General features: G+C 72.7%; 55 protein-coding genes (2 of these 55 cut by a window edge). 31 read left to right on the forward strand and 24 right to left on the reverse strand.

Annotated features, from left to right (window positions below; all coding sequences use genetic code 11):
• The 6 genes in view from Val02_RS00845 to Val02_RS00870 are tightly spaced (at most 35 nt apart) and all read right to left on the reverse strand, a layout consistent with a single transcriptional unit that may run on beyond the window.
• Positions 1-961: the 5' portion of a glycosyl hydrolase gene (locus Val02_RS00845; RefSeq protein WP_203896885.1), read on the reverse strand. The gene continues 239 nt to the left of window position 1, outside the view; only the first 961 of its 1,200 coding nucleotides appear in the window; it begins with the start codon at positions 959-961; its stop codon lies beyond the left edge, outside the window.
• Positions 962-996: 35 nt separating this feature from the next.
• Entirely contained in the window at positions 997-1,818 is an 822-nt protein-coding gene (locus tag Val02_RS00850; RefSeq protein WP_203896886.1) for a carbohydrate ABC transporter permease, read from the reverse strand.
• Positions 1,815-2,723, reverse strand: a complete 909-nt coding sequence (locus tag Val02_RS00855) for a carbohydrate ABC transporter permease (protein ID WP_203896887.1) — start codon at positions 2,721-2,723, stop codon at positions 1,815-1,817. The genes Val02_RS00850 and Val02_RS00855 overlap by 4 nt, the downstream gene beginning before the upstream one ends.
• Entirely contained in the window at positions 2,723-4,123 is a 1,401-nt protein-coding gene (gene ngcE / locus Val02_RS00860; RefSeq protein WP_203896888.1) for an N-acetylglucosamine/diacetylchitobiose ABC transporter substrate-binding protein, read from the reverse strand. Before ngcE ends, Val02_RS00855 begins: the two co-directional genes overlap by 1 nt.
• A gap of 25 nt (positions 4,124-4,148) precedes the next feature.
• The gene (locus Val02_RS00865; protein ID WP_203896889.1) at positions 4,149-4,898 is read right to left on the reverse strand and encodes a sugar isomerase domain-containing protein; all 750 of its coding nucleotides are present in this window, start codon (positions 4,896-4,898) and stop codon (positions 4,149-4,151) included.
• Positions 4,895-5,809 carry a MurR/RpiR family transcriptional regulator gene (locus Val02_RS00870; protein ID WP_203896890.1) on the reverse strand — a complete coding sequence of 305 codons (915 nt, stop codon included), beginning with the start codon at positions 5,807-5,809 and terminating at the stop codon, positions 4,895-4,897. Before Val02_RS00870 ends, Val02_RS00865 begins: the two co-directional genes overlap by 4 nt.
• Positions 5,810-5,906: 97 nt before the next feature.
• Between Val02_RS00870 and Val02_RS00875 the strand changes: the two genes are divergently transcribed.
• Positions 5,907-6,830 (forward strand): N-acetylglucosamine kinase, encoded by a 924-nt coding sequence (locus Val02_RS00875; RefSeq protein WP_203896891.1) that lies wholly within the window; start codon positions 5,907-5,909, stop codon positions 6,828-6,830.
• Positions 6,831-6,888: 58 nt separating this feature from the next.
• Here the strand turns inward: Val02_RS00875 and Val02_RS00880 are convergent, their stop codons facing one another.
• The 3 genes from Val02_RS00880 to Val02_RS00890 form a co-directional block, all read right to left on the reverse strand.
• Complete coding sequence (locus Val02_RS00880; RefSeq protein ID WP_203896892.1) at positions 6,889-7,707, reverse strand: SDR family NAD(P)-dependent oxidoreductase; 819 nt, start codon at positions 7,705-7,707, stop codon at positions 6,889-6,891.
• 61 nt (positions 7,708-7,768) lie between these two features.
• Positions 7,769-8,332 (reverse strand): DUF3558 family protein, encoded by a 564-nt coding sequence (locus Val02_RS00885; RefSeq protein ID WP_203896893.1) that lies wholly within the window; start codon positions 8,330-8,332, stop codon positions 7,769-7,771.
• 102 nt (positions 8,333-8,434) lie between these two features.
• On the reverse strand, positions 8,435-8,956 hold the full coding sequence (locus tag Val02_RS00890; RefSeq protein ID WP_203896894.1) for a hypothetical protein: 522 nt from the start codon (positions 8,954-8,956) through the stop codon (positions 8,435-8,437).
• Positions 8,957-9,062: 106 nt separating this feature from the next.
• On the opposite strand from Val02_RS00890, the gene Val02_RS00895 reads away from it, so the two are divergent.
• Entirely contained in the window at positions 9,063-9,641 is a 579-nt protein-coding gene (locus tag Val02_RS00895; RefSeq protein WP_239151197.1) for a TetR/AcrR family transcriptional regulator, read from the forward strand.
• Here Val02_RS00895 and Val02_RS00900 read toward each other — a convergent pair.
• Together Val02_RS00900 and Val02_RS00905 are read right to left on the reverse strand one after the other, a co-directional pair.
• Positions 9,638-11,044: a chemotaxis protein CheW gene (locus Val02_RS00900; RefSeq protein WP_203896895.1), complete on the reverse strand. Its 1,407-nt coding sequence runs from the start codon at positions 11,042-11,044 to the stop codon at positions 9,638-9,640. The two genes, Val02_RS00895 and Val02_RS00900, sit on opposite strands and share 4 nt — an antisense overlap.
• 174 nt (positions 11,045-11,218) lie before the next feature.
• Positions 11,219-14,002 (reverse strand): methyl-accepting chemotaxis protein, encoded by a 2,784-nt coding sequence (locus Val02_RS00905; protein WP_239151210.1) that lies wholly within the window; start codon positions 14,000-14,002, stop codon positions 11,219-11,221.
• A 77-nt stretch (positions 14,003-14,079) separates the two neighbouring features.
• On the opposite strand from Val02_RS00905, the gene Val02_RS00910 reads away from it, so the two are divergent.
• Positions 14,080-14,946 (forward strand): ADP-ribosylglycohydrolase family protein, encoded by an 867-nt coding sequence (locus Val02_RS00910; protein WP_239151220.1) that lies wholly within the window; start codon positions 14,080-14,082, stop codon positions 14,944-14,946.
• Here the strand turns inward: Val02_RS00910 and Val02_RS00915 are convergent.
• Positions 14,943-15,104, reverse strand: coding sequence for a hypothetical protein (locus Val02_RS00915; protein ID WP_203896897.1), 162 nt, complete (start codon positions 15,102-15,104; stop codon positions 14,943-14,945). The genes Val02_RS00910 and Val02_RS00915 overlap by 4 nt on opposite strands.
• A 116-nt stretch (positions 15,105-15,220) precedes the next feature.
• Here Val02_RS00915 and Val02_RS00920 point away from each other — a divergent pair, with 116 nt between their 5' ends.
• Positions 15,221-16,585 (forward strand): TrpB-like pyridoxal phosphate-dependent enzyme, encoded by a 1,365-nt coding sequence (locus Val02_RS00920; RefSeq protein WP_203896898.1) that lies wholly within the window; start codon positions 15,221-15,223, stop codon positions 16,583-16,585.
• Positions 16,586-16,589: 4 nt separating this feature from the next.
• On the opposite strand, the gene Val02_RS00925 is transcribed toward Val02_RS00920, so the two are convergent.
• Positions 16,590-17,012, reverse strand: a complete 423-nt coding sequence (locus Val02_RS00925; protein WP_203896899.1) for a PPOX class F420-dependent oxidoreductase — start codon at positions 17,010-17,012, stop codon at positions 16,590-16,592.
• A gap of 103 nt (positions 17,013-17,115) precedes the next feature.
• On the opposite strand from Val02_RS00925, the gene Val02_RS00930 reads away from it, so the two are divergent.
• The gene (locus Val02_RS00930) at positions 17,116-18,252 is read left to right on the forward strand and encodes an FAD-dependent oxidoreductase (RefSeq protein ID WP_203896900.1); all 1,137 of its coding nucleotides are present in this window, start codon (positions 17,116-17,118) and stop codon (positions 18,250-18,252) included.
• Between the two features lie 10 nt (positions 18,253-18,262).
• A complete protein-coding gene (locus Val02_RS48090) occupies positions 18,263-21,655 on the forward strand; it encodes an AfsR/SARP family transcriptional regulator (RefSeq protein WP_203896901.1) in 3,393 nt (1,130 codons plus the stop codon).
• Here the strand turns inward: Val02_RS48090 and Val02_RS00940 are convergent.
• The gene (locus tag Val02_RS00940) at positions 21,623-22,087 is read right to left on the reverse strand and encodes a hypothetical protein (protein ID WP_203896902.1); all 465 of its coding nucleotides are present in this window, start codon (positions 22,085-22,087) and stop codon (positions 21,623-21,625) included. The two genes, Val02_RS48090 and Val02_RS00940, sit on opposite strands and share 33 nt — an antisense overlap.
• Positions 22,088-22,189: 102 nt before the next feature.
• Here Val02_RS00940 and Val02_RS00945 point away from each other — a divergent pair, with 102 nt between their 5' ends.
• From Val02_RS00945 to Val02_RS00955, 3 genes are read left to right on the forward strand one after another with little or no spacing between them, the layout of a single operon-like run.
• Complete coding sequence (locus Val02_RS00945; RefSeq protein ID WP_239151230.1) at positions 22,190-23,011, forward strand: SAM-dependent methyltransferase; 822 nt, start codon at positions 22,190-22,192, stop codon at positions 23,009-23,011.
• A 46-nt stretch (positions 23,012-23,057) separates the two neighbouring features.
• On the forward strand, positions 23,058-23,954 hold the full coding sequence (locus Val02_RS00950; RefSeq protein WP_203896904.1) for an NADP-dependent oxidoreductase: 897 nt from the start codon (positions 23,058-23,060) through the stop codon (positions 23,952-23,954).
• 9 nt (positions 23,955-23,963) lie between these two features.
• Positions 23,964-24,755 carry a class I SAM-dependent methyltransferase gene (locus tag Val02_RS00955; protein WP_239151242.1) on the forward strand — a complete coding sequence of 264 codons (792 nt, stop codon included), beginning with the start codon at positions 23,964-23,966 and terminating at the stop codon, positions 24,753-24,755.
• Between the two features lie 4 nt (positions 24,756-24,759).
• On the opposite strand, the gene Val02_RS00960 is transcribed toward Val02_RS00955, so the two are convergent.
• From Val02_RS00960 to Val02_RS00980, 5 genes are all read right to left on the reverse strand, one after another.
• On the reverse strand, positions 24,760-25,302 hold the full coding sequence (locus tag Val02_RS00960) for a GTP-binding protein (protein ID WP_373317845.1): 543 nt from the start codon (positions 25,300-25,302) through the stop codon (positions 24,760-24,762).
• 19 nt (positions 25,303-25,321) lie between these two features.
• Positions 25,322-25,756, reverse strand: coding sequence for a DUF742 domain-containing protein (locus tag Val02_RS00965; RefSeq protein ID WP_239151249.1), 435 nt, complete (start codon positions 25,754-25,756; stop codon positions 25,322-25,324).
• Complete coding sequence (locus Val02_RS00970) at positions 25,753-26,184, reverse strand: roadblock/LC7 domain-containing protein (protein ID WP_203896906.1); 432 nt, start codon at positions 26,182-26,184, stop codon at positions 25,753-25,755. The genes Val02_RS00965 and Val02_RS00970 overlap by 4 nt, the downstream gene beginning before the upstream one ends.
• Positions 26,181-28,631, reverse strand: coding sequence for a sensor histidine kinase (locus tag Val02_RS00975; RefSeq protein WP_203896907.1), 2,451 nt, complete (start codon positions 28,629-28,631; stop codon positions 26,181-26,183). The genes Val02_RS00970 and Val02_RS00975 overlap by 4 nt, the downstream gene beginning before the upstream one ends.
• An 84-nt stretch (positions 28,632-28,715) precedes the next feature.
• Complete coding sequence (locus tag Val02_RS00980; protein WP_203896908.1) at positions 28,716-29,756, reverse strand: NAD(P)-dependent alcohol dehydrogenase; 1,041 nt, start codon at positions 29,754-29,756, stop codon at positions 28,716-28,718.
• A gap of 97 nt (positions 29,757-29,853) precedes the next feature.
• Between Val02_RS00980 and Val02_RS48095 the strand changes: the two genes are divergently transcribed.
• Positions 29,854-30,444, forward strand: a complete 591-nt coding sequence (locus Val02_RS48095) for a TetR/AcrR family transcriptional regulator (RefSeq protein WP_275415527.1) — start codon at positions 29,854-29,856, stop codon at positions 30,442-30,444.
• On the opposite strand, the gene Val02_RS00990 is transcribed toward Val02_RS48095, so the two are convergent.
• From Val02_RS00990 to Val02_RS01000, 3 genes are all read right to left on the reverse strand, one after another.
• Positions 30,434-32,890: an ABC transporter permease gene (locus Val02_RS00990; RefSeq protein ID WP_203896909.1), complete on the reverse strand. Its 2,457-nt coding sequence runs from the start codon at positions 32,888-32,890 to the stop codon at positions 30,434-30,436. The genes Val02_RS48095 and Val02_RS00990 overlap by 11 nt on opposite strands.
• A gap of 11 nt (positions 32,891-32,901) precedes the next feature.
• Positions 32,902-33,576 carry an ABC transporter ATP-binding protein gene (locus Val02_RS00995; protein WP_203896910.1) on the reverse strand — a complete coding sequence of 225 codons (675 nt, stop codon included), beginning with the start codon at positions 33,574-33,576 and terminating at the stop codon, positions 32,902-32,904.
• Positions 33,577-33,654: 78 nt separating this feature from the next.
• Entirely contained in the window at positions 33,655-34,077 is a 423-nt protein-coding gene (locus Val02_RS01000; protein ID WP_203896911.1) for a MarR family winged helix-turn-helix transcriptional regulator, read from the reverse strand.
• A 97-nt stretch (positions 34,078-34,174) separates the two neighbouring features.
• Between Val02_RS01000 and Val02_RS01005 the strand changes: the two genes are divergently transcribed.
• The 8 genes from Val02_RS01005 (at position 34,175) to Val02_RS01035 (ending at position 42,332) form a co-directional block, all read left to right on the forward strand.
• Entirely contained in the window at positions 34,175-35,380 is a 1,206-nt protein-coding gene (locus Val02_RS01005; RefSeq protein ID WP_203896912.1) for an FAD-dependent monooxygenase, read from the forward strand.
• A gap of 65 nt (positions 35,381-35,445) precedes the next feature.
• Positions 35,446-36,594 carry a sensor histidine kinase gene (locus tag Val02_RS47040; RefSeq protein ID WP_239151258.1) on the forward strand — a complete coding sequence of 383 codons (1,149 nt, stop codon included), beginning with the start codon at positions 35,446-35,448 and terminating at the stop codon, positions 36,592-36,594.
• A 13-nt stretch (positions 36,595-36,607) separates the two neighbouring features.
• Positions 36,608-37,246, forward strand: coding sequence for a response regulator (locus tag Val02_RS01010; RefSeq protein ID WP_239151266.1), 639 nt, complete (start codon positions 36,608-36,610; stop codon positions 37,244-37,246).
• Positions 37,247-37,832: 586 nt separating this feature from the next.
• Positions 37,833-38,525 carry a hypothetical protein gene (locus Val02_RS01015; protein WP_203896914.1) on the forward strand — a complete coding sequence of 231 codons (693 nt, stop codon included), beginning with the start codon at positions 37,833-37,835 and terminating at the stop codon, positions 38,523-38,525.
• Positions 38,526-38,676: 151 nt separating this feature from the next.
• Complete coding sequence (gene ahcY / locus Val02_RS01020; protein ID WP_203896915.1) at positions 38,677-40,131, forward strand: adenosylhomocysteinase; 1,455 nt, start codon at positions 38,677-38,679, stop codon at positions 40,129-40,131.
• Positions 40,132-40,136: 5 nt separating this feature from the next.
• Positions 40,137-40,841 (forward strand): class I SAM-dependent methyltransferase, encoded by a 705-nt coding sequence (locus Val02_RS01025; protein ID WP_203896916.1) that lies wholly within the window; start codon positions 40,137-40,139, stop codon positions 40,839-40,841.
• Between the two features lie 15 nt (positions 40,842-40,856).
• Positions 40,857-41,402: a hypothetical protein gene (locus Val02_RS01030; RefSeq protein WP_203896917.1), complete on the forward strand. Its 546-nt coding sequence runs from the start codon at positions 40,857-40,859 to the stop codon at positions 41,400-41,402.
• Positions 41,403-41,552: 150 nt separating this feature from the next.
• Positions 41,553-42,332: a hypothetical protein gene (locus tag Val02_RS01035; protein WP_239151268.1), complete on the forward strand. Its 780-nt coding sequence runs from the start codon at positions 41,553-41,555 to the stop codon at positions 42,330-42,332.
• A 6-nt stretch (positions 42,333-42,338) separates the two neighbouring features.
• On the opposite strand, the gene Val02_RS01040 is transcribed toward Val02_RS01035, so the two are convergent.
• Positions 42,339-43,145, reverse strand: coding sequence for a hypothetical protein (locus Val02_RS01040; protein WP_203896918.1), 807 nt, complete (start codon positions 43,143-43,145; stop codon positions 42,339-42,341).
• Positions 43,142-43,714 carry an RNA polymerase sigma factor ShbA gene (gene shbA / locus Val02_RS01045; protein WP_239151278.1) on the reverse strand — a complete coding sequence of 191 codons (573 nt, stop codon included), beginning with the start codon at positions 43,712-43,714 and terminating at the stop codon, positions 43,142-43,144. The genes Val02_RS01040 and shbA overlap by 4 nt, the downstream gene beginning before the upstream one ends.
• Before the next feature lie 144 nt (positions 43,715-43,858).
• Here shbA and Val02_RS01050 point away from each other — a divergent pair, with 144 nt between their 5' ends.
• The 13 genes from Val02_RS01050 to Val02_RS01110 form a co-directional block, all read left to right on the forward strand.
• Positions 43,859-44,806, forward strand: a complete 948-nt coding sequence (locus tag Val02_RS01050) for an ABC transporter ATP-binding protein (protein WP_203896919.1) — start codon at positions 43,859-43,861, stop codon at positions 44,804-44,806.
• Positions 44,803-45,570 carry an MlaE family ABC transporter permease gene (locus Val02_RS01055; protein WP_203896920.1) on the forward strand — a complete coding sequence of 256 codons (768 nt, stop codon included), beginning with the start codon at positions 44,803-44,805 and terminating at the stop codon, positions 45,568-45,570. Before Val02_RS01050 ends, Val02_RS01055 begins: the two co-directional genes overlap by 4 nt.
• Entirely contained in the window at positions 45,570-46,361 is a 792-nt protein-coding gene (locus tag Val02_RS01060) for an MlaE family ABC transporter permease (protein WP_203896921.1), read from the forward strand. The genes Val02_RS01055 and Val02_RS01060 overlap by 1 nt, the downstream gene beginning before the upstream one ends.
• Complete coding sequence (locus Val02_RS01065) at positions 46,358-47,656, forward strand: MCE family protein (RefSeq protein ID WP_203896922.1); 1,299 nt, start codon at positions 46,358-46,360, stop codon at positions 47,654-47,656. The genes Val02_RS01060 and Val02_RS01065 overlap by 4 nt, the downstream gene beginning before the upstream one ends.
• Positions 47,653-48,672: an MCE family protein gene (locus Val02_RS01070; protein ID WP_203896923.1), complete on the forward strand. Its 1,020-nt coding sequence runs from the start codon at positions 47,653-47,655 to the stop codon at positions 48,670-48,672. The genes Val02_RS01065 and Val02_RS01070 overlap by 4 nt, the downstream gene beginning before the upstream one ends.
• Positions 48,669-49,670 carry an MCE family protein gene (locus Val02_RS01075; protein WP_203896924.1) on the forward strand — a complete coding sequence of 334 codons (1,002 nt, stop codon included), beginning with the start codon at positions 48,669-48,671 and terminating at the stop codon, positions 49,668-49,670. The genes Val02_RS01070 and Val02_RS01075 overlap by 4 nt, the downstream gene beginning before the upstream one ends.
• Positions 49,667-50,887 (forward strand): MCE family protein, encoded by a 1,221-nt coding sequence (locus Val02_RS01080; protein ID WP_203896925.1) that lies wholly within the window; start codon positions 49,667-49,669, stop codon positions 50,885-50,887. The genes Val02_RS01075 and Val02_RS01080 overlap by 4 nt, the downstream gene beginning before the upstream one ends.
• A complete protein-coding gene (locus tag Val02_RS01085; RefSeq protein WP_203896926.1) occupies positions 50,884-52,284 on the forward strand; it encodes an MCE family protein in 1,401 nt (466 codons plus the stop codon). Before Val02_RS01080 ends, Val02_RS01085 begins: the two co-directional genes overlap by 4 nt.
• 26 nt (positions 52,285-52,310) lie before the next feature.
• Positions 52,311-53,534 carry an MCE family protein gene (locus Val02_RS01090; RefSeq protein WP_203896927.1) on the forward strand — a complete coding sequence of 408 codons (1,224 nt, stop codon included), beginning with the start codon at positions 52,311-52,313 and terminating at the stop codon, positions 53,532-53,534.
• Positions 53,535-53,549: 15 nt separating this feature from the next.
• Entirely contained in the window at positions 53,550-54,356 is an 807-nt protein-coding gene (locus Val02_RS01095) for an Rv1363c family protein (protein ID WP_203896928.1), read from the forward strand.
• Between the two features lie 11 nt (positions 54,357-54,367).
• Entirely contained in the window at positions 54,368-54,832 is a 465-nt protein-coding gene (locus Val02_RS01100) for a hypothetical protein (RefSeq protein WP_203896929.1), read from the forward strand.
• Positions 54,833-54,929: 97 nt separating this feature from the next.
• Positions 54,930-55,940: a LacI family DNA-binding transcriptional regulator gene (locus Val02_RS01105; protein ID WP_203896930.1), complete on the forward strand. Its 1,011-nt coding sequence runs from the start codon at positions 54,930-54,932 to the stop codon at positions 55,938-55,940.
• 1 nt (position 55,941) lies between these two features.
• Positions 55,942-56,609, forward strand: partial view of a sugar ABC transporter substrate-binding protein gene (locus Val02_RS01110; protein ID WP_203896931.1) — the 5' portion only. Its footprint extends 601 nt past the window's final position; only the first 668 of its 1,269 coding nucleotides appear in the window; the start codon lies at positions 55,942-55,944; its stop codon lies off the right edge, out of view.

Below are 56,609 nucleotides of genomic sequence, written 5' to 3' on the forward strand. Positions count from 1 at the left end.
GCGGGGTCGAGGTCGCCGGCGGGTTCGTCGGCGTGGTGCACGGGCCGGCCGAGTCGACGGTGTCGGTGAAGGCGTTCCCGGCGGCGCGGTAGGAGCTGACCTGGCCGGTCATCTGTGCCGGGCTGAGCACGGAGTTCTTGGCGAACAGCACCCAGTCGACCTGCTGGATGTAGGTGCTGAGGCCGCCGCTGTGCGTCGCCAGGTCGATGAACCAGAGGTTCCAGTTGATGGTCATCGTCTGGCGCGGGTAGTACTTGCCGGAGTGGTCGCCGACCTGCACGCCGTCGATCCAGTACACGACGTGCCCGTTGGCCACCTGCACCACGAGGTCGTGCCAGCCGTCGAGGCTGCGCCGCTGCTCGGAGTGCACGTTGTCGGCGAACCAGGGCTCGTTGCGGTAGGTGTACCAGGTGGTCTGGTAGTTGATCGGGCCGGTCTCGCCCCAGCCGCCGTTCGGCAGGTACTCGGAGACGTCGAGTTCGCTGTACGTCGGGTCGAGGTCGTAGGCGAGCGGGCTGATGGTGAAGAACGTCTCGTTGATGTGGTCGCCGTCGGAGCCTGCGACCGGCGTGTCGGTGAAGCGCACCCGGCTGGCGTAGGTGCCCTCCTTGTAGCGCTTCTGCGCGCTGAACAGTTCGGCGTGGTTGGTGCCGGCGCCGGTGCCGTCCGTGGAGGCGGTCAGCTGCATCACCTTCTGCCCGCCGTTGGTGGGGAAGGTGATGTTGTTCGGCGACCAGGTCGCGCCGGGCACGCCGGGGCCGCCCGCGTTCGCGCGCGCGATCCAGCCGTGGGCCGAGAGGTTGGGGTCGCTGGAGGAGGAGTAGGAGAAGTCGTCGAAGAGGTAGCCGCAGTTCTCGGCGGCGGCGTTCGCGTTGCCGGTGCTCGCGGCGACGATCGCGGCCGTGCCGGCGACCAGCGCCGCCGACAGTGGCGCTATCCATCGATACTTACGGATGTTCACGGGCGAGGGCCTCCCTTGGTGAGAACGGTGAAGCTTTAACGAACTGCGCCGGTTGTCATGCCGGCGCGGATGTGCCGCTGGAAAGCGACATAGGCGACGAGCACCGGAATCATCGCGATGGTGAGTCCGGCGAAGAGCCCGCTCCAGTCGCTGCGGTAGCCCTGGCTGACCGACAGTGCGGCCAGCCCCTGTGCCAGGACGTACCGGTCGGGATCGGAGTTGAGGACCAGCGGGAGCAGATACTGGTTCCACAGCCCGAGGAAGTTGAAGATGCCCACGGCCACCAGACCGGGGCGGGCCATCGGGAGCATGATGCGGAAGAAGACCGCCCCGTGGCCGCAGCCGTCGAGGAAGGCCGCCTCCGCGATCGACGACGGCAGCGTGCGGAAGAACGCGTGCAGGAAGAACACGGTGAACGGCACCGCGTACGCCGCGTACACCAGGATCAGGCCGGCATACGTGTCGAGCAGGTGCAGTTGCTTCACGACGAAGAAGAGCGGCACCAGTGCGAGGAACACCGGGAAGAACATCGCGGCGACGAACGTGTGGTACACGAGCCGGTTGCCCGGGAACTCGTACCGCGCGAGCGCGTAGGCGACCAGCGCGCCGAGCAGCATCGTGAGCACCAGCGCCCCGCCGACGACGATCGCGGAGTTGAGGAAGTAGCGGCCGATGTCGGCCTCGTTCCACGCGCGGGACCAGTTCGTCCACTGTGGATGTTGCGGTATCGACCAAGGCGCGGTGAGGATTTCGTGGTCACTCTTGAACGAGCTCAACACGGCCCACAGCAGGGGAAGCGCGGTCACCACGCCCCACGCCAACATGGCGGCGTGCGCCAAGCCACGGGAGATCCTCATGCCAGTTCCAGCCGTTCCTTGCGGCCGGCGCGCAGCGCCAGCACGGCGAGCGTGAGCGTCGCGAAGAACAGCGCCACCCCCATCGCCGACGCGTAGCCGAACTTCCCGTACGTGAACGCCGTGCGGTACAGCGACAGCCCGATCACCTCGGTCGCGCCGTCCGGACCGCCGGGGCCGACCGTCATCACCTGCACGACGGCGAACCCGTCCAGCGCCACGATGCCCAGGTACACGAACGCCACCTGCACCGTGTCGCGCACCAGCGGCAGCGTCAGCCGCCAGAACGTCGCCCACGGGCCGGCCCCGTCCAGCAGCGCGGCCTCGTACAGTTCCTTCGGGATGCCGTCGATCGCGGCGCTGAACAGCACCAGGTAGAACCCGACCGACGACCACACCAGCACGGCCATGACGGCCCACAGCGCCACCGACGGCTCCGCCAGCCAGCTGCGCGCGAGGCCGTCCAGCCCGATCCCGCGCAGCGCGCCGTTCAGCAGCCCGTTGGTGGGGTTGTACACGAAGCCCCACAGCACCGCGATGACCACCAGGGACAGCAGCTGCGGGAAGAAGTACACGATCTGGTACCCGCCCGCGCCCCGGACGGCGGAACGCCCGTCGCGCCCGCCGACGTGCAGCATGCTCGCGAGGAACAGCCCCAACGCGACCGTCGCGAGCGGAACGACCACCAGCATCGTGGCGTTGTTGCGCACCGCGTCGAGGAAGAGCGAGTCGGACGCCAGCCGCCGGTAGTTCGACAGCCCGACGAAGTGCGCGTTGCCGGCCACCCCGGTCCAGTCCGTGAGCGACAGGTAGAACGCCTGGGCGTACGGCGACAGCACGAACACCGCGTGCAGCGCCAACGCCGGGAGCAACGCCCAGGCGAGGAACCGGTACCGGCCGTGGCGCATCAGCGGGTGAACTTCTTCACGGAGCTGTCCTTGGCGATGGCGTCGGCCGCCTTCTGGATGCGGTCGGCCCATTCCGTGGGGGTGGCGCGGCGGTTCACCAGTTCGCCCGTGGCGTCGTCGACGGCCTTGGCCAGCGGCGCGTACCAGGTGCGGAAGCGGTAGGTGAACGTGTTGCGCCCGGCCGCCGTCACCGCGTCGCGCACCGAGCCGAGCCCACTGGAGAGCGTCAGCCCGTCCAGCGCACCCCCGACGGAGGGCAGCGTGTTGGCCGTCTTCGCGAAGTCCGACGCCGACTTCTTCCCGAACAGGATGCGCAGGTACTCCAGCCCGCCCGCGCGGTTCTTCGCCTTCGACGGCACCAGGAACGACTCGCTGCTGGCCGCCAGCACCGCCGCGACGGGCAGCTTGTCCGCGCCGGTGCGCGCCGGAACGGCCCCCATCACCATGTCGAAGCCCGCCGGCGTGACGTCCTTCTGCTCGCTCTCCAGCCACGACCCGCACGGGATGAACGCCGCCTTCTGCTGGCACCAGGCCGCCTGCGCCTCGGTGTGCGACAACGCCTCCGAGCCGCTCATCAGGTAGCCCTTGCCGGCCAGTTCCGCGAACGCCTCGGCGGCCGCCTTCAGCCCGTCGGCCTTCCAGGCGTTCGGCTGGAGGTTGTCCACGGCCTTCACCAGGTCCGGGCCGCCGACCTTCGCCGCCATCGACAGCAGCGGGTCGTTGATGTACTCGGGATACTTGCCCTGGTAGGTCCACGGCGCGATGCCGGCGGCCTTGATGCTCTCGCAGAGCGTCAGCATCTCGTCCCAGGTGCGCGGGTACGTCCAACCCCGCTGGGCGAACAGGGACTTCGAGTACCACAGCCCCCACACGGTGTACGTGAAGTTGAGCGTCACGCACTTGCCGTCGAACGTGCCGTCGTCGACAACGCCGGGCAGCAGCGTGTCGCGCACCTTCACGGCCGGGTCGTCGTGCGCCGGCGCGTCGAGCAGTTCCGCCAGATCCGACACCTGCCCGGCCCCGACGAGCGTGGCCAGGTCCAACCGGCCCGCACCGGTGTTGTCGACCACGTCGGGCGGCGTGTTGGCGACGAAGCGCGGCTGCAGTGCCTCGCCGACCTTCTGGATTCCCTTGTGGTCCACCTTGGCGGCCGGGAACCGCTGCTCGTAGGCGGTGGCCGCCTTCTTCGTGTACTCGTCGCCGTAGCCGCCCTTGAAGGCGACCACCTCCAGCGGCACGTCGTCCTTCACCCCGAACGGGTTGTCGGCCGACTTAGCGCCGCTCTGCGACTTCGGGTCGTCGTCGGAGCCGGCGGTGACACACGCGGACAGCAGCGGCGCGGCGACACCGGCGGTGAACGCCGTGCGCAGTAAGGAACGCCGGGTGGGGGAGGGGCTCATGGGGGATTCCTCATCTCGGAAACGATTAGGCGGTGCGCCGGATCCGGCCGGCGTAGCGCGCTTCGAGTTCGGCGTTGTGCTCCCGTCCACCGGGCACGTTGTCGGACAGGTACACCGGCGGGGTCTCCCCGGCGGCGATCAACCGCGCGACGACCTCGGTGACGACCTGCTGGGCCAGCAGCGCACCGGTGACGGAGGAGAGCGCGCCGACGGCACCGCCGCCGGGCAGCGGCAGCGACGCGTCGCCGTACGGGGCGCCGTTGTCCAGCACGACGTCGGCGAGTTCGGCGAGCTTCTTCCCGCTGGGATGGCGGGATGCCACACCCGCCGAGTGCACCTCGGAGGTGACCGCGATCAGGGCGTGGCCGTTCTGCTTGACGATGTGGGCCATCTCGACGACCGCGCCGTTGATGCCGGAGTTGGACGCGATCACGAACGCGTCGTCCGGCTTCACGGGCGCCAGTTCGTACAGCCGGCGGGCGACGGTGGGGTCGCGTTCGAGGCGCGGGTCGGCGAGGATCTCGGCCGGCTCGCCGCCGTAGAGCACGATGTCCCGCAGGGCGATCTTGTTGGTGGGCACCAGGCCGCCGGCCCGCCCGGCGATCTCCATGGCGAGCGCCTCGGAGTGCCCGCAGCCGAACGCCTGGATCACCCCGCCCGCCTGGAGCGACGTGGCGAGCAGGTCGGCCGCCCGGGCGACGCCCGCTGCCTGGCCGGTACCCACACGCTCCACAGTGGACAGTACGATCCGCAGATACTCTTCGGCGGTGGTCACTGGTTTCCCTTCGGTAGGCGCTTGCGGCTGGGGATCTTCTCCGGCAGCCGGTGCGCGTCGACGGCGCGGACGGTCAGTTCCAGCGCCTCGGCCGTGCGCTCGTAGGTGCGCTGCGCGACCGCGACGTAGATGAGGTCGAGGACGAGCAGCTGCGAGTGCAGGGCCGACAGCGCGGCCACGCGGAACGTGGTCTCGTGCACCGACGTCGTGAAGACCACGTCGGCGACCTCGGCCAGCGGCGACCGGCCGAAGCTCGTCACGGCGACGGTGAGCGCGCCGTGGTCGGCGGCCTCGGCGAGCGTCTCGATGACCTCGCGCGTGCGCCCCGAGTGCGACAGGCCGATCGCCACGTCGCCGGGGCGCAGCAGCGCGGCGTTGGTGAGCGCGGTGTGCGAGTCGGTGCGGTGCCACACGGGCACCCGGATGCGTTCGAGGCGGAACGCCAGCTCCCGTGCGGCGGTGCCGCTGCTGCCGAGCCCGAACACCTCCACCCGGCCGGCACCGGCGATGGCCGCGGCGACCCGTTCCATGGCGGCGACGTCCAGTCCGGCGGCGGTCGCCTGGATCGCCCGCGTGTCGGCCGCGGTCACCACGCCGAGCACGTCCTCGAGCGGGTCGTCCGGCGCGATGTCGCCGCTGATGTCGGTCTCCCAGCGGGCCTGCTCGGCCCGGCCGGTCTCGGTCGCGACCGCCACCCGCAGGTTGGCGTACCCCTTGAACCCCAGCGTCCGGCTGAACCGGGTCACCGTCGCCGTCGAAGTCCCGGAACGCTCGGCGAGGTCGACGATGCTGGCGTGCGCGGCCGTCTCGGGGTCGTTGAGGATGGTCTCCGCGATCCGCGCGAGGGCCTCCGGCATGCCCGGTCCCTCGATGCGCAGCCGTCCGAGCAGCCCGCCGCTCTCACCGGTCATGTGGGTACCCCGATTTTCATCGATCACTGTTGCCGATGAAAATTACGACCACCGAGTGAGCTAGTCAACAAAAACTTTCTATGCTTCGATCCTCACCATGCTGGTGCTGGGGATCGATGCCGGCGGGACCGGTTCGCGGGCGGTGCTGGTACGGGTGCCCGACGGGGAGGTCGTGGGGCGCGGGAGCGGCGGCCCGGGCAATCCCGTGGCGTCCCCGGACGCCGCTCACGAGGTCGGGCGTGCCGCGCGGGCGGCCCTCGCGGGCCACGAACCGGCCGGCGTCGCCGGTGCCGTCCTCGGGGTGGCGGGCACGAGCGTGTTCGCGGATCCCACGGTGTCCGCGGCGTTCGGTGCCGCGTTCGCGGCCGTCGGGCTCGCCGTACCCGTGCCGCCGGTGGGCGACGTGGTCACCGCGTTCGCCGCGGGCTCGGCGTGCGACTCGGGCGCCGTTCTCATCGCGGGAACGGGCGCGATCGCGGCCCACGTTCCACAGTGGACGGTGGGGCGCACGGTCGACGGGTGGGGCTGGCTGCTCGGCGACGAGGGGTCCGGGTTCTGGATCGGGCGGCGGGCGGTGCGGGCGGCGGTGCGCGATCCGGGGTCCGCGCTCGGGGCCCGGGTGCACGCCCACGCCGGAGCGTCCACAGTGGACGAACTCGTGCGCTGGGCGACGGTCTCCGCCGCTGGATCGGGACCGCCGCCGCTGGCCGGGCTGGCGCCGCTGGTCTGCGCCCTCGCGCGGGGCGGGGAACCGGCCGCCGCGCGGATCGTCGACGACGCGGCCGGCCGGCTGGTCGCCACGCTCGACGCGTTGGGGCCGGTCGACGGGCCGGTGGTGCTGGCGGGCAGCCTGCTGACCCGGGAGACCCCGGTGCGCGCGGCGGTGTGCGCCCGCCTCGACGGACGCGACGTGCGACCGCGCGTCGCCGGTGATCCCGCGCTGGCCGCCGCGTGGCTGGCGGCGCGGCCGCTGCTCGGCACCGACGCCGCGGCCCACCTGCACGCGACGCTCCTGCCCTGACCACCGCTCGCGGCGGCCGGGCACTGCGGCGGTCGTGCGCGCTGCCCGCGTCGGGGGTTCAGGCGCTGCCGCGGTGCGCGGGCGGCCCTTCGGCCAGGAGGCGCTCGGTCGCCTCGGCCAGCCGTGCGCGGAACCCGGCGTCGTACGCGTCCGCGTGCGCCCGGGCCGGCCGAGCGCCGTCGAAGTACACCCCGCTCGTGGTGCGCAGCTGCGGATCCGTGATGAGGCGCAGCGTCGCCCGGCCGCCCTCGTCCACTGTGGACACCACGCCGCGCCGCGCCTCGCGGACCATGTTTGTCGGCATGAGGCTGGCGGGGTGCAGCACGTTGGCCGTCACGCCGGTGCCGGAGAGCTCCGCCGCGAGGTCGAACGTCCACGCCGCGAGGGCCAGCTTCGCCCGCCGGTACGCGACGACGCCGTCGTATCCCCGGGTGAACTCCAGGTCGTCGAGGTCCACCGGGGCCTGGCCGACCGAGCCGACGTTCACGATGCGGGCGGGTGTCGAGGCGCGCAGCAGGGGGAGCAGGGCCCTGGTCAGCACCACCGGGGCCAGGTAGTCGATCGCGAGGCGCAGTTCGTGGCCGTCGCGGCTCGTCTCGCGCGCACCGCCGGGCGGCCCGAACCCGACCCCGGCGTTGTTCACCAGCACGTCGAGCCGGGGCGTCGCGTCGGCCACCCGTTCGGCCAGCCCGCGCACCTCGTCCAGCGCACCGAGGTCCGCCACGAACGCCCGCGCGTCCAGCTCCGCCGCGAGTGCGCGGGTGCGCTCCGGGTCGCGCCCGTGGACCAGGACGGTCCAGCCGGCGTTCGACAGCTCGACGGCGAGCCAGCGACCCAGTCCCGACGTGGCTCCGGTGATCAGCACGGTGGCGTCCATGGGAACCCATAATGCCCTGGTGGGCGCCGTCGCGCGCGACGGCGCCCACCAGGGGGAGGACTCAGATCTTCGGGAGGATCTTCTGCGCGGCGGCCTTCGCGAAGCGCTCACCGGCGGCCTCGTCGCCGCTCGTCGCGTAGACGTCCGCGACGATCCGCCCCTTGCGCACGTACAGGTGCCCGGAGAAGAGAACCGCCTCGTCACCGAGGTTCGGCACCGCCGTGTGCCCCTGGTGCGCCTGCTTGAACTCCGACGGCGTCGTCGGCGACAGGAAGATCGCGAGCCGGGCGCCGGCCAGCTGCCACTGGCAGTGCCGGGTGCCGGCGTCCGGGGCCGCGCCGTCCGGGTCGACCTGGGTGACCTGCTTGCCGCCGGCGAGCGCGCTCACCTCCGCCTTGGTCAGCAGCGCGCAGACGTCCGGTAAGCCGGCCGCCTTCGCCGACGTGCTCGGTTTGGCCGCGTTCCCACTGGGCGTGGGGGCGGCGGAGGTCGTCGCGGACGGCGTGGGGTCGGCGGTGCCGCCCGTGTCCGGGATCGGGATGTCGCAGCCGGAGAGGGCGACGAGACCGGCGGCGGTGAGGGCGGCCAGGACCAGGCCGCGACGGAACGGGGAACGGATGTTCATGGTGTGTGCTCCAGAGGCCTGATCGGGTTCGACCGCTTGAGCATGCGGCCCGCCGACCGACGAACTCCCAGGTCAGCACGGTGACGGCACGAATCCGGGGGATCACGCCACGGCTGTGCGGCGCAGGCGCAGCGCCGACACGAGGAAGAAGATCCCACCGACGACCGCGTACCCGGCGACGGCGTTCGGCTTCGGATCGGCACCGGCGGCCATCAGGATGAACGACGTTCCGGCGAGCGTGGAGATGCCGCCGCTGAGGATCATCGGCCACTGGCCGCCCATCGCCCGCCGGCCGATCGCCACGAACAGCTGGACCAGCCCGGCCACGATCGCCCAGACGCCCCACACCCGCAGCACGGCGGGAACGCCGGAGGCGGCCGCGACGGCGAGCCCGATCGCGGCGAGCGTGCTGATCGCGATGTTCGCGTAGAGGAGGCGCGGGGATCCCCCGACCCGGCTGGAACGGGCGTCCACGACGGCCGCCGCCACGTCGAACGCGGGGTACAGCACGAGCAGGACCACGGCCGCCGCGCCGAGTTCCGCGCCGGTCGCGAAGAGCAGGGCGGCCCAGGCGACGGCGAAGCCGAAGCGCACGAGGTAGAGCCGGCGCAGTGCAGTGGTCATGATGGTTCCCTCCGAACGAGGTAGAACGTTCTGTCTACCGGAGTGAAGATGCCCGCTTCGGCCCTGCGTGTCAAGACCGAACGTTCTATCTCGTATGATGGCCGTCATGAGTCGAGGCGAACCCGGACGCCCCTCCGAGGCGCGCACCCGCCTGCTCGGCACCGCGAGCCGGATCTTCTACGCCGAGGGCATCCACTCCGTGGGCATCGACCGGATCATCGCCGAGGCGCAGGTGACCCGGGCGACCCTGTACCGGCACTTCCCGGGCAAGGACGACCTGATCCTCGCCTACCTGACGGCGGCCGACCGGGCCATCCGCGACCAGGTCGACGCCGTCGTCGCCGACGGGCTGCCGCCGGCCGAGACGATCCGGGCCATCAGCCGCTCGATCGCCGACGGCATCCGGTCACCGGGCTTCCGCGGCTGCGCGTTCCTCAACGCCGTGGCCGAGTACCCGGATCCGGCCCACGCCGTGCACCGGGCCGTCCTCGGCCACCGGCAGTGGTTCCTGGAGACCGTCACCGCCCAGTTGGAACGCCTCGGCGTGGCGCCGGCCGACCCCGCCGCCCGCCACTACGTGATGCTGCGCGACGGCGCGATGGCGGCCGGCTGCCTGCTCGACCCGCCGCTCGTCACGGAGACGTTCCTGCACGGGGTCGAGGGGCTCCTGCGGGCACACGCCTAGGCGAAGATCCGTCGCAGGTCGATGTGCGGCAGCATCCGCCGTTCGCCGGCGGCGCCGACCTCGACCAGTGCGCTCTCGTACAGCGGCGTGCCGCCGGGCGGCGCGGTGCGGGGTTTCTCCTCCCACACGGCGTTCTCGATGGCATGCAACTGCGGGACGAGGAACCCGATGCCACCGACCAGCAGGACCCGCCCGGACGCCCGGTCCGCCACCGGCCGCAGCCCGAACAGCGTCGACAGGCAGGTCAGCGGAACGGCCGCGCCGCGGTGCACGAAGACGCCGAGCACACCCGCCCGGCCCCCCTCGATCGGCACCAGCGCCTCCGGGTACGCGACGATCTCCTCGATCTGCTCCAGCGGCGTGGCCACCTCCACCCCCGCCCGGTAGGTCAGGAACTTCCGGTCGCTCGGCTCGACCACCCGCCCGGTCAGGTCGTCCGTGGCGGAACCCGCGGCCGGCGCCGGCGGGGCCGACGGCGTACCGATCGGGATGCCGAGCGCGGCCAGCCCGCCGAGATCCGGGTCCGCGCAGGCCGCCGCCCCGTCGATGAAGAGATACGGGCCGCCCTCCTCCCACGGGATCACCCCCGTCACGATCTCCGACGACGGCGTGATCCCCGGTGGCAGCGGCAGCCGCTGCGACCGGTCCACCGGCACGATGCTCACCACGTCCGACACGGCCAGCACCACCACGCCGCGTTCGCAGCGCAGGGCCACGCCGCGGCTCGCGTCCGCCGGCAACGCGCCCAGCCCCAGAAACATCAGCGGGTCCGCCACCGGCACCTCGTGGTCGTCGACCACCACCACGCCGCGCACCACGTCCCCGTCCAGCGGCGAGGACTTCAGGATCAGTTCCGGGATCACCGAGTGCACGTGGGCCACCTCGATGCACATGGCGAGGCGTTCGCAGCGCAGCAGCATCATCATCGAACGGTCGCCGGCCGCCCCCGCGTGCTCGACCGTCGCCATCGGCGCGGCGCGCACCACCGGCAACCCCGGCAACGCCCGCACCGCCGCGGTGTCCAGCACGCACACGACGTCGTCGCCGTACTCGAAGCTGCGCGCGAACAGCGCCAGCCCCGCCGCGCCGATCTCGACGTCGAACGTGCGCGCCTCCTCGATCTCGACCACGTCGCGCACCCCGCTGGCCAGCACGCCGAACAGGTGCTCCTCGTGCGAGACGATCACCACCACGTCCAGCGGGCGGGGACTCGTGCGGCCGAGCGCGCGTTCCAGGTCGAGCACCGGGATCAACTGGTTGCGCAGGTTGACCGCGCCGACGAGCCCGGGCGACTCGGCCAGCAGCGGCGCGTAGCCGGACGGCGCCGGGATCACCTCGCGCAGTTCCGCCAGGGGCAGCGCCACACAGACGTCCGCGACGGCGAAGACGCCGTATCCGCTCATGGCGCCGACTCGCTTCGCTCCCCGGCGCCACGAGGCTCGTATGCGCAGTGCTTGATGATTCGCTTCCGCAAGCGTCCGCTCATGGCGCCGACTCGCTTCGCTCCCCGGCGCCATGAGGCTCGAATGCGCAGTGCTTGATGATTCGCTTCCGCAAGCGTCCGCTCATGGGCCGGCTCAGGGGCCGATCAGGTCGGAGATCAGGATGCGCACCGTCCGGGAGACGGCCTGCTGGTCCTGGGTCCGCGCGGCGATGCGTTCGATCGACTCGCCGGTGCGCCCGACGCTGTTCAGGATCTCGCCGAACGCCTCCTGCGCCCGGCGCGACACCTGCGAGCCCTGGTTGACCCGGGAACCCGACTCGGTGATCAGTTTGCTGATCTCGCGCGCCGCGTCGGAGGAGCGTTCGGCCAGCTTGCGCACCTCGCCCGCGACGACGGAGAAGCCGATGCCGTGCTCCCCGGCCCGGGCCGCCTCGATCGAGGCGTTGAACGCCAGCAGGTTCGTCTGGCCGGCGATCTCCCCGATGACCTGCACGATCGAGGCGATCTGGTCGGCCGAACGTTCGATCAGGTCGATCGCCTCGATGGACTTGCGCAGCTCCTCGAAGCCGCGTTCGGCGTTCTGCTGGGTCTGCGTGGCCAGGCCGCTGGCCTGCTGGGCGCTCACCACGATGTCGTCGATCGACATGGTCAGCGCGGTGACGGTGTCGTTCATCTCGGTCGTCTTGGCGGCCAGCCGCCGCTGCAACGCCACCTGGTCGGTCACCTCGGTGGCGTACTTGACCACCTTCACCGGTTCGCCGCGCAGGTCGAACGTGGGGTTGTAGGTGGCGGACAGGTGCACCTCCCGCCCGTACTTGCCGACCCGCTGGAACTGCCCGCTGATGAACTCGCCGCGCCCCAGCCGCAGCCAGAAGTCCCGGTACTCCGCCGACGTCACGTAGTCCGGTGTGCAGAACATGCTGTGGTGCTGCCCGACGATCTCCCGCAGCGAGTAGCCCATCGTGCGCAGGAAGTTCTCGTTGGCGGTCAGCACATTGCCCTCGAGGTCGAACTCGACCACCGCCTGCGAGCGGTCGATGGCGTTCACCTTGCCCTCGAACTCCGCGTTGCGCTGCTTGCTGCGGGTCACGTCGAGCGCGTACTTCACCACCTTGATCGGCCGGCCGTCCAGGTCGAAGATCGGGTTGTAGCTCGCCTGGATCCAGACCTCGCGGCCCTCCTTGCCGACCCGCTTGTACTCGGCGCTCTCGAACTCGCCGCGCGAGAGCCGTTCCCAGAACAGGTGGTACTCGTCGCTCTGGGCCTGCTCCTCCTCGACGAACATCCGGTGGTGCCGGCCGCGCACCTCCTCGATCGTGTAGCCCATCAGGTCGAGGAAGTTGCGGTTCGCGTCGAGCACGTGCCCCTTCAGGTCGAACTCCACCACCGCCTGCGAGCGCCCGATGGCGTTCACCTTGCCCTGGAACTCCGCGTTGCGCAGCCGCGCCTGGGTCACGTCGGTGGCGTACTTGACCACCTTGAACGGCTTCCCCTCCAGGTCGAAGATCGGGTTGTAGGTGGCCTGCAGCCACACCTCCCGCCCGCCCCGGCCGACCCGCATGTACTCGCCGGTCTCGAACTCGCCGCGGCCCAGCCGTTCCCAGAAGGCGCGGTACTCCTCCGAGCCCGCGTGCGCCGGATCCACGAACATCCGGTGGTGCCGCCCGCGGATCTCGTCGGCGTTGTTGTAGCCCATGAGATCGAGGAAGTTGCGGTTGGCCTCGAGGATCATGCCGTTCAGGTCGAACTCGATGACGGCCTGCGACCGGTCGATCGCCTTCACCTTGCCCTGGTCCTCGACGGCGCGCAGCCGCGCCTGGGTCACGTCGGTGGCGTACTTGACCACCTTGAACGGCCGCCCGTTGACGTCCAGGATCGGGTTGTACGTGGCGTGCAGCCACAGCTCCTTGCCGTCCCGGCCGATCCGCTTGTACTCGCCGGCCTCGTACTCGCCGCGCGCCAGCCGCTGCCAGAACGCCCGGTACGCGTTGCCGCGCGCCTCCTCCTCGCCGACGAACATCCGGTGGTGCTTGCCACGCACCTCGTCGAACTGGTAGCCGAAGAGCTCCAGGAAGTTCTTGTTGGCGCTCAGGATCGTGCCGTCGAGCCCGAACTCCACCACCGCCTGCGCCCGGTCGACCGCGTTGACCTTGCTCTCGTACTCGGCGTTGCGCTGACGGGTGGAGGTCACGTCGAGCGCGTACTTCACCACCTTCACCGGCCGGCCCTCGAGATCCAGGATCGGGTTGTAGGTGGCGCGCAGCCACACCTCCCGCCCGCCCCGGCCGTACCGCTTGTACTCGCCGCTCTCGTACTCCCCCTGCGCCAGGCGTTCCCAGAAGCGCGTGTACTCCGGGCTGTCCGCCTGCGCCTCGTCCATGAACATCCGGTGGTGCTGACCGACGATGTCGCCCAGCGAGTAGCCGGTGAGCTGCAGGAAGTTCTCGTTCGCGGTGATGATCACGCCGTTCAGGTCGAACTCGATGACCGCCTGCCCCCGGTCCACCGCCGCGACCTTGCCGCGCAGTTCCGCCACCTGACGCCGGTCGGCCGTGATGTCGTACGCCGTGAGCAGCACCTGCTCGACGACCCGCCCCGCCCCCGGCACCGGCCCGCAGTTGAACCGCAGCCAGCGCTGCTTGCCGTTGCCGTCGATCATCGGCTGGACCTGCTCGACGTACTCGCCCTTGGCGGCCTGCCCGATCAGGTTGTCCACCACCTGGGACGGGAGCCGCCACAGTTCCTCGAGCCGCTGGCCGACGATCTCGTTCTCCGGGCGGTTGGTCGTCTCCGTGACCCGCGGATTGATGGCCGAGATTGTGCCGTTCTTGGCACTGAGCACCATCACCAGACGCTCCTGCACCAGGAGGTTCAGGGCGGCGGTGTGAATGGCCTCCGAGGCGGTGCCGTCGATCACGCCTGCCGTGTCGGCAGAACGGCCGACGACCTGAGCGAAACGGACGACCCGTTCGACGGTGCACAATGGCGGGCGACATGACAGATCTGACCCTTTGCCTCGACAGCCTGGACGGCCTCTCCGTCGGCGACGCGCTCGGCGCACACCACTTCGTTCCCGGTGCCTCCCTCGATCCGCTGCCCGACCAGTGTCCCTGGACGGACGACACCGAGATGGCCGTCTCGATCGTCGAAGAGCTGCTGCACCATCGTGAGATCGACCAGGACCGGCTCGCCGTCGCGTTCGCCCGCAGGTTCGAGCCGTACCGCGGCTACGGCGGCGGGGCCGTCGTCCTGCTGCGCGCGATCCGGGAGGGTGGGGACTGGCGGGAGCTGGCCCCGGCGGCGTTCGGCGGAAAGGGCTCGATGGGAAACGGCGCCGCCATGCGGGTCGCACCGCTCGGTGCCTACTACGCCGGCGACAGCAAGCGCGCGGCGCTGGAGGCGATGCGGTCGGCCGAGATCACCCACGCCCACCCGGAGGGGATCCTCGGCGCCGCCGCGGTCGCGGTCGCGGCGGCCGAGGCCGGCTGGTCGCGGCTCGTCGGACACCGGCCGGAGCCGTTCACCTTCCTCGAGTCGGTCATCGACTACCTGGTCGACAGCCAGGTGAAGGATTCGATGGAACGGGCGCTGCGCCTGCTCGGCACCGATGTGGCCGAGGCCGCGTACGAGCTGGGCAACGGCTCCCGGGTGCTGGCCCAGGACACGGTGCCGTTCGCGCTGTGGGTGGCCGCGACCCGGATCGACGACTATCCGGCGGCGATCCGGGCCTGCGTGGCGGCCGGGGGAGACGTCGACACGACCGCCGCGATCGCCGGTGGTGTCGTGGCGGCGTACACGGGCCGCGCCGGGATCCCCGCCGCGTGGCTCTCCTCCCGCGAACCCCTCCCGATCGCTCCCTAACACTTCGGGCCGCTGCCCCCGCCCGCCTGCAGGGTGTCGGGCGGCGGACAGCTGATGACGCCGCCGCCGTCGCGCGCGCCGGCCGGGGTGGCCGGGACGGTGACGGCGGCGACCGCGAGAGCCGCGCTCATCAGGGCCGACGTGACGATGCGTCGCACGGGTACCTCCCGGGGGCTTTGCCCGGGAAGGCGTTCCGTCGCGTTCCACGCCGCCCGCGGGTGATCGTTCCGCGGTAGGGCGGCCGAGCGCACGGGCCTGTGGTTTGCTGGCCGGCATGAGTGGCGAGCGGATTACCAAGATCACACTGGACGAGTCCGAGATCCCGCGACGCTGGTACAACGTCGCCGCGGACCTGCCCTCGCCGCCACCGCCGGTGCTGCACCCCGGCACGCTGCAGCCCGTCGGGCCGGCGGATCTCGCGCCGCTGTTCCCGATGGCGCTGATCGAGCAGGAGGTGACGACCGAGCGCTACGTCGACATCCCCGACGAGGTGCTCGACGTGTACCGGCTGTGGCGCCCGTCGCCGCTGTTCCGCGCGCACCGCCTCGAACGCGCACTCGGCACGCCGGCCCGCATCTACTACAAGTACGAGGGCGTCTCGCCGGCCGGTTCGCACAAGCCGAACACCGCCGTGGCGCAGGCCTACTACAACGCGGCCGCCGGGGTGCGCCGGCTCACCACCGAGACCGGCGCCGGGCAGTGGGGGACGGCGCTCGCGTTCGCGTGTGCGCAGTTCGACCTGACCTGCGAGGTGTGGCAGGTGCGGGCCAGCTACGACCAGAAGCCGTACCGCAAGCTGATGATCGAGACGTTCGGCGGGGTGATCCACCCGTCGCCGTCGGAGCTGACCGCCGCCGGCCGGGCCGTCCTGGCGGCCGATCCGCACTCGCCGGGCTCACTGGGCATCGCCATCAGCGAGGCGGTCGAGATCGCCGCTCAGCACGAGGACACCAAGTACGCGCTCGGTTCGGTGCTGAACCATGTGCTGCTGCACCAGACGGTCATCGGCGAGGAGGCGCTGCTCCAGCTGGCCAAGGTCGGTGACACGCCGGACGTCATCGTCGGCTGCACCGGCGGCGGCTCGAACTTCGCCGGCCTGGCGTTCCCGTTCCTGCGCGAGAAGCTCGCCGGCCGGATGGACCCGGTGATCCGCGCCGTCGAACCGGCCGCCTGCCCGACCCTGACCAAGGGGGTGTACGCCTACGACTTCGGCGACACCGCCGGCATGACGCCGCTGATGAAGATGCACACGCTCGGGCACGACTTCGTGCCGGACCCGATCCACGCGGGCGGCCTGCGCTACCACGGCATGTCGCCCCTCATCTCCCACGTCTACGAACTGGGCCTCATCGAGGCGGTCGCCAAGTCGCAGTCGGAGTGCTTCGCCGCCGGGGTGCGGTTCGCCCGCACCGAGGGCATCGTGCCGGCGCCGGAGCCGACGCATGCCCTCGCCGCGTGCGTCGAGGAGGCGTTGCGCTGCAAGGAGACCGGCGAGCCGAAGGTCATCCTGACGGCGCTGTGCGGTCACGGTCACCTCGACATGGCCGCCTACGGCAGCTACCTCGCCGGCACGATGACCGACCGCGAACTGTCCCCGGAGGACCTGAAGGCGGCGGCGGCCGGGCTGCCGGTGGTGTGATCGGTCAGCCGATCTGCTCGCCGTAGACCCGTTCCACCGTCATCGCCATCAGCACCCGCCGGTCGGCGACCATGACCTCGCGGTACTCCGTCCAGTCGGGGTGCTCGCCGGCGGCGGCGCGGTAGTAGTTCACCAGCGCCTCGACCTCGGGCCCGGCCGGATCGGTGCCGGGCCCGGTCAGCGTCGCCGTGCCCTCGGCCGTCACCCACGCCCGCCCGTCCGCGCGGGTCACCTCCAACGACACGCGCGGGTCGCGGCGCAGGTTGGCCGTCTTCGCCCGCCCCTCGGTCATCGAGACGTAGACGACCCCGGCCGCGCGGTCGTAGTACGGCATCACGGGGGACAGCTGCGGGCGGCCGTCGCGCTTGATGGTGGCGAGGATGCCGAGCCGGGCGCCGGCGAGCAGGTCGTGCAGATCGAGGCTCATGCCGGTCGCAACCCGCCCGCGCCGCCGCCGTATTCCGGCCCCGTGGCCGCCGTGTCGGTGGCGTGTCGGTCCCGTGTCGGTGCGGCCGCGCAGGCTCCGACGCATGACACCTGAACCGATCGCGATCGTCGGCGCCGGCCTCGGCGGCCTCACCCTGGCCCGCGTCCTGCACGTGCGCGGCATCCCGGCCACGGTCTACGAGGCGGACCCGTCGCCGACCGCGCGCACCCAGGGCGGGATGATCGACATTCACCACCACAACGGGCAGCCCGCGCTCGCGACGGCGGGGCTGACGGAGGAGTTCCACCGGATCGTGCTTGCCGGGCGCGAGTCGTACCGGATCGCGGACCGGGACGGCACCGTCCTGCTCGACCGGCCCGACGACGGCTCCGGCGGCAGCCCGGAGGTGCTGCGCGGCGCGCTGCGGCAGATGCTGCTCGACTCGCTGCCGGCCGGCACCGTCCGGTGGGGCCACCGGGTGAGCGCGGTGCGCGCCCTCGGCGACGGGCGGCACGAGGTGACGTTCGACGGCGGGAACAGCGTGGTCGCGGACCTGCTCGTCGGCGCGGACGGCGCCTGGTCGCGGGTCCGGCCGCTGCTCACCGACGTCCTGCCGGAATACAGCGGCAGCGCGTCGATCGAGACCTTCCTGTTCGACGGCGACAGCCGGCATCCGGCCACGGCGAAGGCGGTCGGGGGCGGGTCGCTGTTCGGGTTCGACCGGGGCACGCGCGGGAAGATCCTCATCGCCCACCGGGAGAGCGACGGGAACCTGCACGCCTACCTGTGGCTGTCGAGACCACTGGACGGCTTCGCCGGCATCGACTTCGCCGACCCGGCCGCGGCGCGGGCCCGGATCGCGCGGGAACTCGACGGCTGGGCGCCCGAACTGACCGCGTTGATCACCGACAGCGACACCGACCCGGTGCTGCGCCCACACTTCGCGCTGCCGATCGCGCACCGGTGGGAGCGGGTGGCCGGGGTGACGCTGCTCGGCGACGCCGCACACCTGCAACCCCCGAACGGCGAAGGCGCCAACCTCGCCATGCAGGACGGCGCGGAACTCGGCACCGCCATCGCCGCGCACCCCGGCGACGTCGAGGCCGCGCTCACCGCCTACGAACGGGCGATGTTCCCGCGCAGCGCCGCCGCCGCGCAGGACGGCGCCGCCTTCATCGACCTGCTGCTCGGCGACGACGCGGCCGGGAACCTGATCGAGGTGTTCACCGGGGCCGGGTGATGATGGAGCCGTGCGGATCACGACGTTCGGCCCCCTCGCCGTGGACGGCCGGCCGGTGCGGGGCGAGCGACTGGCCGCCGTGATCCGCGAACTCCTCGACGCCCGCGGCCGTACCGTCGCCACCGGCGCCCTGGTCGAGGCGGTCTGGCGGGGCACGCCGCCCGAGGACGCCGCCGGCGCGGTGCAGGCCCTGGTGGCGCGGGTGCGGCGGCTGGGCGTTCCGGTGCTCGCCGGGGCGGGCGGCTACCGCATCCCGGCCGACGGCGTGGAGACCGACGCCGTCGTGGTGCGCGCGCTGGTCGAACGCGGGCGCCGGGCGTTGACCTCCGGCGACCCGGTGCGGGCGCACGAATGTGCCGACGAGGCGCGGGCGCTCTTCCCGGAGAGCCCCGACCCCCTGTCGCCCACCCGGCTCTTCCGCGACGTGGTGACGCTGCGGGCGGAGGCGGCGCTGGCCGGCGGCGGGGCGTTCGACGAGGGCGACCTGCGCCTGCTGGTGGGGCGGGTGCCGCCCGACGAGCCGGCCGCCGCGCTGCTGGTGCGGGTGCTGGCGGCGCAGGGCCGCGACGCCGAGGCGTTGGATCTCGTCGAACGGCTGCGGGCCGACCTCGCCGACCGGTACGGGGCGGATCCGTCGCCGGTGCTCGCCGGGGCGCATCTCGCGCTGCTGCGCGGCGAACTGGCCCCTCGCTCGGACGGGGCGGTCGTCTCGCCTGGCGGCGGCCTGGCGGCGGCCTCGCCGGCGGGTGGTTCGGTGGCTGGCGCGGCGGCTTCCGGGCCGATGGCTGGTGCGGCGGCCGTCGCTTCGGCGGCGGTCTCGCCGGCTGGAGCGGTGGTGGCTTCGCCGGGTGGTGCGGCGGCCGGCTCGCCGGCTGGTGCCGTGGGCGCCGCCCCGGCTGCGGCGGCCGCTTCGCCCGGGCGGGTCGGTGACCCGGTGGCCGCTTCGGCCGGGCGGCCCGGTGACCTGCCCGCCTCCTGGCGGCGCGCCGCGACCCCGTTGGTGGGCCGCGAGCGGGATCTCGTCGCCGTCGCCGAGGCCCTGCGGGAGGCGCCGCTGGTGACCGTCGTCGCGACCGGCGGGGCGGGCAAGACGCGGCTGGCCGCCGAGATCGCCCGCACCGTGCGCGCCTCCCGGCCGGTGCGGGTCGTCGAGCTGGCCGGCCTGCGTTCGCCGGACGAGGTGCTGCCCGCCGTGCTCGCGGTCCTGAGCGCACATCCGGAGGAACGCCCGCCGGCGCTCGGCCCCGGGCTCGACGGCCTGCTGGTGCTCGACAACTGCGAACACCTCCTCGACGCGGCCGCGAGCGCGGTGCACGACCTGCTGGCCGTGGCGCCGCCCGAGTTCGGGGTGCTCGCCACCAGCCGCGCGCCGCTGGGCCTGGTCGGCGAGGTGGTGCACCGGCTGCCGGCGCTGCCCGACGACGAGGCCCTCGCCCTGCTGGAGGGCCGCGCGCGGGCCGGCGGCGCGGTGCCGGCCTGGCGCCGCGAACGGGCGCTGACCCTCTGCCGCCGCCTCGACAACCTGCCGCTCGCCCTCGAACTTGCCGCCGCCCGGCTGCGCCACATGCCGATCGACGACGTGCTGGCCGGGCTCGACGACCGGTTCGCGCTGCTCGACGACGCGCTGCGCGGGCTGCCCGAACGGCACGCCGGCCTGTGGGCGATGGTCGACCACAGCCGCGAACTGCTGGCACCCGGCGAGCGGGACATGCTGGAACGGCTGGCCGTCATCCCGGCGCCGTTCACGGCGGAACTCGCCCTCGCCACGTCCGGCGGCTCACGCGGGGGCCTGGCGATCCTGGTCGAACACTCCCTGCTGCGGCTGGAGGAGGGCGACGGCACACCCCGCTACCGGATGCTGGAGACCGTTCGCGAATACGGCGCGGCCCGGCTCGACGCGGCCGGTGGCCGGGACACCGCGACGGCGGGACTGGTCGGCTGGGCCGTGCGCCGGGCGGTGGCGCTGAGCGCCGACCTGATCGGCCCCGCGCGGCTCGCGGCGCTGCGGGAGTGCGCGGCCGAGCACGACAACCTGGTCGCCGCCCTGCGCCGGGCGCACGATCAGGACGACGAACCGGCCGCGGTCGACATCGCCGCCGCCCTGTTCGCGCTCTGGACGGTGCGCGGCCGGCACCGCGAGGCCGGTACCTGGGCGGGTCGCCTGCTGCACCTCGACGATCCGGCCGCCCGGCGCCGTTCGGCGATCCTGCGCGGCACGGCGAGCGGCCGTCCCCTGCCGCACGCCGACCGGCTCGCGTGGCTGTGCGTGCTGATCGGATTCAACGCGGGCGACACCGGTTCGGCGCGGCTGCACGCGTTGGTCCGCCGCGCGCTGCGGAGCCTGTTCGGCGGGCGGCCCGACGAGGTGTCGCCCCGGGTCGCCGCGCTGGCGGCCGTGCTGCCCGGGCTGGAACGGGCGGACCCGGCCGAGAGCCTGCGCGACGCCGCCGGTCTCATCGCCCGCCCCGACCCGTACCTCCAGGGAACGGGTCATCTCATCCGGGCGGTCCTGACCGAGGCGCGGCAGCCGGGCGGCGACGCCGAGCTGGCCTATCGCCGGTTCGAGGCGGTCGGGGACCACTGGGGGATGGGCATGGCCGCCCAGGCCGCCGGCGCCTCGGGCGGAGCCGACCCGCGCACCGACGGGTGGCTGCGCCGCAGCGCCCGGCACCGGGAACTCCTCGGCGCGGAGCGCGACGCCCGGGCGACGCGGGTGCTGCTGGACGCGCAGGCGGCGCTGGTCGGCGACGTCGAGGCCGAACGCCGGCTCCGGGGGATCGCCGGCGCCGACCCGCTCGACGAGAGCGACGCGTGCCAGGCGCACCTAGCGCTCGCCCAGCTGGCCCGGCACCGCGGGCGGCCCGAGGAGGCGCTGGCCCACGCGGACGAGGTGGCGCGGGTGGTCGCGGCGGCCGGCCCGCCCGATCCGAGCCGGCGGCGAGCCGCGTTCCGGGTCGCCGCCGCCGTCATCCACCTCTGGATCGCCGCCGACGCGCGCGCCGCCGATGGGTTGCGGCGTGCGGGCGTTGACGTGCGGTCGGCCGACAAGGCGGTGGCCGACCCCGACGCGCTGGCGGCGCACGCGCTGCGGCACTCCCGCGACGAGGTGCTGAACGCCCACGACCGCCCCCTGCTCGGTTCGTGGGCGATGGGCGGTGCCGAGCTGGCCGCCTTCCGGGGCGACACCGCCACCGCCCGCGAACTGTGGGCGCTGGCCACCCGCGTCGGCACCAACGTCGGCTGGCACTTCCCGCAGGGGCGCGGCGAACGCCTCGCCGCGGCCCTGGGCGACCGGCGCAGCCGCGAGGCGTTGCTGGAGGGGGTCGGCGCGCGGACGGGAGCGGTCCGCATCGGTGTGCTGATGGACGCGCTAGTCGCCGCGGCGTCGGCGGGCGAGGCGTAGGGCGCCCACGGCCGCCAGCTGGATCAGGGCGACACGGGTACCGACGGCGACCGCGGGGCGGGCGTGCCCGCGGGCGGCCAGCCGGGCGATCCAGCGGTTCTCCAGCTGCCGCCAGCCGTACAGGGTCCCGGCGCCGACGACCGCTCCGGCGACGAGCGGCCGCCACGGCAGATCGCGCGGGCCGTGGCGGGTCGGCTCGAGCGTCACGGTGTCCGGCGCGAGGACCAGTCCGCGCACCGTCGTCGGGGTCTTCTCGGCGGGCGGCTCGCGGTGGCGGCGCAGCAGCTCCGCCGCGGCGATGGCGGCGACCACCCCGGCCCGCACGCCGCGCCGGCGCCACGGCCTCGCGTCGAACTCGCGGGCGGCGATCCAGGCACCCCCGCACGCGGCGGAGAACAGCTCCGAGCCGACCGTGCGCGCGATTCGTTTCATCGGTTACCCATCGGCGTGTATAACTGCTCGAAAAGGTCGGCGGGCGCCGACCCTACGGGGAGGTTCTCACATGGCGACGACCGGGCGCGCGGTGGTGCCGTCGTGAACGACGAGGCGGCGCCGCGCGGCATCGATACGACCCGGCCCAGTGTCGCCCGGGTCTACGACTACTTCGTCGGCGGCAAGGACAATTTCGCGGTCGACCGGATGGCGGCCGAACGCGCACTGGAGATCGTGCCGGACGCGCGGGAAGCGGGCCGCGCGTGCCGTGCGTTCCTGCGCCGGGCCGTGCGGTACCTGGCCGCCGAGGCCGGCATCCGGCAGTTCCTGGACATCGGCTCGGGTCTGCCCACCGACACCAACGTGCACCAGGTCGCCCGCGAGGTGACCCCCGACGCGCGGGTCGTCTACGTCGACAACGACCCGATGGTCATCGCGCACGGTCGCGCCCTGCTCGCCGACAACGGCAGCACGACGGTGATCGAGGCCGACATCCGTTCCCCCGAATCGATCCTCGAACACCCGGAGGTCCGCGACCGGATCGACTTCGACGAACCCGTCGGGCTGCTGTTGCTGTCGATCCTGCACCACGTGCACGACGCCGAGGACCCGGCCGCGATCGCCGCGATCCTGCGCGCCGCGCTGCCGTCCGGCAGCCACCTCGCGCTGATCCACTTCTGGGATCCCGCCGAGGAACACCCGGACGTCTCGCTCAAGGTGCGCGACGCCGAACGGGTCTTCAACGAGACGATGGGCACCGGCCGGTGGCGGCGACGCACCGAGATCGAGGCGTACTTCGGCGACTTCGCGCTGGTCGAGCCGGGGCTGGTACCGCTCGCGGAGTGGCGGCCCGACGGGACGGCCCAGGCGGATCAGAAGGACAGCTACTACACGATGATCTGCGGGGTCGCCCGCAAGGCCTGACGGCGATGCGCAAAGCTGGGTCCATCTACTGGCGGAGGTGGGCCCGATGCGGGCGGTCGTCTTCAGGGAGTACGGGTCGCCGGACGTGCTGCGCGTCGAGGATGTGGACACCCCGGAGCCCGGGCCGGGGCAGGTGCGGCTGCGGGTGCGGGCGGCCGGGGTCAACCGGTTCGACTGCAAGGTCCGTGCCGGCGCGTTCCGGGCGGCGCTGCCGAGGACGCCGGGGTTCGAGGTCGCCGGAGTGGTCGACGCGGTCGGCGCCGGCGTCACCGGCCTCGCCGTCGGGGACGAGGTGTTCGGGTTCGCCGACAGCGGCGGCTACGCGGAGTACGCGCTGGCCACCGTCGTCGCGCCGAAGCCGGCCGGGCTCGGCTGGGACGAGGCGGTGGCGCTGCCCAACGCCGGCGAGACGGCGCAGCGCGTGCTGGGCCTGCTCGGCCTCGAAGCGGGTGAGACGCTGCTCGTGCACGGCGCGTCGGGCGCCGTCGGCGGGGTCGCCGTCCAGCTCGCGGCCGTCCGCGGGGCCACCGTCATCGGCACGGCGTCCCCGGCCAATCACGACTATCTGCGTTCTCTCGGAGTGGTCCCGGTCGCCTACGGAGACCATTTGGTCGAACGGGTTCACGCGCTCGCGCCGCACGGAATCGACGCGGTCTTCGACACCGCGGGCAAGGGCGCGCTGCCGGATTCGATCGCGCTGCGCGGCGGCCGCACGGAGCGCATCGTCACCATCGCCGACGGCGCCGCCGCCGAGGAACTGGGCGTGACCGCCTCGTTCAAGGCCGAGCGGAGCGTCGACGGGCTGGCCGAACTGGCCCGGCTCGCCGTCGAGGGGAAGCTGCGGGTCGAGGTGGCGCGGGTGTTCGCGCTCGACGAGGCGCCCGCGGCGCACGCCCAGGCCGAGACCGGACACACCCGCGGCAAACTGGTGCTCCGGCCCTAGGCTGCGGTGGTGAACATCTGGGCCGCCGGCGACGCCTACGAGCGGTACGTGGGCCGGTGGAGCCGCCGGGTGGCGGTGTCGTTCGTGGCGTGGCTGGGCCGGCCGTCGGGGCTGCGGTGGCTCGACGTCGGGTGCGGCACCGGTGCGCTCAGCGGTGCCGTGCTGGCGCACGCCGCGCCGGGTTCCGTGCTCGGCGTCGACCCGTCGGCCGGCTTCGTCGGGCACGGGCGTGCGCGGGTCGACGACCCCCGGCTGCGCTTCGCGGTCGGCGACGCGCGTGCGCTTCCGCTGCCGGGCGGCGCCTTCGACACGGTGATCAGCGGGCTGATGCTGAACTTCGTTCCGCGGACTGCCGAAGCGGTCGCGGAGTTCGTCCGCGTGACGGCGCCCGGCGGGACGGCCGCCGCGTACGTGTGGGACTACGGCGACGGCATGGAACTGATGCGCCACTTCTGGGACGCGGCCGCGTCGGTCGACCCCGCCTCGGCGGAACACGACGAGGGGCGGCGCTTCGCGACGGTGTGCTCGCCCGCGCGGCTGGAGTCGCTGTGGGCGGCGGCGGGCCTCGTGGACGTGCGGACGCGCGGGATCTCCGTGCCCACGGTGTTCGCCGACTTCGACGACTACTGGACGCCGTTCCTCGGCGGGACGGGTCCCGCTCCGGGATACGTGGCCACGCTCGCCGACGCGCGGCGGGAGGCGCTGCGCGAGACGCTGCGGGCGCGGCTGCCGTTCGGCGACGACGGGTCGATCGCGCTGTCGGCCCGCGCGTGGGCCGTTCGCGGCACGGTGCCGGCCTGAACCGTCAGGGGACCGCCGCGAGGCGGGCGAGCAGGACCTGTTCGATCAACGACACCAGGACCTCCTTCACCGATTCGCGGTCGCGGGCGTCGCACTCGACCACCGGCGTGTCGTCCGACACCGACAGCGCCTCGCGCACCTCCGACAGCGCGAACCGCCGCGCGTTCTCGAAGACGTTCACGGCGAGCAGGAACGGGATGCCGTGCTCCTCGAAGTAGTCGACGGCCGGGAAGCACTCCTCCACGCGCCGGGTGTCGATGAGCACCACCGCGCCGAGCGCACCGTCCACGAGGTCGTCCCACAGGAACGCGAACCGGTCCTGCCCGGGCGTTCCGAACAGGTAGAGCAGGAGGGTCTCGTCCAGCGTGATGCGGCCGAAGTCGAGGGCCACGGTGGTCGTGGTCTTGCCCTCGACGGCGCTGGTGTCGTCGACGCCCACCGACAGGTGGGTCATGGCGGCCTCGGTCACCAGCGGTTCGATCTCGGAGATCGCGCCGACGAACGTCGTCTTGCCGACCCCGAAGCCCCCGCTCACCACAATCTTCACGGCGACGGGAACACCGTTCTCAGAGGGCCCGGACACGATCTCTGATCCTCTCTATGACGTCGATGGTGAGTTCGGTGCGTTCCAGAACGGTCAGGTGGCCGCCGGTGACGAGGTCGCCCACGAGCACCTTCGCCACCCCGAGCGGCGCCTTCAGCCGCACGGCGATCTCGGCCACCGAACGCGGCGTCCGGCAGTACTCGGCGATGCGGCGCAGCTCGAAGCGCAGCGGTGCGGAGAGCGCGGCCGGGATGACGCTCAGCATCGTCTCCGGGTAGAGGCCGTCGACCAGGGGACGGGTGCGGCCGCCCGTCATCAGGAACGGCCGCACCACCAGGTCGTCCTCCGGCGGTTCCGGGCGGTCGTCCCCGGGCCTGTGCCGTCCGGCCCGGGATCCTGGGACGAGTCCGGGATCGTCGAGCATGCGCGCGTCCGGGACCCGAAAGGCGTCGGTCACCTCGGCAGGGCCTGCCGGCACTCGGAGATCAGCGCCGGGGAGAGCTGCCGGCCGAAGCGTTCGGCGAGCAGCGCCACCTCGTAGCCGATCAGGCCGACGTCGCAGTCCCCGTCGGCGAGCGCGCCGATGCAGCTGCCGCCCTCCATCGAGGAGATGACGAGGAAGCCGCGCTTCATCTCGATGAGCACCAGTTTCAGCCCGTCGAACTCGTACTTGCGCGACGCGCTGCGCGCCACGGCCGTCAGGCTGGAGACGATCGCGGCGAGCTGGTCGGCGCCGGCCCGGTCGAGGCCGGCGGACATGGCGACGAGCAGCCCGTCGGAGGAGACGACGACCGCGTCGCGGACGCCGTCGGTGCCGCGCACGAAGTTGACGAGCATCCAGCTCAGTTCGTCGGGGCCGGTGCGGGAGGCCTGGTCGACGGTCATCGGGGATCTCCTTGTAGCTCTTTACGTCCTGCTGACTCGCCGCGCTGCACGCCGGCCCGCAGGGAGGCCAGCATGGAGCGGGTCTGGGCCGGATCGCGTTCCACGGTCGGCTCCGCGGGTGCCGCGGGAGTGACGGTGGGCTTGCGGGCGCGGGGTACGCGCTTGGGCAGGCCGTTCGCGGTGCGGCCGGCCGCGTCGGGGTTGGTGAGCGGCCACTCCGGTGGGGAGCTGATCGGGCGGAACTGCGCCGTCACGACGCTCGGCGCGCTGCCGCCCGGCCGGCTCTGTGGGGGCGGCCCGGCGGGCGCGGCCACCGGTTCCGGGACCCGGGGTGCGGGCACGGGTGCGGAGTCGGCGACCGCTCCGGGCCGCCCGGCGAAGCTCGCGGGCCGGAGTGCGTCGTTGTGGGGGCCATCCGGCGCCGTCGCCGGGCCGCGGACTACGGTCGCCGCGAGCGGTGCGGCCTCGATCTCGCGCCGCGCCGGTCCGGGGTCGGGCGCGCCGCGCGTCGGCGGTTCGACCTCCTCCGGCATCACGACAAGCGTCTCGGGAACGTGGACGCGCGCCGTCACCCCGGTCACCGGGGACTGCACGACCTGCACCTCGACGCCGAGCCGCCGGGCGAGGTGGCCCACCACGTAGTGGCCCAGGTAGCGGGTCGGCGCGACGGTGAAGTCCTCCTCGCCGCGCAGCCGGGCGTTGGCGGCGTTCAGCTCGCTCGGCGACATGCCGATGCCGTGGTCGACGATGGCGATCAGGTACCGGCCCCCGGTGATCCGGCCGTGCACCTCGACGTCCACGTCGGGCGGCGAGAACGTCAGGGCGTTCTCCATCAACTCGGCCAGCATGTGCGCGAGATCGGCGACGAACCGGCCGGCGACCTTGGCGTCGTCCACGCGGCGCAGGGTGACCCGCCGGTACTCCTCGACCTCGGCGACGGCCGCGCGGATCACGTCGGTGATCGGCATCGGGGTCGCCCAGCGGCGCGGCGTCGTCTCGCCCACCAGCACCAGCAGGCTCTCCGCGTTGCGCCGCATGCGGGTGGCGAGATGGTCGAGTTCGAACAGGTTGCCCAGCGCCGTCGGGTCGGTCTCCTCGCGCTCGAGCTGGCTGATGAAGCCGAGCTGGCGGCGCAGCAGGTTCTGGGTGCGGCGGCCGAGGTTGGCGAGCGAGTCGACGGTGTTCTGGCGCAGCACCGCCTCCTGCCGCGCCAGCGTGAACGCCGCCAGCTGCACCCGGTCCAGCGCGTGCGCCACCGAACGGATCTCGGTGCTGCTGCGTTCCGGCAGGCGCACCTGCGGCGCGCGCACGTCGGGGTCGCCGGTGCGGGCCAGTTCCACCGTCTCGGGGAGCCGGCGGCCGGCGACGTCGTTGGCCTCGCTCACGAGTGCGGCGAGCGGACGCACGATCGACCGGCTGGCCGAACGGATCAGCAGCGCCGCCACGACGACGCACAGCAGCGCCAACGGGATCAGGCCGGCGAGGTCCCATCGCGCGTCCGAGCGCAGGTCCTCGAACCGGGCGTCGACGGCCACGTCGACCTCCTCCTGCACCCGGCGCAGCGCCTCGACGACGGCGCCGGTGGCGTTCCACCACGCGGTCACGTTGACGTCGGCGGTGCGGCCGGCGGCGTCCAGGGCCTGCAGCTCGATGCGGCCCATCTCGACGCCGGCGGGGCTGCTCAGGGCGGCGTCGACCAGCCCGCGCTGGGTGTCGCTGGCCCACCGGTTGAACTCGGCGAGTGCGAGCTGCCGCTCCGAGTACGCGGCGACGAACCGGGCGTACCGGTCGGTGTCGAGCCGGCCGGCCTCCTGGTCGGGCAGCAGCACGGCCTGCTCGGCGGAGACGGCCTCGGCGGCGATGTACAGGGCCTGCAGCGCCGCGAGGCCCCGGCGCAGTTCGGTGTCCGGGTCGGGGGAGGGGATGTCGAGGCCGAGGTCGACGCGGTTGAGCGCGGCGATCCGTTCGGTGTAGTAGCGGTAGGCGGCGGCGCCGTCGATGCGGCCGGCGTCGTGCTGCGCGCGGACGGCCACCAGGTCGTCGAGCCGGGCCAGGGCGGCCCGCGCGCCGCCGTCCTCCTCGGCGCCGCCCATCTGGCGGGCCAGCGCGGCCCGGGTGGCGTCGACCAGTGCGCGTTGGTTGTCGAGGTCGCCGCGCAGGTCGGCCACCCCGGAGGAGGCGCCGGCCGTCATGGCGCGTTCCCGCTGGAGTTCGCCGACCAGGGCCTGCGAGGCCTCGGCGAGTTCGACCGAACGCAGCGAGGCGGTGGCGACCGTGTACTCCTCGACCTCCTTGAGCACGAGGTCGCCGAGCAGCAGCAGGACCCCCACGAGCGGCACGGCGAGCAGCCGCGCGAGCTTGCCGCGTACGCTGCCCCCGCCCTTGCGCGGGAGGTCGACGATGATCCGTTCCTCGGACGACGTGCGGCCGCGCCGGTGTCCGGCCATGTGTGCCCCCATTCGTTGCCTTGAATGAGGTACCAGCCGTGGCGCCCGGGCCCCCGCACAAGCTGTGCGATCGGCGACGGCGGCTCAGGTCCGCAACGTCGTTGCGTCCAGCACCAGCCGGTAGCGCACGTCGGCCGCGTCGAGGCGGCCGAACGCCGTGTCCAGCGCGTCCGCGCCGATCACCTCGATCTCGGCGGCGATCCCGTGCGCGACGCAGAAGTCCAGCATCTCCTGGGTTTCGCCGATGCCGCCGATCGAGGTGCCCGCGACGCTGCGCCGCCCGCCGATCAGCAGCCCGACGGGTGCGGTCAGCGGCGCCGCGGGTGCCCCGGCCATGACGAGCGTGCCGTCGGTGGCCAGCAGCGCCAGGAACGGCGCCGTGTCCGCCGCGGTCGACAGCGTCGAGACGATGAGGTCGAACCGGCCGCCGAGGCCGGCCGCCTCGGCCGTGGTGTAGTGGTGCGCGGCGCCGAACCGCGCACTGTCCGCCGCCTTCGCCGCCGTCCTGCTCAGGACGCTCACCTCCGCGCCCATCGCGGCGGCGAACCGGACGCCGAGGTGCCCGAGGCCGCCGAGTCCGGCGATCGCCACGCGGGTGCCGGGGCCGGCGTTCCAGTGCCGCAGCGCGGAGTACATCGTCACGCCGGCGCAGAGCAGCGGCGCGGCGGCGGCGAGGTCGAGGGCGTCGGGGACGCGCAGGGCGTAGTCCTGCTCGACGAGGATCTTCTCGCTGTAGCCGCCCGCGGTCGGTGTGCCGGTGCGGTCGATCGAGTTGTAGGTGCTCACCGCCCCGCCGAGGCAGTACTGCTGGCGGCCGGCCCGGCAGTTGGCACACGTGCGGCAGGAGTCGAGCAGGTTGCCGATGCCGACCCGGTCGCCGGGCACGTACCGGGTGACGTCCGGGCCGACCGCGGCGACGACGCCGGTGATCTCGTGTCCGGGCACCATCGGGAACCGCGAGATGCCCCAGTCGTCGCGGGCGAAGTGCACGTCGGAGTGGCAGACGCCGACGTAGGCGACGTCGACGAGGAGTTCGGTGCGGCCGGGGTCGCGGCGTTCGAGCGTGATCGGCGTGAGCGGTGCTCCGGCGTATTCGACGGAGTAGGCGTTGACGGCGACGGGCATGGTGCTCCTGGGCGCTGGACGACGGAGGTTCGCGACTGATCGTTCCAGAACCTAGCATGTTTTGGAATGGTCGTTCGTGAACGGGTAGTGTGGGGCCATGGCGCGACCGCGGGAGTTCGACGAGGACGAGGTCGTCGCCAGGGCCCGCGAGGTCTTCTGGACGGCCGGCTACGCGGCCACCTCCGTGCACGACCTCGTCGCCGCCACCGGCCTCAGCCGCGGCAGCCTGTACGGGGCGTTCGGCGACAAGCGGGGTCTCTTCCTGCGGGCGCTGGACTCCTACTGCGACGCCACCGTCGCCGCCGTGCACGCCGATCTCGACGGGGACGACGCCGGTGCCGCGCGACGGATCGTGGCCCACATGGCGCACGTGGCGGACAACTGCGGCGGCAACATGCGCGGCTGCTTCCTCGCCAAGTCCACCGCCGCGCTGGCCGCCACCGACCCCGCCGTCGCCGAACGCGCGGAGCGCACCTACGGCACCTACGAGACCGTTCTCGCCGGCTGCCTGGCCCAGGCGCAGCGGCACGGCGACCTCGCGCCCCGGCACGATCCGGGGGCGCTCGCGGCGCTGCTGCTGATCACCGTGCGGGGCATGGAGACCCTGGGCCAGGCCGGGCGCAGCCTGCGGTTCATGCGTCAGGTGGCGCGGCACTCGGTGGCGTTCCTGGACGAACCTACTCGGTAGCGACCGCCGCCAGGATGTCGGCGCGGCTCGCGCGGCGGGCGGGCCACACCGCGGCGAGCACGCCCACCAGCACCATCCCGACGACGCCGATAGCCACCATCGGCACCGGAACGCCGACCGGCCACAGCGGCTGCAGCAGCATCACGTGCTGCATGACCGCTCCGACGCCGATCCCGACGAGCAGGCCCAGCGCGCCGCCGTAGCAGGTGATGACGATGCTCTCCCGACGGACCACGCGCCGCACGAACGTCCGGCCCGCGCCCAGCGCCCGCAGGACCCCGATCTCGCGGGTGCGTTCCAGGACGGAGAGGGCGAGGGTGTTGACGACGCCGAAGACGGCGATCACGAGCGCCGCGCCGAACATCGCGTAGATGACGGCCAGCACCAGTTCGAAGCCCTTGACGAGGCGTTCCACCAGGCCGTCGCGGTCGGTCACGAGGATGTCCGGCCGGTCGGCGAACGCCGCGTCGAGGCCCGCCCGCGCGCCGGATCCCGCGGCGTACACGGCCTCCAGGACGCCCCGGTGCTCGGCCGGCACCAGCGCCTCGTCGAGGAAGATGCCCGGCTGGCCCTCCCAGCCCCGGTAGAGGCCGACGATCGGGACCCGCCGGGTCACCCCGGGCGCCACGGTGAGCGTGAGCGTGTCGCCGACGTCGAGCCGGTTGAGGTCGGCGTTGCCGCGCAGCACGACGGCGCCGCGGCGCAGGTCGCCGGAGCCCTCGACGACCGGCATGGTGAGGACCCGTTCGAAGGCGGCCGGGTCGACCGGACTCATCGAGGTCGTCCCCAGTGGACGGTCGCCGGCCGCCCACTCCACGGGCGCGCGGGTCAACGCGACGGCGGCCGCCACCCCCGGGGTCGCGCGCACCTTCGTCACCACCTCGGGGCCGAGCCGGGAGCCGTCGAGCGCGGGCTGCACCACCGTCGTGCCGGCAGGCACCTGGTCGCGGGTGGTGGCGCCGGCGACGTTCGCGAACGACTCGCCGACGACGGCGAAGCCGCACACCAGTCCCAGCCCCACGGTGAGGGCCGAGGCGGTGGCCGCCGTGCGCCGCGGGTCCCGCAGGGCGTTGCGCACGGCCAGTTTCGCCGTCGGGCCGCCGCGCCACCCGACGAGTGTCGCAAGTGGACGGAGGGCCGCCATGGCCAGGAACGGCGCCAGCACCACGAGCCCCAGCCACACCGCGATGGCGCCGCCCATGCTGACGAAGCGCCCGGTGTTGTCGAGGTCCACGCCCGATGTGGCGGCGACCGCCGCGACCCCGCCGACCACCAGCACGCCGCCGACGATCGCGCGGGACAGCAGCGCCCGCCGGGGGAGCGCGGCGTCGGTGCGCAACGCGGCCACCGGCGCCACGGCGGCACCGCGGCGGGCCGAGCCGTACGCCGACACGACCGTCACGAGCACCCCGGCGAGATACCCGGCCGCGATGCCGAACGGGCTCACCGTGTACGCCACGGTGGTGCCCTCCGGCCGGAACGCGGCCAACGCGCCGATGCCGAGCAGCACGCCGAGCACGGCACCGACGGTCGAGCCGAGCACACCGATCACGGCGGCCTCGGTGAGCACGGCGACCCGGACCTGACGCGCGCTCGCCCCGACGGCCCGCAGCAGCGCGAACTGGCGCGTCCGCTGCGCCACCAGCATCGTGAACGTGTTGGCGATGACGAACATCCCCGCCACGAGCGCGACGGCCGCGAAGACCAGCATCACCTCGCGGACCGAACGGGCGTTGTCGGCGACCATGCGTTCGCGCTCGGCGGTCAGCTCCGCACCGGTGCGCACCTCCCGTTCACCGTCCACAATGGACTTCACCTGGAGCGCGAGCCGCGTCTCGTCGGCCGCTGACGCGGTTGCCAGTTCGACCCGATCGAAACGGTCGCCGAGAAGGACGGCCGACTCGTCACCGGCGAACGCCAGCGACGGGATCGGCTCCGCGCCCAGCGGGCGGTACGTGAACAGCCCGACCACGACGGGCCGGACGGAGGAACCGTCGGCGAGGATGACCCGCGCGGTGTCGCCCACCGTCAACCCGGCGGCGGCCGCGACCTGTTCGCCCAGCGCCAGTTCGCCCGCGCGCGGCGCGCGGCCGTCGGCCAGTACGAAGCGCTGCGAGTCGTCCCAGCCGGTGCCGGCCCGGTCCGGCCACACGCCCGCCAGCTTCCCGTCGGCGGCGACGAGGGCCGCGTAGCCGAGGCGCACGCCGTTCGTGCGGGTGACGCCCGGCAGCGCGGCGAGCCGGTCCCGTTCGGCCGGCGTGAACCCGGACTCCGGCTCCAGCGCCTGCGCGCAGATCGCGACGTCGGTGCGCGCCGCGCCACCGCCGGCGGTGCGCGCCGTCGAGTCGGAGACCACCCACGTCGCCACCATGAACCCGACGCCGAGCACGATCGCGGCGAGCATCATCGCCAGGCGTCCCTTGTGCGCGCGCAGATCGCGCAGCATGGCCCGAAGCATTACGCCACCACCCTGCCGTCGGCGAGGGTGACCACGCGGTCGGCGCGTTCGGCGGCGCGCGGGTCGTGCGTCACCATCACCACCGTCGCCCCGAACTCGTCCACGCACCGGCGCAGCAGCGTCAGCACCTCCGCCGACGACCGCGAGTCGAGCGCCCCCGTCGGCTCGTCCGCGAACACCACGTCCGGCCGGGTGACCAGCGCCCGTGCGCACGCCACCCGCTGCTGCTGCCCGCCGGACAGCTGCGCCGGCCGGTGGTGCAACCGGTCCCGCAGCCCCAGGGCGTCGACCACCGCGTCGGAGTAGGTCTGGTCGGGCTTCTTCCCGGCGAGGTCGAGCGGGAGCGTGATGTTCTCCCACGCGCTCAGCGTCGGCAACAGGTTGAACGCCTGGAACACGAAGCCGATCCGGTCCCGCCGCACCGCCGTCAGTTTCTGCTCGGAGAGGCCGGTCAGCTCCGTCCCTCCGATGTGGACGGTGCCGTCGGTGGGACGTTCGAGGCCGGCGACGCAGTGCATCAGCGTCGACTTGCCGGAACCGGAGGGCCCCATCACGGCGGCGAAGCGGCCCCGCTCGAACGTCACGTCCACGCCGTCGAGCGCGACGACCCGCGCCCCGCCGGAGCCGAACACCTTCGTCAGCCCGCTGGCGCGCACGGCTGTATCTGCTGTCATGCCATCACGATGTGGCCGGTGGTGCGGATGAGGCCTCGGCCGGAGGGCGAAGCGCGTCTGCGACTTTCGTCGTAGCCGCTAGGCCACCGCGGATGCCGGGCGGAACACGACCTCGAGCAGTGCGCGCAGCGCTTCGCGTTGAGCTTCGTCCAGCACGTTTGTGGTGTGCTTGAGGATCTCGTTGGCCTGTTCAGTGAGTTGCCACGCCAGTTCGCGGCCCGCCGGGGTGAGGAAGACGTCGAGCATCCGGCGGTCCTCGGCGTTGCGATCGGTGGCCACGAGCCCGCGCTTGGCGGCCCGGTCGACGAGGGTGGACATGGTCGACTTGTCCAGGCCGCAGAGGTCGGCCAGTTCGGTCACGTGGCATCGACGGTCGCGGAGCGTGCCGATCACTCTCAGCTGGGTCAACGACAGGTCGTTCACGGCACCGAGGTGCGTGACCGTTCCGATGACGCTGAAGGCGCACTGCACGAGAGCGTCCTCGAGGGTGTCGAAAGCCATGGTCCGCAGCGTACGTGACGCACCCGGCTTGACATCGATGGAATTTCCAACCATTCTTGAAGTAGTTGGAAATTCCAACCATATTGGAGGGGTGAACATGAGTCACTCGAACGGTAGGAAGGCACTCGTCGTCGGTCTCGGTATCAGCGGCATGGCCACCGCGATCCGCCTGCACCAGGCGGGCTGGAGCCCGACGATCGTCGAACGGGCGCGCTCCCGCCGCACCGGCGGGCAGTTCATCGGCCTGTTCGGCCCGGGCCAGGCCGCCGCGCGACGGCTCGGGTTCCTCGACGCCATGCCGGACCGCTCGGTGCCCGGCGGCGTCACCTACACGGTCAACCGGGCCGGCCGCCGCAGGGCCGGCCTCGGCGTCCCGGACCTGCCGGGAGAGAACCGCTTCATGATGCGCAGCGACGTCGAACGCGCCGCCTTCGAGGCGCTGCCCGCCGACGTCGAGATCCGGTACGGGACCTCGCCCACCCGCATCGAGCAGGACGCGTCGGGGGTGGACGTCACCCTCGAACGGGCCGGTGCCCAGCAGGCCGAACGCTTCGACCTCGTCGTGGGCGCCGACGGGTTGCGCTCCACCGTCCGCCGGCTCGCCTTCGGCCCGCACCAGCGGTACCTGCGCCGCCTCGGCGTCATGGTCGCGACCTTCACGCTGCCCGCCCCGATCGGCGGATACGAACGCGACAGCGCCGGCCTGTTCGAGCCCGGACGCGCCATGTGGACCTTCCCGTTCGTCGACCATCCGCCGACGGCACTCTTCCTCTACCGCACCACGGACGTGGACGCCGAGTTCACCGGACGGCCCGCCGACCGGGTCCGGGCGGCGTTCGGGCCCCAGGCCCCGGGACCGCTGCTCGGCGAGGCCCTCGCCGCCCTCGACACCGCCGACGAAATCGTCTTCGACTCTCTCGAACAGGTCGACCTGGAGACCTGGTCGTGCGGCCGGGTCGTGCTGGTCGGCGACTCCGCCTGGTGCCTGACCCTCTTCGCCGGCCTGGGCGTCTCCGCCGGGCTCGCCGGCGCGGACCTGCTCGGCACGATGCTGCAGCGCCACCCGGAGGACGTCGGCACCGCCCTGCGCGCCTGGGAGAACCACCTGCGCCCGCACATCGCCGGCTATCAGAGGAGCGGGCGCGAGCCACTGGTCTTCATGCCGGGCGACGAACGCGAGATGGCCCTGCGGCAGCTGATGGCGCACGCCCTCAAACTGCCCGTACTGGCCGACGTGGTGCGCCACTTCGCGCTCGGCCGCAGCGAACGGGAGGACCGGCTCGACATCGCCAGGGTGCACTGACCGGCGCCCGCGTCTGCGACTTTCGTCGTACGCGCCGGTCCGCAAGACCGCTTAGGCTTCCCGTCGTGGAACAGCGCCTCGCCCGCATGCTCCCCGTGGCGGTCGCCGGGGTGGCGGTCTTCGCGCTGTCGTTCCTCGCGCCGGGCAAGCCCGCGTCGTTCTACGACGAGCCGGCCCTCGACGCCGTGTACGGGCCCGGGGCGCTGGTCCTGGCCGGCGTTCTCGCGGCCTCGTGCGGCATCGCGACGATGCTCGCCCGGCGGTGGTGGTGGCCGCTGTGCGTGGCGGCGCTGGCGGCATGGCTGACGTTCGGCTCGTGGCCGGGCATGATGGCCGCGACGTATCACTCCGTGGTGCGCGGGCGGCGCGTCCCGGCCGCCGTGCTCGCCGGCGTCGTGTTCGTCGCGCACGTCGCCGGGGCCGTCTACACCAAGCGCGACTTCCGGTGGGCGTACGTGCTGTGGGCGGTCATCGCCGCCGCGATGCTGGTCGCCCTGCCGTCGGCCGTCGGCCTGTGGATGGCCGCCCGGCGCCAGGTCCTCGCCGCCGCGCGGGAGCGGGCCGCCCAGCTCGAACGCGAACACTCCGCCCGCACCGACCAGGCCCGCGCGGAGGAGCGCGCCCGCATCGCCCGGGAGATGCACGACGTCGTGGCGCACCGGGTGTCGCTGATGGTCCTGCACGCGGGGGCGCTGGAGGTCAACACGTCCGATCCGGCCACCGCCGAGGCCGCCGCGCTGATCCGCACCACGGGGCGGGAGGCGCTGGCCGACCTGCGTTCGGTGCTCGGCGTCCTGCGCCCCGCCGAGGTCGGCGCCGCGCCGCAGCCGACCCTCGCCGACCTCGACGCGCTGCTGGACGAGTCCCGCGCCGCCGGGGTCACCGTGGTCCGGCGGGATTGCGGCGCGCCGCGTGCCGTCTCCCCCTCGGTCGAACGCACGACGTACCGCATCGTGCGGGAGGCGCTCACCAATGTGCACAAGCACGCCGGGCGGGCGGCGGCCGACGTCGAGCTGCGCTACGGCGACGACGCGTTGGAGGTGTCTGTGCGCAACGGCCCCTCCGACGGCGGCGCGGCGCTGCTGCCCGGCAGCGGCATGGGCCTGGCCGGCCTGCGCGAGCGGGTCGAACTGCTCGGCGGCGAGTTCTTCGCCGGGCCGCAGGTCGACGGCGGGTTCAAGGTACGGGCACTGTTGCCACTGGGAGCAGTGTGAACGGGGAGGCACGTTGATCAGAGTGCTGGTCGTCGACGACGAGGCGCTGGTGCGCTCCGGCCTGCGGATGATCCTGGAGGCGGCCGGCGACATCTCCGTGGTGGCCGAGGCCGCCGACGGGGCCGCGGCCGTCCGCGCGGTCGCCACCCACCGGCCGGACGTGGTGCTGATGGACGTGCGCATGCCGGTCATGGACGGGCTCACCGCCGCCGGGCGCCTCCACGGGGAGAACGGGCCGAAGGTGGTGATGCTGACGACGTTCGACCTCGACGAGTACGTGCACGCGGCGCTGCGCGCCGGAGCGGTCGGCTTCCTGCTCAAGGACACCCCGCCGCAGGACCTGGCGGCCGCCGTGCGCACCGTCGCCGCCGGGAACGCCATGCTCGCTCCGACCGTCACCCGGCGGCTGATCAGCGCCTACGCCGACGGTGCGCCGGCCCGCGCGGAGTCGGCCCGCCAGCGGCTCGGCACGCTGACCTTGCGCGAGGAGGAGGTGGTGCGGGCCGTCGCGCGGGGCCTGTCCAACGCCGAGATCGCCCGCGAACTGTCGATGCGCGAGGCGACGGTCAAGTCGCACCTGAGCCGTTCGCTCGCGAAGCTGGGACTCACGAACCGTGTCCAGGCCGCGATCCTCGTCCACGACGCGGGCTGACCCCACGCCTACCGCGACCCTCGTCATCTCCGGGCGCACGAGTGCCGTGAGCGTGCCGACCCGGCCGGTCACGCGGACCGGGTCGGCGTGCGATGGTAGATGTTGCGGCGTGGCCGTCTCTGCCTCCAAAGGCGGCCTTGCTTTTGGGTAGGCGCCATCCATCGATCGCCATAGTGTTGTCGGCGGAGGCGATCGGGTGGGACCTGTTGAGGATGCGCGCGCCGAGATGGCGGTGATCGGTGATCGGATCGCGTCGGCGCAGGGGCATACGGCCATGGGGGCCGAGGCGGCGCGGCGTATCGGTGACCGGCTGTCAGGGCGTCGAGGGTGTCGGCGATGGCGGCGGCATGTTCGGTGTTGACCGAACCCTCTGCCGGTGGCGCCCAGCATCCTGGGCAGGTTGCGGCCCTCGCACTCGCGCACATCGTTTCTCGCCGTTTCCAGGGCTTGCCGCATGGTTCCGTTTTCGTGCATGCGCCTGACAGAACGGGCCCTGTTTTTGGCCATCTGAAGGCGGAGTCTGCCCTCCGTTTACCGGGCGCCCTCCACGTCGTCCCGGAGACCGGAGGGTGTCTAGGCTCGCCTGGTGCGTCCGGAAACCGTTCTCGAACAGACCGACTGGCGAGCCCTGGCACACAGTCACGGGCCGGCCTGGCCGGAGACCCCGCGACTCCTGGCCGGGCTGCTGACCGGTGACCGTGACGACGCGCGGCGGGCCCTGTCCCACCTGTGGGAGGAACTGTTCCACCAGGGCACCATCTACCAGGCGACACCCGCGGCGGCATGGTTCGTCGCCGTGGCACTCGGCGACCCGCGGGTCCGCGCTCAGCCCTGCCCCACGCGCGAGTACGGCGACGGGCCACTGCGTGCCGCCCTGCTGAACTGGCTGGCCCGCCTCGGATACGCGATGGGAGTCCAGTGGCGGGAGTGGTTCGGTGACGACGCCCCTGGCGGTGAGAACATCGGCGGTCCGCTGCGCCCGATGCGACCGCAACTCCATGCCGTGGTCGCCGCATTCCTCGACGATCCTGACGGGTACGTACGCGACGCGGCCCTCATCGCCGCCGTGAACCTGGCCTCCGCGCCCGAGCTGATGTCGCACCGCGCTGCCCTGTCCGACCGCGTCCGCGCCGCCGTTGCCGCCGATCCTCACTGGTGTCACCTCGGAACGGCGGTGCCGAATCTGCGTTACTGGGGTGAGCGGGACCTTCCCTGGAGGGAGCTTGCGACGCCGGTCTACGAGCCGCAGCACGGACCCTTCGACGAACCCCCTTTCTAGGCCCTGTTTCACATGACGGAGAGCTTGCCAGGCTGCCATCGGGTGGTGTTATGGTGACTGCGGGTCGAGAGGCGCTGCGACGGATTCTTCCGCCACGCTCGGCCCAGTCACTAGTTGACCCAAGGGCGCCTCCGATTCTCAGGAGGCAGCCGTGAAGCTGCAATCTGTCAACGGTCTCGAGTTCGCGGTGGCGGACCTCTCCCTCGCCGAGGCGGGGCGACACCAGATCCGGCTCGCCGAGCACGAGATGCCCGGCCTCATGGCGTTGCGCCGCGAATACGGTGCCGCGCAACCGCTGCGGGGCGCCCGCGTCGCCGGTTCGCTGCACATGACGGTGCAGACGGCCGTTCTCATCGAGACGCTCGTGGCGCTCGGGGCCGAGGTGCGCTGGGTCTCCTGCAACATCTTCTCCACGCAGGACGAGGCGGCCGCCGCCGTGGTCGTCGGTCCACAGGGGACGGTCGACGCGCCGGCCGGCACGCCGGTGTTCGCCTGGAAGGGCGAGACGTTGGAGGAGTACTGGTGGTGCACGATGCGCCTGTTCGACTTCGGCGACGGCGTGGGCCCGAACATGCTCGTCGACGACGGCGGCGACGCCACCCTGCTGGTGCACAAGGGCGTGGAGTTCGAGACGGCCGGCGCCGTGCCGGTGTCCACTGAGGACGATCACGCCGAGTACCGCGTCATCCTCGCCACGCTCGCCGAGAGCATCGCGCAGGACGGCCAGCGCTTCACCCGCATCGCCGCGCAGCTGCGCGGGGTCACCGAGGAGACCACCGCCGGCGTCAACCGGCTGTACCGCTTCGAACAGGCCGGCGCGCTGCTCTTCCCGGCGATCAACGTGAACGACTCGGTCACGAAGTCGAAGTTCGACAACAAGTACGGCATCCGGCACTCGCTCGCCGACGGGCTCAACCGCGCCACCGACGTGATGCTCGGCGGCAAGCTCGCCGTCGTCTGCGGCTACGGCGACGTGGGCAAGGGCGCGGCGGAGTCGTTGCGGGGACAGGGCGCCCGGGTCGTCGTCACCGAGGTCGACCCGATCTGCGCGCTCCAGGCGGTGATGGACGGGATGGAGGTCGCGCGCCTCGAGGACGTGGTCGAACGGGCCGACGTCGTCATCACCACCACCGGCGGCATCGACATCGTGACCGTCGCACACCTGGAACGCATGAAGCACAACGCGATCGTCGGCAACGTCGGCCACTTCGACACCGAGATCGACATGGCCGGTCTCGCCAAGGTCCCCGGCATCGAACGGATCGAGATCAAGCCGCAGGTGCACGAGTGGCGGTTCCCGGACGGCCACAGCGTCATCGTGCTCGCCGAGGGTCGCCTGATGAACCTGGCCAACGCCACCGGCCACCCGAGCTTCGTCATGTCGAACTCGTTCACCAACCAGACGATCGCGCAGATCGAGCTCTTCACCCGGCACGGCGAGTACGCCAACAAGGTGTACGTGCTGCCGAAGCACCTGGACGAGAAGGTGGCCCGGCTGCACCTCGACGCCCTGGGCGCACGGCTGACGACGCTGACGAAGAAGCAGGCGGAGTACCTCGGCATCGACGTCGAGGGGCCGTACAAGCCGGACCATTACCGATACTGAACCCCTTGTCCGACAACATTTTCGCGCACCCGAGGCTCGCGGCCGTCTACGACACGTTCGACGGCGGCCGCGAGGACCTCGACGCGTACCTGCGCCTCGCCGACGAGCTGAACGCCCACCACGTGCTCGACATCGGTTGCGGCACCGGATGTTTCGCGCTCCTGCTGGCGGCGACCGGGCGGCGCGTGACGGGTGTGGACCCGGCGGCGGCGTCGCTCGAGGTGGCCCGCGCCAAGCCGGGTGCGGAGGCGGTGCGGTGGCTGCACGGCGACGCCACCACCCTGCCGGACGACCTGTCGGTCGACCTCGCCACGATGACGGGGAACGTCGCCCAGGTGTTCCTGAGCGACGACGACTGGCACGCCACCCTTCGCGGCGCCCGTGCCGCCCTGCGCGACGGCGGCCATCTCGTCTTCGAGACCCGTCGCCCGGAACGCCGCGCCTGGGCGGAGTGGGGCGGCATCGACGTGCGCGACGGGGTGACGCAACACCTGCAGGTGACCGACGTGTCGCTCCCGTACGTCTCGTTCCGCTACACGTACACGTTCGCCGCGGACGGGTCGACGCTGACGTCGGACTCCACGCTGCGCTTCCGCTCCCGGGCGGAGGTGGCGGAGTCGTTGCGGGACAACGGGTTCACCGTCGTCGACGTGCGCGACGCGCCCGACCGGCCGGGCCTCGAACACGTCTTCGTCGCCCACCGCGAGTAGGGGCATCATGGGCGGATGGGATTCTTCGATCAACGGCCGGCGCAGCCGCCCCCGCCGGAGCCCGCCCGCCCCGCCTGGCTGCCGGATGAGGCGGTGCTGCCCGGTGCCGTCCCGGAGACCACCGTGCTGGCCCGCACCGACGACGTCGTCGTGGCGCTCGGTGACCTGCACGCCTACCCGAACGGCTTCGCGTTCACGCTCACGGTCGTGCTGCGCGAGCCGCAGCGCGAGGGCGGCGGCCGGTTCCTGCGACACTTCCACGCCCGGCCGCTGCCGGCGGACTTCCTGCGCTTCGGGCTGCGGTTCGCCGACGGGACGGTGCTGACCAACCTCGATCCCCGGCCGGCCGACCCGGACGAGGAGGGGCCGCGGCTCCTGCCGCAGGGCGGCAGTGGCGGTCAGCGGCGGCACGAGCAGCGCTACTGGGTGTGGCCGTTGCCGCCGTCCGGCCCCGTCGACGTGGTGTGCGAATGGCCGGCGCGGGGCATCCCGGAGACGACCGTGGCGCTCGACGGCGACGTCGTGCGGGAGGCGGCGGGGCGGGCGGTCACGCTGTTCTGAGCCGCGCGGGGCGCTGCCGCCCGTGCAAGCCGTTCAGCCGTGTCCATGGGCGTCGGGATATTAGCGCCGTTTCGATCGACGGGGGTCATTTCGGCTGGCATACTCCCGGGCGTCGTTGGAAGCGCTCCCACGCCGATCCGGAGGCGACCCATGCGTATGGCCAGACTGTTCACGACCGTCGCCGCGGGGATGGCCGCCCTGCTGGCGGTGCCGGCGGCGGCCGCCCCGGCGAGCGGCGGCGCGACGGGCACCTGCGCCCGCACCGGCGCGCTCTTCTGCGAGGACTTCGAACGCCTCGACACCGGCGGCGCGTCCAGCCTGGACTGGGGCATCGACACCAGGCACGGCACCCTGACCGTGGAACGGCAGCGGGGCAACAAGCTCCTGCACGTCTCCACCCGGGACAACGGCCGGGCGTTCCTGCGGGTCGACGACTTCGCCGCCCCGGGCAACAGCTTCTACGGGCGGATGCGCCTGCGCGTCGACGCGTTCCCGACCGCACCGGACTGGGCGCACTTCACCCTGGTCGAACTGACCGGCAGCGGCAGCAGCGAGGTGGTCCGCCCGGTCGGCGGCCAGTGGGTGCCGACCCTGGGCCGTTCGCTCTGGGGGATCGGCGCCGACGGCGGCCCCACCGGCGACTGGACGAACTGGCGCGAGTCCGCACCCACCCGCGAGGACGTGTGGCAGTGCGTCGAATGGCGCGTCGAGGCCGCCGACAACCGGGTCGAGGTGCGCTTCGACGGCGTGGCGAACCCGGAGCTGACCGCCTCCACCAACAGCCACGGCGGCAACGACGTGCCGTTCGTGCTGCCGAGCGTCGACACCGTGAAGATCGGGTGGCAGTTGTACCAGGGCGGCACGACCCCGGGCCGCTTCGACCTGTGGATCGACGACATCGCCCTCTCCACCCGCCGGCTGGGCTGCTGAACGGCGTCAGCCGCCGACCGGCGGGAGCCCGGGGACGTTGATGCTCGGCACCGGTACCGGCAGGGTGGGAACCGGCACCGGCAGGCTGGGCAGGGGCGGCAGGCCGGGGAGGATGCCCCCGGGCGCCGTCGGGCTCGGCTGGGCGCCGCCGCCGTTGTCTCCGCTGCCGCCGCTGTTGTCCCCGCCGGGCGCGCCGCCGCTGCCGCTTCCGCCGGCCGGGGCGCTCGGGGAGGGCGCGGGTGGTGCTGGTGACGTTCCCCCGGAAGGAGCCGACGGGGAGACGGCCGGAGCGGGCGGGGTCGCCGGGACCGGCAACCTGCCCCTGATCTCGTCGATGTCGGAACGGAGCCGTTGCGCCGTCCCGCGGTCCCGGATCTTCCCGACGCCCTCCGACGCGTCGTCCAACAGCCGGCGGGCCTCGTCGTAACGGCCCGCGTCGACGGCGGTCCGCGCGCGGGCGATGGTGTGCTCGACGAGCCTGAGGTCGGCCGTCTCGCCGTAGACGGCCTTCGTGACCGGCCACAGTGGACTGTCGGGGCCGGCGCCGTGGGCCGCGATCGACAGGCCGCCGGCGAGCACCGACGCGGCGGCGACGCCGACGGCCACCCGCCGCCAGAAGGTACGGGCCGGCGCGGGCGGTATCTCCGGTATCGGCGCCGACTCCGGAATGTCCTCGTCGAGGTCGGTGCGCCACTCCTTCAGCGCCGCCGCGAGGGTGTCGGAGCCGGGGAGGTCGTCGCCACGGGACACGGCGTCGAGAAGCTCGTCGATCGCCGCGATCTCGTCCAACGAATGGTCGGTTTCTCCGCTCATGCCGCTGCCTCGTCGGTCAAGGAGTCGCCCGCAAGCATACGGAGCTTCGCAAGCGCGCGCGCCTGGGTGACCCGGACGGCGGCGGCCGTCATGCCGACCACCTCGCCCACCTCGTCGGCGGCCAACCCCACCGCGACCCGCAGCAGGATGATCTCCCGCTGGGTTTCCGGCAGCCGGGCGAGCAGCCCGGAGAGGCGCCGGGCGAGGTCGGTGCTGACCGCGTGCTGCTCCGGACCGGGCTCGGGGGAGGGGGTGGCGGGCACCTCGCCGGTGTCGGTGACGGCCAGGTCGCGCACGGCCGCGCGGTGCGCGTCGGCGACCTTGTGCGCGGCGATCCGGTACACGAACGCCGAGAACGGTTTGCCCACGTCGCGATAGGTCGGCAGGGCGCGCAGCAGGGCCAGGCACACCTCCTGGGCGACGTCGTCGGCGGTCGTGTAGGCGCCGCCGATGCGGCCGAGGCGCGCACGGCAGTAGCGCACCAGGCCGGGGCGGACCTGGGCGAGCAGCGTCGCCGTCGCGTCCGGGTCGCGGCGGGCGGCCCGGACCACGAGGCCGGACTCGATCACGAGGGTCAGGGGGTGTCCTCGGCGCGTGAGTGGACTGGGGAGGTGGGTGGGGGTGGGTTACCGGAGCGTAACCTCACGCCCTCGGCGCCACCACCCGGAGAAAAAAGTTGTTACGCGGCGGCCGCCGCCCGCGATGTCTCATGCATGGGCGTCGAGGTACGCGTCGTCGGACTGACGAAGTCGTTCGGGCGGCAGCCGGTGTGGTCGAACGTGACCCTCACCCTGCCGGCCGGCGAGATCTCCGTGCTGCTCGGCCCCTCCGGCACCGGCAAGTCGGTCTTCCTCAAGACGCTCGTGGGCCTGCTCAAGCCCGATCGCGGGCAGATCTGGATCGACGGGAAGAACCTGCCCAAACTGAACGAGCGCGCGCTCTACAAGACCCGACGCCTCTTCGGGGTGCTGTTCCAGGACGGCGCGCTCTTCGGCTCGATGAACATCTACGACAACGTGGCGTTCCCGCTGCGCGAGCACACCCGCCGCACCGAGGCCGAGATCCGTCGCGTCGTCACGGAGAAGCTCGACATGGTGGGCCTGGTCGGCGCCGAACGGAAGCTGCCCGGCGAGATCTCCGGCGGGATGCGCAAGCGCGCCGGACTGGCCCGCGCGCTGGTGCTCGACCCGGAGATCATCCTCTTCGACGAACCGGACTCCGGCCTGGATCCGGTGCGCACGGCCTATCTCAACCAGCTCATCATCGACCTGAACCAGCAGACCGGTGCGACGTTCCTCATCGTCACGCACGACATCAACACCGCCCGCACCGTGCCGGACAACATCGGGCTCATCTACCACGGGCAGCTGGCGATGTTCGGGCCGCGCGAGATGCTGCTGTCGAGCACCGAGCCGGTCGTGCGGCAGTTCCTCAACGCGCAGCGCGTCGGGCCGATCGGCATGGCCGAGGAGAAGGACGCCGACGAGCTGAAGGCCGAGGCCGACGCCGGTGTGTCGCTGCCGCCGCTGCCGCCGATTCCCCTGCAGTTGCAGCCCTCCGACGGCCGGCCGCGCGCCGCCGAACGCCCCGCCGGCCAGTGGTGCGCGGAGAACGGCGTCACGCCGCCGGAGGGATCCTTCAGGGAAGAGGTCCCCGTATGAAAGGTGGGAAGGCGCTCGCCGAGACCGGGGACTTCTTCGCGTTCTGCCTCGACACCATCCTCGGGCTGGCGAAGCGGCCCTGGCAGGTGCGGGAGTTCATCCAGCAGGCGTGGTTCATCAGCTCCGTGTCGATCCTGCCGGCGGCGCTGGTGTCCATCCCGTTCGGGGCGGTCATCGCGTTGCAGCTCGGTTCCCTGGTGCGCCAGCTCGGGGCGCAGTCGTTCACCGGGGCGGCGTCCGTGCTGGCGGTCGTGCGGGAGGCGGGGCCGATCGTCACGGCGCTCATCATCGCCGGGGCCGGCGGGTCGGCGATCTGTGCCGACCTCGGTTCGCGGAAGATCCGCGAGGAACTCGACGCCATGCAGGTGCTGGGGATCGACCCGGTGCGCCGCCTCGTCACGCCGCGCGTGGTCGCCGCGATGATCGTCGCCGTGCTGCTGAACGGGCTCGTCTCCGTCGTCGGGGTCGCCGGCGGCTACTTCTTCAACGTCGTGCTGCAGGGCGGCACCCCGGGCGCGTACCTGGCCAGCTTCCAGGCCCTGGGGCAGCTGCCCGACCTGCTCGTGGGGGAGGTGAAGGCGCTGCTGTTCGGCATGGTCGCCGCGCTCGTGGCCGCCTACAAGGGAATGACGGCGAAGGGCGGCCCGAAGGGCGTGGGCGACGCCGTCAACCAGACCGTGGTCATCACGTTCATGCTGCTGTTCGCGATGAACTTCGTCATCACGGCGATCTACTTCCAGGTCGTTCCCCAGAAGGGATCCTGATGATCCTTGATCAGCTGGGCGGGCAGCTCGCCTTCTACGTCAAGGCCTTCGCGTGGGCGCCGCGGACGGTGCGGCGGTACAAGCGGGAGATCATGCGGCTGCTCGCCGAGGTGACGTTCGGGACCGGCGCGCTCGCCGTCGTCGGCGGGACCGTCGGCGTGATCACGTTCCTCACCTTCTTCACGGGAACGGAGGTGGGCCTGCAGGGCTACCAGGCGTTGGACCAGCTGGGCAGCAGCGCCTTCACCGGCTTCATCTCGGCGTACTTCAACACCCGGGAGATCTCCCCGCTGGTGGCGGCGCTGGCGCTGTCGGCGACGGTCGGGTGCGGGTTCACCGCGCAGCTCGGCGCGATGCGCATCTCCGAGGAGGTGGACGCCCTGGAGGTGATGGGCGTGCCGTCGTTGCCGTTCCTCGTCACCACGCGCATGATCGCCGGCTTCATCGCGGTCGTCCCGCTGTACGTGCTGGGCCTGCTCGCCAGCTACCTCGCGACGCGCACGATGGCGATCGTCTACTTCGGACAGTCGGCCGGCACGTACGACTACTACTTCCATCTGTTCCTGCCGCCGGGCGACGTGCTGTGGTCGTTCGGGAAGGTGCTCGGCTTCAGCGTCATCGTCGTGCTGGTGCACTGCTACTACGGCTACACCGCCTCGGGCGGGCCGGCCGGCGTGGGGATCGCCGTGGGGCGCGCGGTGCGCACCGCCATCGTGACGGTCAACGTCGTCGACTTCTTCATGTCGCTGGCCATCTGGGGCGCCACCACGACCGTGCGGATCGCGGGGTGAACGCCGTGTGGCGCAACCGCCTGCTCGGGATCGCGTTCGTCGCCGTGCTCGCGGCCGGGGTGACCCTGTCCGTGCTGCAGTACCGCAAGGCCTTCACCCCGGTCGACTGGGTGACGCTGGACGCCGACCACACCGGCATGCAGCTGAGCAGGGGCGCCGACGTGAAGCTGTACGGGGTGGTCGTCGGCGACGTGCGTGCCGTGTCGAGCGACGGTTCGCGCGCCCGGCTGCGGCTCGCGCTCGACCCCGACCTGACCGACCGGATCCCCGCGAACGTGACCGCCCGGCTGCTGCCGAAGACGCTCTTCGGGGAGCGCTACGTGGCGCTCGTCCCGCCGGCCGAACCCGCGAGCATCCCGATCCGCGACGGCGCCCGCATCGGCCAGGACCACAGCAGCAGCGCGATCGAACTCGAACGCGTCCTCGACGGCGCCCTGCCGCTGCTCCAGTCGATCCACCCGGACAAGCTCGCCTCGACGCTGGCGGCCGTCGCGACGGCGTTGGACGGCCGGGGCGAACAGCTCGGCGCCACCGTCGAGGCGCTCGACACCTACCTGAAGGCGCTCAACCCGGAGCTGCCCACGCTCATGGCCGACGTGCAGCGCCTGGCGACGGTGCTCGACACCTACGAGGGTGCGCTCCCCGACCTCCTGTCGATCCTGAACGACATCACCGTCACGGCCACCACCGTCACCGACCACAGTGGACAGTTGGCCGCGCTGTGGGCCGACGCGACGCGGGCCGCCGACACGGGCAGCGGCTTCCTGGGCCGGCACGGCGAGCAGTTGATCCGGCTCGGTGACGTCAGCCGCCCGGTCCTCGAACTCCTCGCTGCCTACGCGCCCGAGTTCCCCTGCCTGATGCAGGGCCTCGTCACGCTGCAGCCGCGGGTCGAACAGGTCTTCGTCAACGGCCGCATGCACATCACGTTGGAGATCACCAGGGACAACGGCAAGTACGTGCCCGGCCGGGACGCCCCGGTCTACGGCGCGAACGACGGCCCGAACTGTCGCGGCCTGCCCAACCCGCCGGCGCCCGCGCCGCAGGTGCCGATCAACGACGGCTACGACTACGGCGCGAACCGCCCACCGGCCCCGCCGATCCCGGTCGGCCCGATCCCGGCTCCCGGCACACCCGTGCCGCCCGCCATGGGCACCGCCGGAACACCCGAGGAGAGCAGCGTCGTGAAGCCCATCGTCGGCGCCGCCACCGGTGTGCCGCCCGCCGAGGTGCCCGACATCGCCCTCATCCTGTGGGGCCCGCTGCTGCGCGGAGCGGTGGTGAGCGCGACATGACCCGCAACGTCACCGCGCCGCTCGTGAAGCTCATCGTCTTCGCGGTCGTCACGATCGTGCTCACCGGCCTGCTGGCGCGCACGCTCGGCGCGTTCGCCGACGGGGGAACCACCTACCGGGCCCGGTTCACGGACGTCACCGGGCTGCTCGACGGCGACGACGTGCGCATCGCCGGGGTGCGCGTCGGGGCCGTGCGGGGCATCCGGGTGGTGGGCGGCGACACGGCGGAGGTGTCGTTCACGGTGCGGGACGATGTGCCGCTGTCCACGGGTGTGCTCGCGAAGATCCGCTACCGGAACCTCGTGGGGCAACGGTATCTGGCGCTGTCCGAGGGGCCGGGCGGCGGGGCGTTGCGCGCCGGTGGGCTGATCCCGCTCGCGCAGACCTCGCCGGCGCTGGACCTGACCGTGCTGTTCAACGGTTTCCGGCCGCTGTTCACCGCGCTCTCCCCGGAGGAGGTCAACCGGCTGTCGTACGAGATCATCAAGGTGCTGCAGGGGGAGAGCGGCACGGTGTCGAGCCTCCTCGCGCGCACCGCGTCGCTGACGCACACGCTGGCCGACCGCGACGCCGTCATCGGACGGGTCATCACCAACCTGAACGCCGTCCTGTCCACACTGGACGGTCGGGAGGGTGCGCTGGATCAGACGATCGCGCAGCTGCAGCAGTTCGTCTCCGGGCTGTCGGCCGACCGGGAGGCGATCGGCACCGCGCTGACCAACCTGGGCGCGCTGACCGTGGCGACCGGTTCGCTCCTCGGCGAGGCCCGTCCCGCGATCGCGAACGACGTCGCCGGCCTGCGCGACGTCGCCGGCAATCTCAACGCCGGCTCCGCCGCCATCGACCGCACGCTCGCCGGCCTGCCCGGCCGGTACGAGGACCTGACGCGCGTGGCGTCGCACGGCTCCTGGTTCAACTTCTACATGTGCGACTTCGACGGCCGCATCGGCCTCGCCGGCCAGCCGGTCATCGACACCCCGACCTTCAACTCACCGGCAGCCAGGTGCGCGGCATGAGGAAACTGCATTGGAAGCCTTTCCGGGAAAGGGATCCGAAGGCCGTCGGCGCGGTGAGCCTGCTGACGCTGGTGGCACTGGTGGCGATCGCGTTCCACCTCGACGACCTGGCGACGCTCACCGCCGCCGGCAACTACCGGGCGGCGTTCCGGGACGCGAGCGGGTTGGCGCCGGGCAACGAGGTGCGCGTCGCCGGCGTGAAGGTCGGTGAGGTCACCGGCATCGGCCTCGCCCGGGGCGCCGACGGTCCCTATGTGCGGGTGGAGTTCCGGCTCGACGACGAGGGGATCCGGCTCGGGCGCGACACCGGGGCGACCATCCGCATCAAGACGATCCTCGGGCAGAAGTACCTCGCCGTCGCGCCGGCCGGCGACGGGAGGCTCGCCGACGGTGCGCAGATCCCGCTCTCGCGCACGGCGGCGCCGTTCGACGTGATCCAGGCCGTGAGCGGGCTCGCCGGTGCGCTCAACGGGATCGACTCGCAGCAGCTCGCGTCGGCGTTCACGGTGCTGTCGCAGACGTTCGCGGACACGCCGGCCAGTGTGCGGTCGTCGCTGTCGGGCCTGTCGCGGCTGTCGAAGACCGTCGCCGACCGCGACGCGCAGCTGCGCGAGCTGCTCCACCGGGCGGATTCCGTGACGGGGGTGCTGGCCGCGCGGGACACCGAGTTCCAGAAACTGGTCTCCGACGGGAGCGCGCTGCTCGCGGAGGTGAGCCGCCGTCGCGACGCCATCCACAACCTTCTCGTGGGAACTGACGCGTTGTCCACCCAACTCAGCGGGCTCATCGCCGACAACCGGGCGCAGTTGGCGCCGGCGCTGGCCGAACTGCGCGGCGTCGTGGCGATCCTGCAACGCAACCGCACCAACCTCGAACAGACCATCCAGAAGATGGGCCCGTTCGTGACCGCCTTCGCCAACGTGGTCGGCAACGGCCGCTGGTTCGACTCCTATCTGGACGGTCTGCTCCAGCCCTACGTGCCGGGGGACCCGCGATGAGAAGAAGGGTCGCTCTCCTCACGGTCATCATCGTCGCGGTCGCCGTGGCGATTCCGGTGTGGCGGCTGCAGGAGCCGCAACGCACACTTGTCGCGCACTTCACCCGGGTGATCGGCATCTACCCCGGCTCCGACGTGCGGGTGCTGGGCGTGAAGGTCGGCGAGGTGGTGAGCGTACGCCCCGAGGGTCGCACCGTGCGGGTGAGCCTGCGCTACGACCGCGCGCAGCGCTTCCCCGCCGACGCGCAGGCCGTCATCGTGCCGCCGAGCATCGTCAGCGACCGCTACGTGCAGCTGACCCCGGCGTGGAACGGCGGTGCGGCGCTGCCCGACGGCGCGGACCTGCCGGTCGAACGGACCGCCGCACCGCTGGAGATCGACGACATCTACCGGGCGCTGGACGAGTTCAACCGGGCGCTGGGGCCCGAGGGTGCCAACGCCGACGGCGCGCTCAGCGACCTGCTCGCCACCGGCCGCGCCAACCTGGAGGGCAACGGCGCCGACCTGAACGCCACGCTCGACGGCGTGAGCAAGGCACTGTCCACTGTGTCCGGTGCGCGCGACGACCTCTTCGGCACCGTGGCGAACCTGCAGAGGCTCGCCACCGCGCTGGCGCAGAGCGACCGCTACGTGCGGGCGTTCAACCAGCAGCTCGCGGACGTGTCGGAGCAGCTCGCCGCCGAACGGGACGACCTCGCGGCGGCCCTGCGCGGCCTGGCGCAGGCGCTGGGGGAGGTGACGACGTTCGTGCGGGACAACCGGCAGGCGTTGCGGGACAACGTGACCGCGCTCGCCGACATCACGACGGTGCTCGCCCGTCAGCAGCAGGCCATCGTCCAGATCCTCGACGTGGCACCGCTCGCGCTGTCCAACCTGAACCTGGCGTACAACTCGCGTTCGGGCACCCTCGACACGCGCGACGACCTGCTCGGGCCGTACGACCCGGCGACCTACGTCTGCGCGCTCCTCGCCGAGAACGTGCCGGTCCCGCAGGTGCCGCGGGAGTGCGTGGCGCTGGCGCACACGCTGAACCTCAAGGGGCTGCCGTTGCCCGACCCGCTGAAGCGGCTGCTCGGCCTGCCCGGGGCGGCACCGCCCACGCCGCCGGGCGCAGGCGCGGAGAAGCCGGTCACGCCGCCGACCGTGCCGGGCCTGCCGGTCGACCCGGGCGGCGTCCTGGACCGCACGCTCGGCGGGATCCTGGAGGGCCTGACATGAGGGCGAGGGCACTCATCGTGGTGGGCGCCGCGCTGCTGAGCGGCTGCACGGCGCTGCCCGGCGGCGCGCCCAGCGGTCCGTCGTACCGGGTCACCGTGGAGTTCGCCGACGTGCTGGACCTGGTGCCGCAGGCGAGCGTGAAGGTCAACGACGTGACGGTCGGCAGCGTGGAGAAGATCTCCCTCGCCGGCTGGACCGCCCGGGTGCGGCTGCGGGTCGGCCGCGACGTGCGGCTCCCCGCGAACGCCACCGCGGCCGTGCGCCAGACCAGCCTCCTCGGCGAGAAGTACGTCGCGCTGGACCCGCCGACCACCGAGAGTCCACAGGGGACGCTCGCCGACGGTTCCGTCGTGCCGCTGGCGCGCACCAGGCGCGCGGCCGAGGTGGAGGAGGTGCTCGCCGCCCTCGGGCTGATCCTCAACGGCGGCGGCCTCGAACAGCTGCGCGTCATCAACCGCGAACTCGGCACCGCGCTCGAGGGGCGCGAGGACGCGGCGAAGGACGCCCTGCGGCAGCTGGACCTGTTCATCGGCGGGCTGGACAAGCAGAAGGAGGACCTGGTGCGGGCGATCGACTCGCTCGACCGGCTCACCGCGCACCTCGCGCAGCAGCGGCAGGTCATCGGGACGGCGCTGGACGCGGTGGCCCCCGGCATCACCGTGCTGGCGCAGCAGCGCGAACAGCTCACCGGTGCGGTGCTCGCGCTAGGCCAGCTCGGCGATGTCGGCACCCGCGTGGTGAACCGGAGCCGCGACGACCTGCTCGCCGACCTGCGTGCGCTGCAGCCGATCCTGCAACAGCTGGCACAGGCCGGCTCGAGCCTGCCGAACTCGCTGGAGTTCCTGCTGAGTTTCCCGTTCCCCCCGAACGTCAGCGGCGCCATCGTGGGCGACTTCGTCAACCTCAGCGCGACGGCCGACCTCGACGTGACCACGATCCTCGGCAACCTGCTCGTCCAGCCGAACAACGTCCCGCCCCCGACGCCTCCGTCGGGATCCTCGCCCCCGCCTCCCGCGTCGGGCGGTGACAAGCCGGCACAGCCCGCGCCGCCGACCAGGCCGGGTACCCCGACCCCGCCGACCCTGCCCACGCTTCCCGAGATCCTGCCGCTCGGCTGCCTGCCCGTGGTCGGCCCGCTGCTGCCCGGCTGGGTCCCGCCGCAGGGCTGCAAGCTCCCGGAGGGCTGCCAACTCCTGCCGCCGCTGGCCGAGGCGCCCCCCGGCAGCGTCCGGCCGCCCGGCGGGGTGGTGCAGCCCGGGACCGTGTTCCCGCCCGGGACGCTGCTGCTGCCCGGCACCATCCTCACCCCGCAGTGCCTGCTGCCGCCCGCGACCGCCGCCACGAACGGCCGCCAGGGCGGGCTGAGCGATTTGCTCCCCGGAGGGCCGCAATCGTGATCACCCGGGCCACACGTGTGAAGCTGATGGCGTTCCTGCTCGTCAGCCTGCTCGGCATCGGGTACGTGTCGGTGCGTTACGTCGGGCTCGGCGACTCGCTGTTCGGCCGCAACTACGTCGTCCACGTCGACTTCGCCTCCGGCGGCGGCATCTTCACCAACGCGGCCGTCACCTATCGGGGCGTGCCGTCCGGCCGGGTCACGGCGGTGACGATCGCGCCCGGCGGCGGGGCCCGCGTGCGGCTGCGCCTCGACGGCGACGTGCGCGTCCCGGCGAACCTGCACGCCGTGGTGGCGCAGCGTTCGGCCGTCGGGGAGCAGTACGTCGACCTGCGGCCGGACTCCGACGGCGGCCCGTACCTGCGCGACGGCGACGTCATCGGCCGCGAACGCACCGGCGGCCCGCTCGCCCCGGAGGTGCTGCTCGCCAACCTCGACGCGCTGGTGCGTTCGATCGACCCGCGGGACCTCGCGGTCGTAATCGACGAACTGGGAAAGGCGTTCGAGGGCAGCGAGACCGCGCTGCGCACCATCCTCGACGCCGGCAACCTCCTGCTGACCGACGCCACCGCCAGGCTGCCCGAGACGGTGGCCCTGATCCGGGACGGCGCCACGGTGCTGCAGACCCAGATCGAGTCGGCAGACCAGATCCGGCGCTGGGCGGCCGGCCTCGCCACGCTCGCCTCGACGGTGCGCACCGCCGACCCCGACTTGCGGCGCGTCATCGCCGACGGGGCGCCGGCCGCCCGCGAGTTGACCGCCCTGCTGGAGGGGCTGGATCCGACGATCGGCGTCATGCTCGGCAACCTCGTCACCCTGAACGACGTCGCCGCCCGGCGCCTGCCCGGCGTCGAACAGATCCTCGTCGTGTACCCGTTGGCCGTCGCGGGCGCGTTCACCGTGACGCCGGGCGACGGCACCGCACACTTCGGCCTCGTGCTGAACGTCGACGACCCGCCGCCGTGCCGCTACGAGGGCGGCACGGAGTGCAGCGCCGCGGAGGAGGCGCGCGGCTCGGGCGTGCGCGGTTCCGCGAACGCCCCGCGCGCCGGGGGCGATCCGCCGCCGCCCACCACGTCGCCCCCGGACCCCGCGAACGCCCCCGGCGGGATCAGCGGGTTCGACCCCGCCACCGGCATCGTGCTCGGGCCCGACGGGCGGCCGCTGCAGTTCGGCGGCACCGGCGGGCAGGCGCAACTTGCCGGGGACCAGTCGTGGAAACAACTCCTGCTCGCCGGCGTCAGCCCGTAGCCGAAGGGACCAGCGATGCCCACCGAATCCGGCACCCCGCTCAAGCTCATCAAGGGCGGCGCCGCCGCAGCTTCCGAGGAGACCGACACCGTCACCGGCCGGCGTACGGTCCGGCACCGCTCCACCAGGCGCACGGTCAAGCGCCGCACGCCCGGCCGCACCGCCCCGCCGGCGGCACCCGAGGACGACAACGACGCCCTCACGAAGGCGTTGCGCACCCTCGACGCCGAGCCCGTCTCGGAGCCGTCCACAGTGGACGGAGAGGCCGCCGCGAGGAAGCGAAAGCCAGCCGCGAGGAGGCGGCGGAAGAAGAGCATCGCGCCACCGCGGCGCCGCTTCACCGTCTCCGGCGCCACGGCCGCGCTCGTCGTCCTGCTCGCCGTCGCCGTCGGCGCGGCACTCTTCACCGGCCAGCGCTGGTACGCCGACCACGCCCTCGAACGCGCGCACCAGCAGGCGTTGGCCGCCGCCAAGCAGGTGACCGTCGACTTCGTCTCGGTCAGCGCCGCCAGCGTCGACCGCGACCTGCAGCGCATCGTGGCCGGCAGCACCGGCGACTTCCACGAGGAGTTCACCCGGGGGCAGGCGCAGGTGCGGGCGGCGGTCGTGGAGAACAACGTCGACTCGCGCGGCACCGTCCTGCGGGCCGCTCTTCTTTCGGGGACGACGACGCACGCCGTGGTGCTCGTCGCGATGGACGCGACCGTGAAGAACAGCAAGGCGCCCGAGGGTCGGGTGTCGCACTACCGCATCCAGGTCGAGGTCGACCGCGCCGGCGACTCCGGCGGGTGGCTCGTGTCCAAGCTCCAGTTCGTCGGCTGAGGGGGTCGCAGATGCGCAGGATCGTGCTGGTCGTGGTGATCGCCGTCGCCGCGGCGTTCGCGGCCACCACCTACTGGCAACACCACTCGGTCGAACGGCGGGACGCGGGCACCCGCGCCGCCCTCGCCACCGCGACCGCGGCCGCCCAGGCAATCTTCTCCTACGACTACCGCAGCTTCGACACCAGCGTGGCCAACGGCAAGGCGTTCGTGACCGGCGATTTCGCCGCCGAGTACGAACGCACCACCACGGCCCTGAAGGGCACGGCCGTCGCGGAGAAGGCGGTGGTGCGCGCGACCGTCTCGGCGACCGGTGTCGTCACGGCCCGCGCCGACCGCGTCGAACTCCTCCTGTTCCTCAACCAGTACCGCCGCAACGCCAACATCGAGGGCGAGAAGGTCGACCAGAACCGGGTCGCGCTGACGCTCGTACCGGTCGGCGACGACTGGAAGGTGACGGCGGCGACCGCGATCTGACGCCGGCATCGACGTTCCCAAAGGTCGACGTTTGTGGAAGGAGGCGTTCGGGTAGCCCCGCCGCGTGGCGATGAAAGCGCTTTCGCGATCGAAGCCGGTGACCATCTACGAGGTGGCGCGCCACGCCGGCGTCTCCATCGCGACCGTCTCCCGGGTGCTGCGCGGCACGGCGCCGGTCGCCGAGCAGACCAGTGCCCGGGTGCGGGCCGCGGCGCAGGCGCTGCACTTCACGCCGAACCGCCTCGGGCGTTCCCTGGCCGAGGGGCGCCACGCGGCCAACGGCATCGTCTTTCCCGACCTCGTGGGCCCGTACTACGCGGAGGTCGTGCTCGGCTACGAGGAGGCCGCCTCCGAGCTCGGCAGCAGCGTGCTCATCCTCGCCACCGGACGCCGGCGCGACGCGGCCGCCGCGGTCGTCGAACTCGCCGGCCGGGTCGACGGTCTGGTCATCATGGGCAACACCGTCGACGACGCGACGGCCGCCGGGATCGCCGCCGGCGGGGTGCCGGTCGTCCTGCTGGCCCGCGAACCGCTCGCCGGCATCGACACCATCCGCACCCGCAACGCCGCCTCCGCCAAAGTGCTGGCGGCGCACCTCGTCGAGCACGGCCACCGGCGGATCGCGTTCCTGGGTGACCCGGCCGGCTCGCCCGACGTCGCGGGCCGCTTCGCCGGTCTCGCCGCCGGGCTGCGGGCGGCCGGCCTGCCCGCTCCCGAACCGGTTTCGTGCGGCCTCGAAACGGCGGCCGGTGAGGCGGCCGCCGCCGTTCTGCTGGACGGCGACCGGCCGGACGCGATCGTGGGAGCGAACGACGAGGTGGCGCTCGGCGCGCTCCTCGCCGCGGCGGCGGTCGGCCTGCGGGTACCGGACGACCTCGCCGTCACCGGCTGGGACGACGTGCTCGCCGCCCGGTTCGCCGGGCTCACCACGGTCCGCCAACCGATGCGCGAACTCGGCGCCACCGCTGCGCGCTGGGTGCACCGGCGCATCGCCGAACGCACCGCGGATCCCAACCGGCCGCTGGCACCGGCCCGGCGGCGGATCCTCCCCACGCAGCTCGTCGTGCGGCGCAGCTGCGGCCACCACGGCACCCCCGGAGGTAGCTGAGATGAGAAGGCACCGGCGGTACGCCGCCGTGCTCGCGATCGCGACGGTGTTGGTTGCCGGCTGCGGGCGGGACACGGACGGCGGCCAGGACGAAGCGAGGTCGGTCGCCGCGGGCAAGGCGAAGGGCGAGATCACCGTCTGGGCCATGGGCACGGAGGGCGAGAAGCTGAGCGATTTCGCCAAGGCGTTCACGGCCGAGAACCCCGACGCGAAGGTCACCGTGACGGCCGTTCCGTGGGACGCCGCACACCAGAAGATCGCCAGCGCGATCGCGGCGAAGCAGACCCCGGACGTGTCGATGCTGGGGACGACGTGGATGGGGGAGTTCGCCAAGACCGGCGCGCTCGACCCGACCCCGACCGACCTCATCAGGAAGGACGACTTCTTCCCCGGCGCCTGGGCGACCGGCGTCGTCGGCGGAACGGCCTACGCGGTGCCGTGGTACGTCGAGACCAGGCTGATCTTCTATCGCAAGGATCTGGCGCAGGCGGCCGGGATCACGAGCCCGCCGAAGACCTGGGAGGAACTGACCGCCATGGCGCGGGCGCTCAAGGAGAAGGCCGGCGCGGAATCCGGCCTCTACCTCCAGCCGGGCGGCACCGGCAGCTGGCAGTCGTTCCTGCCGTTCGCCTGGTCCAACGGCGCCGAACTCACGAAGGACAACAAGTT

This window comes from Virgisporangium aliadipatigenens (assembly GCF_016863615.1).
GTDB lineage: Bacteria > Actinomycetota > Actinomycetes > Mycobacteriales > Micromonosporaceae > Virgisporangium > Virgisporangium aliadipatigenens.

Bases quoted from the DNA above. Each gene is read 5' to 3' on its own strand.
- Val02_RS00850 (WP_203896886.1), bottom strand. From the start codon at position 1,818: ATGAGGATCTCCCGTGGCTTGGCGCACGCCGCCATGTTGGCGTGGGGC.
- Val02_RS00855 (WP_203896887.1), bottom strand. From the start codon at position 2,723: ATGCGCCACGGCCGGTACCGGTTCCTCGCCTGGGCGTTGCTCCCGGCG.
- ngcE (WP_203896888.1), bottom strand. From the start codon at position 4,123: ATGAGCCCCTCCCCCACCCGGCGTTCCTTACTGCGCACGGCGTTCACC.
- Val02_RS00870 (WP_203896890.1), bottom strand. From the start codon at position 5,809: ATGACCGGTGAGAGCGGCGGGCTGCTCGGACGGCTGCGCATCGAGGGA.
- Val02_RS00875 (WP_203896891.1), top strand. From the start codon at position 5,907: ATGCTGGTGCTGGGGATCGATGCCGGCGGGACCGGTTCGCGGGCGGTG.
- Val02_RS00880 (WP_203896892.1), bottom strand. From the start codon at position 7,707: ATGGACGCCACCGTGCTGATCACCGGAGCCACGTCGGGACTGGGTCGC.
- Val02_RS00885 (WP_203896893.1), bottom strand. From the start codon at position 8,332: ATGAACATCCGTTCCCCGTTCCGTCGCGGCCTGGTCCTGGCCGCCCTC.
- Val02_RS00890 (WP_203896894.1), bottom strand. From the start codon at position 8,956: ATGACCACTGCACTGCGCCGGCTCTACCTCGTGCGCTTCGGCTTCGCC.
- Val02_RS00895 (WP_239151197.1), top strand. From the start codon at position 9,063: ATGAGTCGAGGCGAACCCGGACGCCCCTCCGAGGCGCGCACCCGCCTG.
- Val02_RS00900 (WP_203896895.1), bottom strand. From the start codon at position 11,044: ATGAGCGGATACGGCGTCTTCGCCGTCGCGGACGTCTGTGTGGCGCTG.
- Val02_RS00910 (WP_239151220.1), top strand. From the start codon at position 14,080: ATGACAGATCTGACCCTTTGCCTCGACAGCCTGGACGGCCTCTCCGTC.
- Val02_RS00920 (WP_203896898.1), top strand. From the start codon at position 15,221: ATGAGTGGCGAGCGGATTACCAAGATCACACTGGACGAGTCCGAGATC.
- Val02_RS00925 (WP_203896899.1), bottom strand. From the start codon at position 17,012: ATGAGCCTCGATCTGCACGACCTGCTCGCCGGCGCCCGGCTCGGCATC.
- Val02_RS00930 (WP_203896900.1), top strand. From the start codon at position 17,116: ATGACACCTGAACCGATCGCGATCGTCGGCGCCGGCCTCGGCGGCCTC.
- Val02_RS00940 (WP_203896902.1), bottom strand. From the start codon at position 22,087: ATGAAACGAATCGCGCGCACGGTCGGCTCGGAGCTGTTCTCCGCCGCG.
- Val02_RS00950 (WP_203896904.1), top strand. From the start codon at position 23,058: ATGCGGGCGGTCGTCTTCAGGGAGTACGGGTCGCCGGACGTGCTGCGC.
- Val02_RS00970 (WP_203896906.1), bottom strand. From the start codon at position 26,184: ATGACCGTCGACCAGGCCTCCCGCACCGGCCCCGACGAACTGAGCTGG.
- Val02_RS00975 (WP_203896907.1), bottom strand. From the start codon at position 28,631: ATGGCCGGACACCGGCGCGGCCGCACGTCGTCCGAGGAACGGATCATC.
- Val02_RS00980 (WP_203896908.1), bottom strand. From the start codon at position 29,756: ATGCCCGTCGCCGTCAACGCCTACTCCGTCGAATACGCCGGAGCACCG.
- Val02_RS48095 (WP_275415527.1), top strand. From the start codon at position 29,854: ATGGCGCGACCGCGGGAGTTCGACGAGGACGAGGTCGTCGCCAGGGCC.
- Val02_RS00990 (WP_203896909.1), bottom strand. From the start codon at position 32,890: ATGCTGCGCGATCTGCGCGCGCACAAGGGACGCCTGGCGATGATGCTC.
- Val02_RS00995 (WP_203896910.1), bottom strand. From the start codon at position 33,576: ATGACAGCAGATACAGCCGTGCGCGCCAGCGGGCTGACGAAGGTGTTC.
- Val02_RS01000 (WP_203896911.1), bottom strand. From the start codon at position 34,077: ATGGCTTTCGACACCCTCGAGGACGCTCTCGTGCAGTGCGCCTTCAGC.
- Val02_RS01005 (WP_203896912.1), top strand. From the start codon at position 34,175: ATGAGTCACTCGAACGGTAGGAAGGCACTCGTCGTCGGTCTCGGTATC.
- Val02_RS01030 (WP_203896917.1), top strand. From the start codon at position 40,857: ATGGGATTCTTCGATCAACGGCCGGCGCAGCCGCCCCCGCCGGAGCCC.
- Val02_RS01035 (WP_239151268.1), top strand. From the start codon at position 41,553: ATGCGTATGGCCAGACTGTTCACGACCGTCGCCGCGGGGATGGCCGCC.
- Val02_RS01040 (WP_203896918.1), bottom strand. From the start codon at position 43,145: ATGAGCGGAGAAACCGACCATTCGTTGGACGAGATCGCGGCGATCGAC.
- Val02_RS01050 (WP_203896919.1), top strand. From the start codon at position 43,859: ATGGGCGTCGAGGTACGCGTCGTCGGACTGACGAAGTCGTTCGGGCGG.
- Val02_RS01055 (WP_203896920.1), top strand. From the start codon at position 44,803: ATGAAAGGTGGGAAGGCGCTCGCCGAGACCGGGGACTTCTTCGCGTTC.
- Val02_RS01060 (WP_203896921.1), top strand. From the start codon at position 45,570: ATGATCCTTGATCAGCTGGGCGGGCAGCTCGCCTTCTACGTCAAGGCC.
- Val02_RS01070 (WP_203896923.1), top strand. From the start codon at position 47,653: ATGACCCGCAACGTCACCGCGCCGCTCGTGAAGCTCATCGTCTTCGCG.
- Val02_RS01075 (WP_203896924.1), top strand. From the start codon at position 48,669: ATGAGGAAACTGCATTGGAAGCCTTTCCGGGAAAGGGATCCGAAGGCC.
- Val02_RS01080 (WP_203896925.1), top strand. From the start codon at position 49,667: ATGAGAAGAAGGGTCGCTCTCCTCACGGTCATCATCGTCGCGGTCGCC.
- Val02_RS01085 (WP_203896926.1), top strand. From the start codon at position 50,884: ATGAGGGCGAGGGCACTCATCGTGGTGGGCGCCGCGCTGCTGAGCGGC.
- Val02_RS01090 (WP_203896927.1), top strand. From the start codon at position 52,311: ATGGCGTTCCTGCTCGTCAGCCTGCTCGGCATCGGGTACGTGTCGGTG.
- Val02_RS01095 (WP_203896928.1), top strand. From the start codon at position 53,550: ATGCCCACCGAATCCGGCACCCCGCTCAAGCTCATCAAGGGCGGCGCC.
- Val02_RS01100 (WP_203896929.1), top strand. From the start codon at position 54,368: ATGCGCAGGATCGTGCTGGTCGTGGTGATCGCCGTCGCCGCGGCGTTC.